Annotated in this window: 55 protein-coding genes and 2 tRNA genes (1 of these 57 cut by a window edge); 34 read left to right on the forward strand and 23 right to left on the reverse strand. The window is 71.5% G+C overall.

Annotated elements, in window-relative coordinates; translation table 11 throughout:
* Positions 1-261 precede the first annotated feature (261 nt).
* Positions 262-344: transfer RNA gene (locus AB0C87_RS04825), tRNA-Leu, on the reverse strand.
* A gap of 128 nt (positions 345-472) precedes the next feature.
* Here AB0C87_RS04825 and AB0C87_RS04830 point away from each other — a divergent pair.
* From AB0C87_RS04830 to pknB, 7 genes are read left to right on the forward strand one after another with little or no spacing between them, the layout of a single operon-like run.
* Positions 473-1,228, forward strand: a complete 756-nt coding sequence (locus tag AB0C87_RS04830) for a DUF3662 and FHA domain-containing protein (RefSeq protein ID WP_067627928.1) — start codon at positions 473-475, stop codon at positions 1,226-1,228.
* Positions 1,229-1,239: 11 nt separating this feature from the next.
* Positions 1,240-1,737, forward strand: coding sequence for an FHA domain-containing protein (locus AB0C87_RS04835; protein WP_345187123.1), 498 nt, complete (start codon positions 1,240-1,242; stop codon positions 1,735-1,737).
* Positions 1,734-3,320 (forward strand): Stp1/IreP family PP2C-type Ser/Thr phosphatase, encoded by a 1,587-nt coding sequence (locus AB0C87_RS04840; protein WP_360576592.1) that lies wholly within the window; start codon positions 1,734-1,736, stop codon positions 3,318-3,320. Before AB0C87_RS04835 ends, AB0C87_RS04840 begins: the two co-directional genes overlap by 4 nt.
* A complete protein-coding gene (locus AB0C87_RS04845) occupies positions 3,321-4,907 on the forward strand; it encodes an FtsW/RodA/SpoVE family cell cycle protein (protein ID WP_345187118.1) in 1,587 nt (528 codons plus the stop codon). It begins immediately after the preceding gene.
* 16 nt (positions 4,908-4,923) lie between these two features.
* Positions 4,924-6,399 carry a penicillin-binding transpeptidase domain-containing protein gene (locus tag AB0C87_RS04850; RefSeq protein WP_345187115.1) on the forward strand — a complete coding sequence of 492 codons (1,476 nt, stop codon included), beginning with the start codon at positions 4,924-4,926 and terminating at the stop codon, positions 6,397-6,399.
* The gene (locus AB0C87_RS04855) at positions 6,396-7,841 is read left to right on the forward strand and encodes a protein kinase (RefSeq protein WP_360576593.1); all 1,446 of its coding nucleotides are present in this window, start codon (positions 6,396-6,398) and stop codon (positions 7,839-7,841) included. The genes AB0C87_RS04850 and AB0C87_RS04855 overlap by 4 nt, the downstream gene beginning before the upstream one ends.
* A 22-nt stretch (positions 7,842-7,863) precedes the next feature.
* Positions 7,864-9,675: a Stk1 family PASTA domain-containing Ser/Thr kinase gene (gene pknB, locus AB0C87_RS04860; protein ID WP_345187109.1), complete on the forward strand. Its 1,812-nt coding sequence runs from the start codon at positions 7,864-7,866 to the stop codon at positions 9,673-9,675.
* A 215-nt stretch (positions 9,676-9,890) separates the two neighbouring features.
* Here the strand turns inward: pknB and AB0C87_RS04865 are convergent, their stop codons facing one another.
* From AB0C87_RS04865 to AB0C87_RS04880, 4 genes are read right to left on the reverse strand one after another with little or no spacing between them, the layout of a single operon-like run.
* A complete protein-coding gene (locus AB0C87_RS04865; RefSeq protein ID WP_353835014.1) occupies positions 9,891-10,493 on the reverse strand; it encodes a gamma-glutamyl-gamma-aminobutyrate hydrolase family protein in 603 nt (200 codons plus the stop codon).
* A gap of 6 nt (positions 10,494-10,499) precedes the next feature.
* Complete coding sequence (locus AB0C87_RS04870) at positions 10,500-10,688, reverse strand: hypothetical protein (protein ID WP_345187105.1); 189 nt, start codon at positions 10,686-10,688, stop codon at positions 10,500-10,502.
* Positions 10,689-10,696: 8 nt separating this feature from the next.
* Complete coding sequence (locus tag AB0C87_RS04875) at positions 10,697-11,338, reverse strand: class E sortase (protein WP_360576594.1); 642 nt, start codon at positions 11,336-11,338, stop codon at positions 10,697-10,699.
* Positions 11,339-11,361: 23 nt separating this feature from the next.
* The gene (locus AB0C87_RS04880) at positions 11,362-12,117 is read right to left on the reverse strand and encodes a DUF881 domain-containing protein (protein WP_360355134.1); all 756 of its coding nucleotides are present in this window, start codon (positions 12,115-12,117) and stop codon (positions 11,362-11,364) included.
* An 81-nt stretch (positions 12,118-12,198) separates the two neighbouring features.
* On the opposite strand from AB0C87_RS04880, the gene AB0C87_RS04885 reads away from it, so the two are divergent.
* A complete protein-coding gene (locus AB0C87_RS04885) occupies positions 12,199-12,456 on the forward strand; it encodes a cell division protein CrgA (protein WP_345187099.1) in 258 nt (85 codons plus the stop codon).
* Positions 12,457-12,631: 175 nt separating this feature from the next.
* Here AB0C87_RS04885 and AB0C87_RS04890 read toward each other — a convergent pair whose 3' ends face one another.
* Positions 12,632-13,528, reverse strand: coding sequence for a rhomboid family intramembrane serine protease (locus AB0C87_RS04890; protein WP_345187097.1), 897 nt, complete (start codon positions 13,526-13,528; stop codon positions 12,632-12,634).
* A gap of 71 nt (positions 13,529-13,599) precedes the next feature.
* Entirely contained in the window at positions 13,600-14,124 is a 525-nt protein-coding gene (locus tag AB0C87_RS04895; RefSeq protein ID WP_345187095.1) for a peptidylprolyl isomerase, read from the reverse strand.
* A 187-nt stretch (positions 14,125-14,311) separates the two neighbouring features.
* On the opposite strand from AB0C87_RS04895, the gene AB0C87_RS04900 reads away from it, so the two are divergent.
* Positions 14,312-14,788: a hypothetical protein gene (locus AB0C87_RS04900; RefSeq protein ID WP_345187093.1), complete on the forward strand. Its 477-nt coding sequence runs from the start codon at positions 14,312-14,314 to the stop codon at positions 14,786-14,788.
* A 109-nt stretch (positions 14,789-14,897) separates the two neighbouring features.
* Positions 14,898-15,707, forward strand: a complete 810-nt coding sequence (locus AB0C87_RS04905) for an acyltransferase (protein ID WP_360576595.1) — start codon at positions 14,898-14,900, stop codon at positions 15,705-15,707.
* A 75-nt stretch (positions 15,708-15,782) separates the two neighbouring features.
* Here the strand turns inward: AB0C87_RS04905 and AB0C87_RS04910 are convergent, their stop codons facing one another.
* Together AB0C87_RS04910 and AB0C87_RS04915 are read right to left on the reverse strand one after the other, a co-directional pair.
* Positions 15,783-17,252, reverse strand: a complete 1,470-nt coding sequence (locus AB0C87_RS04910; protein ID WP_360576596.1) for a DEAD/DEAH box helicase — start codon at positions 17,250-17,252, stop codon at positions 15,783-15,785.
* 202 nt (positions 17,253-17,454) lie between these two features.
* Positions 17,455-17,916 (reverse strand): rhodanese-like domain-containing protein, encoded by a 462-nt coding sequence (locus tag AB0C87_RS04915; protein ID WP_345182873.1) that lies wholly within the window; start codon positions 17,914-17,916, stop codon positions 17,455-17,457.
* Positions 17,917-18,024: 108 nt separating this feature from the next.
* On the opposite strand from AB0C87_RS04915, the gene AB0C87_RS04920 reads away from it, so the two are divergent.
* The 17 genes from AB0C87_RS04920 to AB0C87_RS05000 all read left to right on the forward strand — a co-directional run bounded on the left by AB0C87_RS04920 (position 18,025) and on the right by AB0C87_RS05000 (position 38,346).
* Positions 18,025-19,008, forward strand: a complete 984-nt coding sequence (locus AB0C87_RS04920; RefSeq protein WP_353832165.1) for a helix-turn-helix domain-containing protein — start codon at positions 18,025-18,027, stop codon at positions 19,006-19,008.
* A gap of 524 nt (positions 19,009-19,532) precedes the next feature.
* Positions 19,533-20,924: an iron-containing redox enzyme family protein gene (locus tag AB0C87_RS04925; RefSeq protein ID WP_345182871.1), complete on the forward strand. Its 1,392-nt coding sequence runs from the start codon at positions 19,533-19,535 to the stop codon at positions 20,922-20,924.
* A gap of 117 nt (positions 20,925-21,041) precedes the next feature.
* A complete protein-coding gene (locus tag AB0C87_RS04930; protein WP_089310854.1) occupies positions 21,042-21,404 on the forward strand; it encodes a Rieske 2Fe-2S domain-containing protein in 363 nt (120 codons plus the stop codon).
* Positions 21,401-22,480 (forward strand): 50S ribosomal protein L11 methyltransferase, encoded by a 1,080-nt coding sequence (locus AB0C87_RS04935; RefSeq protein ID WP_345182870.1) that lies wholly within the window; start codon positions 21,401-21,403, stop codon positions 22,478-22,480. Before AB0C87_RS04930 ends, AB0C87_RS04935 begins: the two co-directional genes overlap by 4 nt.
* A complete protein-coding gene (locus AB0C87_RS04940; protein ID WP_345182869.1) occupies positions 22,477-23,961 on the forward strand; it encodes an iron-containing redox enzyme family protein in 1,485 nt (494 codons plus the stop codon). The genes AB0C87_RS04935 and AB0C87_RS04940 overlap by 4 nt, the downstream gene beginning before the upstream one ends.
* Positions 23,958-25,076 (forward strand): hypothetical protein, encoded by a 1,119-nt coding sequence (locus AB0C87_RS04945; RefSeq protein WP_360576597.1) that lies wholly within the window; start codon positions 23,958-23,960, stop codon positions 25,074-25,076. The genes AB0C87_RS04940 and AB0C87_RS04945 overlap by 4 nt, the downstream gene beginning before the upstream one ends.
* Before the next feature lie 21 nt (positions 25,077-25,097).
* Positions 25,098-26,366: an ATP-grasp domain-containing protein gene (locus AB0C87_RS04950; protein WP_353832167.1), complete on the forward strand. Its 1,269-nt coding sequence runs from the start codon at positions 25,098-25,100 to the stop codon at positions 26,364-26,366.
* Positions 26,363-27,616, forward strand: coding sequence for an MFS transporter (locus AB0C87_RS04955; protein WP_345182865.1), 1,254 nt, complete (start codon positions 26,363-26,365; stop codon positions 27,614-27,616). Before AB0C87_RS04950 ends, AB0C87_RS04955 begins: the two co-directional genes overlap by 4 nt.
* A gap of 95 nt (positions 27,617-27,711) precedes the next feature.
* Complete coding sequence (locus tag AB0C87_RS04960; protein ID WP_345182864.1) at positions 27,712-28,977, forward strand: ATP-grasp domain-containing protein; 1,266 nt, start codon at positions 27,712-27,714, stop codon at positions 28,975-28,977.
* Positions 28,977-30,260 carry a hypothetical protein gene (locus tag AB0C87_RS04965; protein WP_345182863.1) on the forward strand — a complete coding sequence of 428 codons (1,284 nt, stop codon included), beginning with the start codon at positions 28,977-28,979 and terminating at the stop codon, positions 30,258-30,260. Before AB0C87_RS04960 ends, AB0C87_RS04965 begins: the two co-directional genes overlap by 1 nt.
* 144 nt (positions 30,261-30,404) lie before the next feature.
* Positions 30,405-31,277, forward strand: coding sequence for a trypsin-like peptidase domain-containing protein (locus AB0C87_RS04970; protein WP_353832168.1), 873 nt, complete (start codon positions 30,405-30,407; stop codon positions 31,275-31,277).
* A gap of 202 nt (positions 31,278-31,479) precedes the next feature.
* Positions 31,480-32,898 carry a cytochrome ubiquinol oxidase subunit I gene (locus tag AB0C87_RS04975; protein WP_360352736.1) on the forward strand — a complete coding sequence of 473 codons (1,419 nt, stop codon included), beginning with the start codon at positions 31,480-31,482 and terminating at the stop codon, positions 32,896-32,898.
* A gap of 9 nt (positions 32,899-32,907) precedes the next feature.
* Positions 32,908-33,930, forward strand: coding sequence for a cytochrome d ubiquinol oxidase subunit II (gene cydB, locus AB0C87_RS04980; RefSeq protein WP_345182860.1), 1,023 nt, complete (start codon positions 32,908-32,910; stop codon positions 33,928-33,930).
* Positions 33,927-35,582: a thiol reductant ABC exporter subunit CydD gene (gene cydD, locus AB0C87_RS04985; protein ID WP_360576598.1), complete on the forward strand. Its 1,656-nt coding sequence runs from the start codon at positions 33,927-33,929 to the stop codon at positions 35,580-35,582. Before cydB ends, cydD begins: the two co-directional genes overlap by 4 nt.
* Positions 35,583-35,691: 109 nt before the next feature.
* A complete protein-coding gene (gene cydC / locus AB0C87_RS04990) occupies positions 35,692-37,434 on the forward strand; it encodes a thiol reductant ABC exporter subunit CydC (RefSeq protein ID WP_360576599.1) in 1,743 nt (580 codons plus the stop codon).
* Between the two features lie 101 nt (positions 37,435-37,535).
* Entirely contained in the window at positions 37,536-37,664 is a 129-nt protein-coding gene (locus AB0C87_RS04995) for a hypothetical protein (protein WP_345182856.1), read from the forward strand.
* Between the two features lie 106 nt (positions 37,665-37,770).
* Positions 37,771-38,346 (forward strand): dihydrofolate reductase family protein, encoded by a 576-nt coding sequence (locus AB0C87_RS05000; RefSeq protein WP_353832171.1) that lies wholly within the window; start codon positions 37,771-37,773, stop codon positions 38,344-38,346.
* An 86-nt stretch (positions 38,347-38,432) separates the two neighbouring features.
* Here the strand turns inward: AB0C87_RS05000 and AB0C87_RS05005 are convergent, their stop codons facing one another.
* Positions 38,433-39,785, reverse strand: a complete 1,353-nt coding sequence (locus AB0C87_RS05005; protein ID WP_360576600.1) for an amidase — start codon at positions 39,783-39,785, stop codon at positions 38,433-38,435.
* A 159-nt stretch (positions 39,786-39,944) separates the two neighbouring features.
* Between AB0C87_RS05005 and AB0C87_RS05010 the strand changes: the two genes are divergently transcribed.
* A complete protein-coding gene (locus AB0C87_RS05010) occupies positions 39,945-40,973 on the forward strand; it encodes a LacI family DNA-binding transcriptional regulator (protein WP_360576601.1) in 1,029 nt (342 codons plus the stop codon).
* Positions 40,974-41,101: 128 nt separating this feature from the next.
* On the opposite strand, the gene AB0C87_RS05015 is transcribed toward AB0C87_RS05010, so the two are convergent.
* Complete coding sequence (locus tag AB0C87_RS05015; RefSeq protein ID WP_353832173.1) at positions 41,102-41,701, reverse strand: TetR/AcrR family transcriptional regulator C-terminal ligand-binding domain-containing protein; 600 nt, start codon at positions 41,699-41,701, stop codon at positions 41,102-41,104.
* 115 nt (positions 41,702-41,816) lie between these two features.
* Between AB0C87_RS05015 and AB0C87_RS05020 the strand changes: the two genes are divergently transcribed.
* Complete coding sequence (locus AB0C87_RS05020; protein WP_360576602.1) at positions 41,817-42,845, forward strand: hypothetical protein; 1,029 nt, start codon at positions 41,817-41,819, stop codon at positions 42,843-42,845.
* Positions 42,846-42,869: 24 nt separating this feature from the next.
* Here AB0C87_RS05020 and AB0C87_RS05025 read toward each other — a convergent pair whose 3' ends face one another.
* From AB0C87_RS05025 to AB0C87_RS05040, 4 genes are all read right to left on the reverse strand, one after another.
* Positions 42,870-43,145, reverse strand: coding sequence for a hypothetical protein (locus tag AB0C87_RS05025; protein ID WP_360576603.1), 276 nt, complete (start codon positions 43,143-43,145; stop codon positions 42,870-42,872).
* 635 nt (positions 43,146-43,780) lie between these two features.
* Positions 43,781-44,440, reverse strand: coding sequence for a YdcF family protein (locus AB0C87_RS05030; RefSeq protein ID WP_360576604.1), 660 nt, complete (start codon positions 44,438-44,440; stop codon positions 43,781-43,783).
* Positions 44,441-44,492: 52 nt separating this feature from the next.
* On the reverse strand, positions 44,493-44,951 hold the full coding sequence (locus AB0C87_RS05035) for a hypothetical protein (protein WP_360576605.1): 459 nt from the start codon (positions 44,949-44,951) through the stop codon (positions 44,493-44,495).
* 256 nt (positions 44,952-45,207) lie between these two features.
* A complete protein-coding gene (locus AB0C87_RS05040) occupies positions 45,208-45,477 on the reverse strand; it encodes a hypothetical protein (RefSeq protein ID WP_353832179.1) in 270 nt (89 codons plus the stop codon).
* A gap of 348 nt (positions 45,478-45,825) precedes the next feature.
* Here AB0C87_RS05040 and AB0C87_RS05045 point away from each other — a divergent pair, with 348 nt between their 5' ends.
* Complete coding sequence (locus AB0C87_RS05045; RefSeq protein WP_360576606.1) at positions 45,826-46,290, forward strand: hypothetical protein; 465 nt, start codon at positions 45,826-45,828, stop codon at positions 46,288-46,290.
* 159 nt (positions 46,291-46,449) lie between these two features.
* Here the strand turns inward: AB0C87_RS05045 and AB0C87_RS05050 are convergent, their stop codons facing one another.
* The 3 genes from AB0C87_RS05050 to AB0C87_RS05060 form a co-directional block, all read right to left on the reverse strand.
* Positions 46,450-46,968, reverse strand: coding sequence for a hypothetical protein (locus AB0C87_RS05050; RefSeq protein WP_360576607.1), 519 nt, complete (start codon positions 46,966-46,968; stop codon positions 46,450-46,452).
* Between the two features lie 310 nt (positions 46,969-47,278).
* Positions 47,279-47,611, reverse strand: coding sequence for a glyoxalase superfamily protein (locus tag AB0C87_RS05055; protein WP_360576608.1), 333 nt, complete (start codon positions 47,609-47,611; stop codon positions 47,279-47,281).
* Positions 47,612-47,953: 342 nt separating this feature from the next.
* Positions 47,954-48,029: transfer RNA gene (locus AB0C87_RS05060), tRNA-Ala, on the reverse strand.
* 272 nt (positions 48,030-48,301) lie between these two features.
* On the opposite strand from AB0C87_RS05060, the gene AB0C87_RS05065 reads away from it, so the two are divergent.
* Entirely contained in the window at positions 48,302-49,228 is a 927-nt protein-coding gene (locus AB0C87_RS05065) for an LLM class flavin-dependent oxidoreductase (protein ID WP_345182841.1), read from the forward strand.
* Positions 49,229-49,471: 243 nt separating this feature from the next.
* Here AB0C87_RS05065 and AB0C87_RS05070 read toward each other — a convergent pair whose 3' ends face one another.
* Positions 49,472-50,176 (reverse strand): HAD-IA family hydrolase, encoded by a 705-nt coding sequence (locus tag AB0C87_RS05070; RefSeq protein ID WP_345182839.1) that lies wholly within the window; start codon positions 50,174-50,176, stop codon positions 49,472-49,474.
* Positions 50,177-50,198: 22 nt separating this feature from the next.
* Positions 50,199-50,318 carry a DLW-39 family protein gene (locus AB0C87_RS05075; RefSeq protein ID WP_345182838.1) on the reverse strand — a complete coding sequence of 40 codons (120 nt, stop codon included), beginning with the start codon at positions 50,316-50,318 and terminating at the stop codon, positions 50,199-50,201.
* A gap of 219 nt (positions 50,319-50,537) precedes the next feature.
* Here AB0C87_RS05075 and AB0C87_RS05080 point away from each other — a divergent pair, with 219 nt between their 5' ends.
* The 3 genes from AB0C87_RS05080 (at position 50,538) to AB0C87_RS05090 (ending at position 53,472) form a co-directional block, all read left to right on the forward strand.
* Complete coding sequence (locus AB0C87_RS05080; RefSeq protein WP_360576609.1) at positions 50,538-50,747, forward strand: hypothetical protein; 210 nt, start codon at positions 50,538-50,540, stop codon at positions 50,745-50,747.
* A 17-nt stretch (positions 50,748-50,764) separates the two neighbouring features.
* On the forward strand, positions 50,765-51,556 hold the full coding sequence (locus AB0C87_RS05085; protein ID WP_345182836.1) for an SDR family NAD(P)-dependent oxidoreductase: 792 nt from the start codon (positions 50,765-50,767) through the stop codon (positions 51,554-51,556).
* 143 nt (positions 51,557-51,699) lie between these two features.
* Entirely contained in the window at positions 51,700-53,472 is a 1,773-nt protein-coding gene (locus AB0C87_RS05090; protein WP_360576610.1) for a M64 family metallopeptidase, read from the forward strand.
* Between the two features lie 81 nt (positions 53,473-53,553).
* Here the strand turns inward: AB0C87_RS05090 and AB0C87_RS05095 are convergent, their stop codons facing one another.
* The 3 genes from AB0C87_RS05095 to AB0C87_RS05105 all read right to left on the reverse strand — a co-directional run.
* On the reverse strand, positions 53,554-54,498 hold the full coding sequence (locus AB0C87_RS05095; RefSeq protein WP_360576611.1) for a DMT family transporter: 945 nt from the start codon (positions 54,496-54,498) through the stop codon (positions 53,554-53,556).
* Between the two features lie 111 nt (positions 54,499-54,609).
* Positions 54,610-55,551, reverse strand: a complete 942-nt coding sequence (locus AB0C87_RS05100) for an AraC family transcriptional regulator (protein WP_345182832.1) — start codon at positions 55,549-55,551, stop codon at positions 54,610-54,612.
* Positions 55,508-55,692 carry the 3' portion of a hypothetical protein gene (locus tag AB0C87_RS05105; RefSeq protein WP_185029805.1) on the reverse strand. 49 nt of this gene lie beyond the right edge of the window, so 185 of the gene's 234 nt are visible here — the last part of the coding sequence; its start codon lies off the right edge, out of view — the gene reads right to left on this strand; the stop codon is at positions 55,508-55,510. Before AB0C87_RS05105 ends, AB0C87_RS05100 begins: the two co-directional genes overlap by 44 nt.

Raw genomic sequence — 55,692 nt, forward strand, 5'->3', positions numbered from 1 at the left:
GACGTCCGGCCCGGCGACCGGGTTGCCCCCCGCAACCCGATCGTGATCATCATCGGGCTGCGCCCGGCGAGGGCCTGCGCCACGACCGCCTTCCGCCACCACCACGAACCACGCCTAAAGGGACAGCCGCTCTCGTGAGCGGCGGCTCCTTGCCTCTGCTGTCACAGAAGAGTGGCCCCCGTAACGAAGAAGACCCCGGAGCTTGTCGCTCCGGGGTCTGTTCCGTCACTGTGGGGCTACGACTTGCGTCACTACCCTGTGTGGGCGAGGAGGGATTTGAACCCTCACATCCTTTCGGACACACGGACCTGAACCGTGCGCGTCTGCCGTTCCGCCACCCGCCCGTGGGTGCCGTCCCGTTTCCGGGTGCCTGAAAAGGCTAGCACGGGGTCGGGGGTGGTTAGGTATCCAGATACGTCGAGCGAACCTTCGCACCGATACGATCGTCTACCAGTGGGGAAGGGAGGTGCCCGTGGGCGTCATTCAGCGCTTCGAGCGACGGCTTGAGGGCATGGTCGAAGGGGCCTTCGCCCGTGCCTTCAAGTCCGAGCTGCAGCCGGTCGAGGTGGCCAGCGCTGTGCAGCGCGAGATGGACGATCGGGCGGCGATCGTGGCACAGGGCCGCACGCTCGTGCCGAACGACTTCGTCGTGGAGATCTCTCAGCAGGACGGGCAGCGGCTCCAGGTGTACGCCGACAGCCTGAGCCAGGAGCTGGCGAACCTCGCGCGCGAGTACGCGAAGGAGCAGGGGTACTCCTTCGTGGGTCCGGTGCGCGTGCGGTTCGAGAACGCGGGAGATCTCGCCACGGGCATGTTCCGCATCAGGTCGGGGGTGATCCGGGGCTCGACGGTCGAGGGCGGGGAGATCCGCCGGCCGGTGAGCGACGTGCCGCAGGGCGGCCGGGGCGGGGTGTTCGGGGGGCATCCGCGGCTTCTGGTGACCACGGCGGTGGAGGGATCGGACACGACTCAGCGCACCTACGAGATCAACACTCCCGTGACCCTGCTGGGTCGCGGCACCGACTGCGACCTGCGCCTCGTCGACCCCGGCGTGTCACGGCACCATGCCGAGATCCGCGTAGAAGGTCCCGAAATCGCTCTCGTGGATCTAGGGTCGACCAACGGCTCGTTCGTGAACGGGCAGCCGATCCGGCGGGTCACGCTGGTCGACGGCTCCCGGGTCACGATGGGCCGCACCACTCTTGTGTTCCGCCGCGATAGGGAGTAACCCCGACTCCGATGTCCCCATTCACCCTCACGCTGATCAAGCTGGCGTTCCTCGCGGTGCTGTGGCTGTTCGTCATCGCGGCCGTCGGCGTGATCAGGGCCGACCTGTTCGGCTCCAAGGCCGCGTCGAAGGCGGCCACGCGCGCGTCCCAGCCCCGTCAACCCCGGCCGGCCAGGCAGCCGAAGCCGCCGCGGCCGCAGCACAGCGCCCAGCACGGCGCCCCGTCCAAGCTCGTGGTGGTCCAGGGCGAGCGGGCCGGCACCGTCATCGACCTCACGGGGGTGCCCATCACCATCGGCCGGGCCAATGACGCCACGCTCGTCGTGACCGACGACTACGCTTCGAGCCGGCATGCCCGACTTTTCGCGCAGGACGGTCAGTGGATCGTGGAAGATCTCGGCTCGACCAATGGGACGTATCTCGGACGCACGAAGGTGAGCCGGCCGATGCCGGTTCCCCCGGGCGTTCCGGTCCGTATCGGCAAGACCGTGATCGAGCTGCGCAAATGACACTGGGAATCCGCTACGCCGCGCGCTCCGACGTCGGCATGCTGCGCGAGGGCAACGAGGACTCGGCGTACGCGGGCGCGCACCTGCTCGCGGTGGCCGACGGGATGGGCGGGCACGTCGGCGGCGAGATCGCGAGCGCCGCGGCCATCGAGGCGCTGCGGGCGCTCGACAAGGACCTCCCGGCGACCGAGCTGCTGGCCGCGCTGGAGCACACGGTCAAGACGGCGAACGACAACCTGCACCGCATCGTGGAGTCCGACCCCGCCCTGCAGGGCATGGGGACGACGCTGACGGCGATGCTGTGGGCGGGCAACCAGGTCGCGCTGGTGCACATCGGGGACTCGCGTGCCTACCTGCTGCGCGACGGCAGCCTGTTCCAGATCACGCACGACCACACGCTGGTGCAGTCCCTGGTCGACGAGGGGCGGATCAGCCCGGACGAGGCGGCCTCGCACCCGCAGCGCTCGCTGCTGCTGCGGGCGCTGGACGGCCGCGGCGAGGTCGATCCCGACCTGTCGCTGCGCGAGGCGAAGGTCGGCGACCGGTACCTGCTGTGCTCCGACGGCCTGTCGGGCGTCGTCACGGCGGAGACGATCTTCCAGGTGCTCACGGACGTGGACGACCCCGAGCAGGCCGTCCGGCAGCTGATCGACCTGGCGAACCGGGGCGGCGGCCCCGACAACATCACCTGCGTCGTCGCCGACGTGGTGGACCTGGAGCGCCAGCCCCCGACGGGCGGGCCCGGCCACGCGGTGGGCGCGGCGGCCAACGCGGCGCCGCCGGAGCCGCCGGGCGGGGGGACGGGGTCCAACACGACCGTCGCCGACACCCCGGCGGGGCGGGCGGCGCAGCTGCGCGAGACCCGCCCGCAGCCGCCGGTGGCGGTGGACGAGATGCCGCCGCCGCAGGCCCCGATGCCGATGGGCGACCCGATGGGCCCGCCGCCGGCGCCGGGCGCGATGCCGCAGGCCCGGCAGATGCGCGGGCGGCGCGGCGGCACGCGGCGCTGGACGTGGCTGGTCGTGGTGGCGGGCGTGGTCGTGGTGGGCGTCGTGGCGGGCGGGTTCGTGCTGCTGCAGAACGTCCGGAACGGCTACTACATCGGCGCGAACAAGGACGGCGAGGTCGTCCTCTACCGCGGGACGACGCAGAAGGTGCCGGGCCTCAGCCTGTCCCGCGAGGCCGCGAAGAAGGAGCAGCCGAAGCAGCCGATCCTGGTGGCCGACCTCCCCCAGGCGCTCCAGGCGCAGGTCAAGGACACCTACACCGTCGACGGCCCGAAGGCGCTGAAGCAGCTGGAGAGCGCCGTCTGCAAGTACTCGCTCATCGGCGAGGGCGGCAAGGTCGTCATGGTGAAGGGCCGCGAGCAGCAGGACTGCCGGCAGTCCTCGGTCAAGAAGAGCGACATCCGGATCGACGAGCTGCCCGCCTCGGACGTGACCGCGGTCGAGAAGGGCACCCTCGTGTTCATCGGGCAGAAGGCGGCGCAGGCCAAGCTCGACCAGCTCGGCGCGCACCGGGAAGAGTGCAAGCAGCGCACCCCGTCCATCAAGGACTGCCCCTCCAGCGGAGGGAGCTCGTAAATGCAATCGATCGGGGACCAGATCCGGGCCCACCTCCCGTACCAGCGGCGCAACGCCGCGTCGCTGGCCCTGCTCGCCTTCGCGATGATCCTGACGCTGTCGGCGTTCGCGGAGGTCGGCCTCGCCCGTGACGGGAACATCCCCGGCGGCCTGTTCGTGTACGGCGGCGGCCTGGCCGTCCTGGCGTTCATCGCCTACCTGATCCAGGCGAAGTTCACCCCCTACGCCGACCCGCTGCTGCTGCCGCTCGCCGTGGCGCTGAACGGCATCGGGCTGGCGATGATCTACCGCCTGGACCTCGACACCAGCCACGACCGCAAGGTCGCGGCGGCCGCGGGCAAGAAGCTGCTCCCGGACGCCGCCGACGCGCCCGGCCAGCTGATGTGGACGTTCATCGGGATCGCCCTGTTCGTCGGGGCCGTGCTGATCATGCGCGACACCGACAAGCCGGACGCTCCGCTGTCCTTCACGCCGAAGACCGCGCAGCGCTACACGTACCTGATCGGGCTCACCGCGGTCGTCCTGCTGCTGCTGCCGATCGTCCCCGGCATCGGAGCGGAGATCAACGGCGCCCGGGTGTGGATCCATCTGGGTCCGTTCTCAGTGCAGCCGGGCGAGTTCGCGAAGCTGCTGCTGGTGGTCTTTTTCGCCGGGTATCTGGTGAACAAGCGCCAGGCGATGTCGCTGATCGGCAAGAAGGTCGGCCCGATCAGCCTGCCCCGGGCCCGCGACCTCGGCCCGATCATGGTGATCTGGTTCTTCTGCCTCGGCGTCCTGTTCATGCAGAAGGACCTCGGCACCGCGCTGCTGTTCTTCGGCCTGTTCGTGTCGATGCTGTACATCGCGACCCAGCGGGTGTCGTGGGTGGTGATCGGTGTCGGGCTGCTGTCGGTCGGCGTGTTCGTCGCGACGCTGCTGCCGTTCATGGGCCATGTGAACCAGCGCATCGACATCTGGCAGAACCCCAAGCCGTACTTCGACGGCGGCTGCCTGCTGGAGAGCGGCAAGGTCGTCCCGGTCAACCCCGACACCACCATCTACAAGAAGTACAAGGCGCAGGGCACCATCTCGCCGGGCTTCTCGGCCTGCGCGGAGCTGGGCGGGGAGTACTCCGACAGCGCGCAGCTGATGAAGGGCCTGTTCGCGCTCGGCCAGGGCGGCGTCCTCGGCACCGGGCTCGGCCAGGGCGAGCCGTGGCGGACGCCGCTGTCCTTCAGCGACTTCATCTTCGACTCGCTCGGCGAGGAGCTCGGGCTGACCGGGCTGATGGTGCTGCTGCTGATATACGCGTTGATCGTGCAACGCGGGATGAAGACGGCCGTGGCGGCGCGGGACCCGTTCCTGAAGTTGTTCGCGGGCGGCGTGTCGTTCGTGCTGGCCCTCCAGGTCTTCGTGATCGTCGGGGGCGTCACGCGGCTCATCCCGCTCACCGGCCTGACGACGCCCTTCCTGTCCCAGGGCGGTTCGTCGCTGATGGCCAACTGGATTCTGATCGCGATCCTGGTGCGGATGAGCCACGACGCGCGCAAGCCGGCCCCGCAGGCGATCCAGGACGAGGGCATGACCCAGATCGTGAGCACGAGGTGACTTCCCCCCTATGAACATGGACAAGCCGGTTCGGCGGGTGGCGATCTTCGCGTTGCTGCTGTTCTTCGGACTGATGGCGCAGGTCAACTACGTCCAGGGCAGCCAGGCGGAGGACCTGCGGACCGACGCCCGCAACAGCCGCCAGTACGCCGACGTGTTCAACTCGCCGCGCGGCCAGATCTCGGCGGGTGGCGAGGTGCTGGTGACCTCGAAGGAGACCGGCAAGGACAACCCGAAGTACGGCCGCACCTACAAGGACGGGCCGGTCTTCGCGCCGATCACCGGGTACTTCAACGGCAACGCCACCCAGGTCGAGCGGGCCTACAACTCGCTGCTCGGCGGCAAGGACACGCGGATCACGCAGCAGCGCTGGTTCGACACGTTCATCGGCAAGAAGGCCGAGGGCGCCAACGTCGAGCTGACGATCGACCCGCAGGCGCAGCGCACCGCCTACGAGCAGCTGAAGGCGGGGACGGCTCAGGGCCGCCGGGGCGGCGCGGTGGTGATCGACGTGAAGACGGGCGCGGTGAAGGTGGCGGCGTCGTGGCCGTCGTTCGACCCGAACGAGGTCGCGCCGCAGACCGGTGAGAAGGGCGGGAAGCGCCTGGAGCAGCTCGACAAGGGCGAGGGCGTCGTCAAGCCGCTGGTCGACAACGCCCTCAGCCAGACGTTCCCACCCGGGTCCTCGTTCAAGGCGGTCGTGTCGGCGATCGGGATGCAGAAGCTCGGCCTCAACAGCTCGTCCACGGTGAACACCGGGCAGCTGATCCTGCCGGAGTCGGGCCGTCCGCTGCCGAACTCGCACGACAGCGGCAGCTGCGCCGGGTCGGCCCCGCTGCGCGGCGCGTTCGCCGAGTCCTGCAACACCTCGTTCGCGAAGATGGCGCTGGACATGGGCATCCAGGAGCTGCACGACGGCGCCGCCCCGTTCGGGTTCGGCAAACATGTCCAGCTGGAGCCCGACATGTACGCGGCGGAGAGCGACATCCCGGTGTCGATCAAGGACGCCAAGGGCAACACCATCGAGACCGGCAAGGACGGCACGGCCCGGTCCGGAATCGGCCAGGAGAACGTGCGGGCCACGCCGCTGCAGATGGCGCTGGTCGCCTGCTCGATCGCCAACGGCGGCAAGATCATGAACCCGTACGTGGTGCAGAAGGTCCGCGCGAAGGACCAGAGCGAGCTCTACAACGCCTCCCCGAAGGAGTTCGGCGAGGCGATGAGCGGCGACCAGGCGAGCCAGCTCGAGGACATGATGCGCGCGGTGGTCTCCGAGGGCACCGCGAAGAACCTGGCGGGCAGGCGGGTCGCCGGCAAGACCGGTACCGCCGAGCAGGGTCCGGGCAACCCGAACGCGAACTGGTTCGTCGGGTTCAGCCCGACCCAGAGCCCGCGCTACGCGTTCGCCGTGATGGTCGAGGCCCCGGGTTCCGGCGCGAGCAACGCCGGCCCCGTCGCGGCGGCGATCATGGCGAAGGTTCTGCAGAAGTGAGTGCGGGCCTCGTCCTGCACGACCGGTACCGGCTGCTGGAGCGGCTGGCGATCGGCGGGATGGGCGAGGTCTGGCGCGCGTCCGACGCGCTGTCGGGGCGGGCGGTGGCGGTGAAGCTGCTGCGCCTGGAGCTGGGCTCGGACATGCGGGCGCGCGGCCGTTTCGAGTCGGAGGCGCGGTTCGCGGCGGAGCTGCGGCATCCGGGCATCGCGCGGGCGTTCGACTACGGCGAGCAGGCCGGGCGGACGTTCCTGGTGATGGAGCTGGTTCCGGGCGAGCCGCTGGACGAGATCCTGGCGCGCGACGGCGGGCTGCCGCTGGAGGCGGTGCTCGATCTGATCGTCCAGGCGGCCCGGGCCTTGGCGGTCGCGCACGCGGCCGGGATCGTGCACCGCGACGTCAAGCCGGCGAACCTGATGGTGGCCCCGGACGGCACCCTGAAGATCACCGACTTCGGGATCGCCCGCCGGCTGGCGGCGGCGTCGCAGACCCAGACCGGGATGGTCATGGGGACCGCGCACTACATCTCCCCGGAGCAGGCGCAGGGCCTGGAGCTCTCCCCGGCGGCGGACCTGTACTCGCTGGGCGCGGTGGCCTACGAGTGCCTGACCGGCGCGCCGCCGTTCGACGGGGCGACGCCGGTGGAGGTGGCGCTCAAGCACGTCCGGGACGCTCCCGCCGAGCTGCCGGCGCGGGTTCCCGAGTCGGCCCGCGAGCTGGTCATGGAGATGCTCGCGAAGGAGCCGCGCGACCGTCCCGCGAACGCCGACACGGTCGCCGCGCGGGCGCTGGGGATCCGCGCGTCGCTCAGCACGGGCCGCACCGGCGCGTCCCACGAGACCGCCCGGCTGGACACGGCGCGCCGGGGCGCACGCAGGCCCTCGGGCGCGGGCCCCGGCCCCCTCCCCGCAAGATCGTCGGCTTTGTCGGGATTTGACGCTGACGAAGGGGCGGATAACCTCTCCAGCGGACCGGTGAGCGGGCAACGGCGCTCGGCACTGGCGTACGCGTCGGTCGCGGCCGTCGTGCTGGTCTGCGTGATCGTCGTCGGCTCCCTGTGGAAGGGGCTGGCCTTCGCCGGACCGGGCAAGGACGAGCGGGAGCCGCCCGCCACCCCGGCCACCCGGCCGGTCGGGGACGGCAGCGTCGACGTTCCGGCCTCCACCCCCGCGCCCACCGGCGCCCCGCCCCGGCGCAAGGCCCGGGGCACTCCGAGGCCGGCTGTCCCGCCGCGGCACCGGACGCATAGGATCCGTCCGTCAACGCAGGCGCCGCCCCAGGCGTCCCTCTCACACAAGCCATCAAGGAATCCGCCCCGGGCGACTCCCACCGCCCCTGAGCCCACACCCGCCCCGACGGGGAGCACCACGACTCCGTCAACTCCGAGCCCGGATCCCCCGCCGACCCAGGAGGGGAAGCTAGGTTCTGGAGACAAGGTGTAGACGTACGAGGGAAAGTGCACATATGAGTCAACCTCGGCTGCTCGGCGGCCGCTACGAGCTCGAAACGGTGATCGGGCGCGGCGGCATGGCCGAGGTCTACCGTGCCCGGGACCGCCGCCTCGATCGCGTGGTCGCGGTCAAGACGCTGCGCTCCGACCTGGCCCGCGACCCCACGTTCCAGGCCCGGTTCCGGCGCGAGGCCCAGTCGGCCGCGTCGCTGAACCACCCCTCGGTCATCGCCGTGTACGACACCGGCGAGGACATGATCGGTGACACCCCGATCCCGTACATCGTCATGGAGCACGTGGACGGGAGCACGCTGCGCGACCTGCTCAGGGAGAACCGCGCGCTGCTGCCCGACAAGGCCCTGGAGATCACCGACGGGATCCTGCGGGCGCTGGACTACAGCCACCGCGGCGGCATCGTGCACCGCGACATCAAGCCGGCCAACGTGATGCTCACCCGGCAGCACGAGGTCAAGGTCATGGACTTCGGCATCGCCCGGGCCATGGCCGACACGGCGTCCACGATGACGCAGACCGCCCAGGTGATCGGCACCGCGCAGTACCTGTCGCCCGAGCAGGCGCGCGGCGAGCGGGTGGACGCCCGCAGCGACATCTACTCGACCGGTTGCGTGCTGTACGAGCTGCTCACCGGCAAGCCGCCGTTCACCGGCGACTCCCCGGTCGCGATCGCCTACCAGCACGTGCGGGAGGAGCCGGTCCCGCCGTCGCAGGTGGACCCGCAGATCCCGCAGTGGGCGGACGCCATCGTGCTGAAGGCGATGGCGAAGGAGGCCGACCACCGCTACCAGAACGCGACGGAGTTCCGGCAGGAGATCCAGCGCGTCCTGCAGGGCCAGCCGGTGTCGTCGACGGCGGCGTCCACGATGCTGATGGGCGGCCAGCAGCCGCAGGGCACGCAGGTGATGGGCGCGTACGGCGGCGGCCCGGCGCGCACGCAGGTGCGGCCGCAGGACGACGGCTACGGCCTGCCGCCCGCCCACTACGACGACGACGGACGCGGCGGCGCCGGCAAGAAGGCCGCGCTGTGGGTGGGGCTCGCGGTCCTGTTCATCGGCGGGGCCGCGCTCATCGGCCTGCTGATGAGCAAGGGGAACGACAAGAGCGACCAGGTCGCGATCCCGAAGAGCATCATCAACGTCTCGCAGAACGACGCGACGGGCCAGCTGACCAAGCTCGGCTTCAAGGTCGGCGATCCGAGGACCGACTTCAGCGACGACGTCCGGAAGGGTTACGTGATCAGCTCCGATCCGCAGCCCGGCACGGACGCCGCCAAGGGCGCCACGGTGACGCTGGTGGTCTCCAAGGGCAAGAAGCCGCCCACGGAGATCGAGATCCCGGACGTCACCGGCAAGCCGTACGCCACGGCGAAGAAGATGCTGGAGGAGAGCGGGTTCGAGGTCGACAAGCGGGTCGACTCGAACGACACCGTGCCGCGCGGCAACGTGATCTCGACCGACCCGTCCGGCGGCACGAAGGCGGCGAAGGGCTCGAACGTCACGGTGACGGTGTCGACGGGCCCGTCGAGCCTGAAGGTGCCGAGCCTGTTCAACAACAGCCAGCGGGCCGCGTGCGGCAAGCTGGAGGGCATGGGCCTGAGGTGCAACGTGCAGAAGGGCGCGCCGCCGCCCGACAAGCAGGTCGCGCCCGGCTTCGTGTACGACCAGCAGCCGGGCGAGGGCGCCACCGTGGCGCCGGGCGAGACGGTGACGATCTTCGTGGCGCAGAAGCCGCAGACGCCGCCGCCCAGTACCCCGACCTCGCCGACGCCGGGCCTGCCCGGCTGGCCCCCCGGCAACGGCCAGGGCTGACCGGAAGCGATCGAGGGCCCCGTCTCCTTCTGGAGGCGGGGCCCTCGGGCGTCTCGCGGGCCGTGTCGCGGGGCCGGACGGGCCCGGGCACGAGAGAAGGGCCTCCGCCACTCGGGGGCAATGGCGGAAGCCCTTCGCTATGGTCTTCGTCGCGACGCCAGCGGACGTTACGGATTTCAATCGAAATTTTCTGAGTTGGGGCGAGATGGGTGTCTCTAGCCCCGTCCGGCGGGATGACGCCTCAGGTCATCGCAGGTTTCGAGCCAGTTCCGAAGCAGTCGATGGCCCGCCGTGGAGAGGATCGACTCGGGGTGGAACTGGACGCCCTCGACGGGCCGGCCGCGGTGGCGCAGGCCCATGACGACGCCGTCGCCGGTGCGGGCGGTCACCTCCAGGACGTCCGGCGGGACCGTCCCGGGCACGACGGCGAGCGAGTGGTAGCGGGTCGCGGCGAACGGGTCCGGCAGGCCGCGGAAGACGCCGGCGCCGTCGTGGTGGATCTCGCTCGTGAAGCCGTGGACGATCTCGGGGGCGCGGGCGACCGTCGCGCCGTGCACGTGGGCGATCACCTGATGGCCGAGGCACACGCCGAGCAGGGGCGTGCCGCGGCGCTCGGCGTCCCGCACGAGGTCGAGGCAGACTCCGGCGTCGGCGGGATGCCCGGGGCCGGGGCTGAGCAGGACGCCGTCGACGCCGGCGGCGTCCTCGACGGCGACGTCCGAACGGTCCCTGACCAGGCAGTCGGCGCCGAGCTCCAGCAGGTACTGGACGATGTTGTAGACGAAGCTGTCGTGGTTGTCGACGACGAGGACGCGCATCGCCGGTCAGCCCGGGGTGGCGGAGCCGGACGGCGCCGGGTCCTGCACGACGCCGTGGTCGAACTGGACCTTGGGTTCGATCCACGGGAACACGACGTACCAGAGGAGGACGGCGACCGCGACGAGCAGTCCGAGCGCGGTCGCGGTCTTGGTCTGCCAGGAGCCGGGCAGCCGGCGCCAGATCCATGCGTACACGGGGCCTCCTACGTCCCGGCGGCCCGGGCCGACGCCGCGCGCGGCAGGGCCTCGGCCAGCTCGCCGAAGACGACCATTCGTTGGGCGGCGGAGTACTTCGGGTGGCAGGTGGTGAGGGTGAGGAGCCGCTCGGTCGGCCGCCGCTTCGGGTGGAAGGGGACGGGCGCGGTCACCTCCACCGCCGACGGCTTCACGATCCGCCGGTCGGTGACCTTGTAGACGTACTGCTCGTCCCGGGTGTCGATGAGGATCCTGTCGCCGCGCTCGAGTTCGCCGAGCCGGTTGAACGGCGCGGAGTAGGTGGTCCGGTGCCCGGAGACCACGAAGTTCCCGACCTGGCCCGGCAGCGCGCTGCCCGGGTAGTGGCCGGGCCCCTTGCGCAGGTCGGCCCGGTCGACGCCCTCGATCACGACGAAGCGGTAGTGCTCGCCGAACCGGGGGATGCGGATCACGGCGAGGCCCCGGCCGAGCTTGACCCGCTCAGTGGTGACCTTGGTGGCCCGCCAGTTCTTCATCATCTCGTCGCCGAGCTCGTCCTGGGCGCCCTTGGTGTACTGGCCGGTGCCCCACAGCTCGTACGTCACGAACAGCATGACGACCAGCCCGGCGGTGATGCACAGCTCGCCCATGCCACGGATCACCGTCCGCACCGCGTCCTCCTCTTCCGGGGGGTTCAGCCGCCTTCGGGCGGTTCCGCCGGAACCGTAGCGTGCTTCATGGTCACGTTGCCGGTGTAGGCCGGCAGCGTGGCGCGTTCCATCGTCCGCACCGCGTAGCCGAGCCCGTAGGCGCGGACGTACTCGCGGTAGACCGCGATCTCGCGGGACGCGCCGAGCGCGGCGCGCAGCCGGGCCGGATCTCCGACGGCGGTGATCCGGAACGGCGGCGAGTACACCACGCCCTGGAGGATCAGCGTATTGCCGACGCACCGCACCGCGCTGGTCGAGATCACCCGCTGGTCCATGATCTGCATGGCGCGGGCGCCGCCCGCCCACAGCGCGTTGACGACGGCCTGGACGTCGCCCTGGTGCACCACCAGGTCGTCCGGGCGGACGCCGCGGGGCAGCTCGCCCGACTTCGGCTGCGGCGCGTCGTCCAGCGAGACGCGGACGGCGCGGCCGGCGGCGGGGGTGAAACCGGCCTCGGCGGCGAGCCGGTCGGCCTCCGCCTGAGCGTTTTTCACCCGGGCGTCGTGACGTCCGGCCTCCCGGGAGATACCGTCGACCTGGCGGCGCAGTCGCCGGTACTCGGCACGATCCTGCCGGCCCCGGCGCTGCTCCGCGGTGATGAGCTCGGTGATCCTGGTCCGGCCCTGTTCGCGCAGGCTCGTGCCGCGGGCCGTGCTCGCGCTCGCCGCGAACAAGGTTCCCGCAAGGAGCGTGAGAACTGGGATGATGCTTCCCCACGCCGGACGCCGTACGCTGCTCACCAGCGACTACGCTAACCGACAAAACACCCATGCGCGGTCCGACGCTCCGGCCGCCGGACGCCCGAGGAGATCGATCCCACCGTGGCCAAGTCCAAAGTGCGCAAGAAGGCCGTCTACACGCCCCCGCAGAAGTCCAAGGCGCCCGAGGTCAGCCCGCGCTGGCTCGTGCCGACGATGGTCGCTCTGTGGCTCGTCGGCCTGATCTGGATCGCTGTCTTCTACGTGACGGCCAGCACGGGTACGGACGTGCCGTACATGACCGACCTGCACAACTGGAACCTGGGAATCGGCTTCACCGCGATCATCCTGGGCGTGGTCCTGTCGACCCGCTGGCGCTGACCGCGAGTTATCCACAGGTTGAGGATCTCTCACCGCGCCTTTCCCCAGGTTTTCCACAGCGGGTGTCCACAGGCGCCGGAGCGCGGACGCCGCCGCGCGCGAGCCGGGCGGCCGGTGCGGCCGTGCGCGGCGGCCCCGCGCACGGCCATCCCGCGCACGGCCATCCCGCGCACGGCTACATCGCCGGGCTCAGTTCGGCCGTTCTGAGCACCACGAGCCCCGCGAGCAGCGCCAGCATGACCAGCGGCGCGCCGAGGTGCACCAGCCGGCGCCGCGCCTCCGGCGCGTAGGCGTAGGCCGCGGCCAGCGCCGCCCCCACCGCCAGGCCGCCGACGTGGCCCTGCCAGGAGATGCCCGGCACCGAGAACGTGATCACCAGGTTGATCACCAGCAGGACCACGATGGGGCCGACCGGCCCGCCGAGCCTGCGGCCGATCACGAAGTACGCCCCGAACAGTCCGAAGATGGCCCCGGACGCGCCGACCGCCGAGTCGTGCGGGGACCCGACCAGGTACAGCAGCACCGAGCCGCCGAGCCCCGACAGCACGTAGAGGGCGAGGAAGCGCCACCGTCCGAGCACCTGCTCCAGCGCGGGACCGACGGCCCACAGCGCCCACATGTTGAACAGGATGTGGGTGATGCCGAACGACCCGCCGCGCTGGTGCAGGAACATCGTGGTGAACAGCCGGTACCACTCGCCCTCGGCGACCCCGCCGACCTGCCCGCCGGGCAGCACCCCCTGGCCGAGCATCATGAACTCCCAGACCACGCGCCAGGACGCCAGCTCGGCGAGGTACGCCGCGATGCACGCGCCGATGAGCGTGTAGGTGACGATCGGCACGGCCGTCGCCCCGCCCCGCGCGCCGAGGACCGTCCGGGGGACCGCCTTGCGGGCCCCCCGGTTGCCCTCGGCGACGCACTCCACGCACTGGTGCCCCACCGCCGCGTCCCGCATGCACTCCGGGCAGATGAAGCGGTCGCATCGGGTGCAGCGCACATACGTCTCGCGGCTCGGATGCCGGTAGCAGGTCGGCACCGAGGTCTCGGGAACGGGACTCTGGTCTGTGCTCATCAGTGGCTCCGTGGGCCTTACGTGCGGCGGGCGCTCGGCTCACCCGTGGCGGGGTCTCACCGTGACAACGTCTAACGGCGTTCGATCGTCACCGACTCGATGACGACGTCCTCCTTCGGGCGGTCCCCCCGCCCGGTCTCGACCTTGCTGATGCGGTCGACGACGTCGGTGCCCTCGATGACCTTGCCGAAGATGGTGTGCCGGCCGGTCAGGTGCCGCGTGTGCGCGACGTTCGTCGTGATGAAGAACTGGGAGCCGTTGGTGCCGGGCCCCGCGTTCGCCATCGCCAGCAGGTACGGGCGGTCGAACTTCAGGTCGGGGTGGAACTCGTCCTTGAACTGGTAGCCGGGGCCGCCGGTGCCGGTGCCGAGCGGGTCGCCGCCCTGGAGCATGAAGTCGTCGATGACCCGGTGGAAGATGGTTCCGTTGTAGAGCGGCGCGTCCGACTTCTGGCCGGTGCGCGGGTCGGTCCAGGTGCGGGTGCCCTCCGCCAGCTCGACGAAGTTCGCCACGGTCTCGGGCGCGTGCTCCGGGTACAGCTGGATGACGATCTTGCCCAGCGACGTGGTGAGCGTCGCGAAGATCTCGTTGGCCACGCTGGCCGCCTCCTCTTGGTGGATTCTTTGACGTCGACGGGTTCGGTGACGTGCGGTGCGGGGTCCCGGCCAGGCCCGGATCCGTCACTTTCCGTTGAAGGCTCGTCACGGTCGCGGTGTTTACCTCCCGTTCGCTGGGAAGGCTGCCTGACAGGACCTCGCAAACAGGGAGGTTAGCGTGTCCCTAATGATCAATATCCGCCGGAAGCCGCAGGACGAGGTCGTCGACCGGCTCGGCCGCGTCCAGCAGGCGGCCCGCCAGGGCGTCGACGCGTGCCGTCAGGGCGCCGCGGGCGCGGCCGAGCGGATCGGGCCCATCGCGAACGAACGCGTGATGGTCGCCCGTGGCTGGAGCGCACCGAGGCTGCGTCATGCGGCCCGGTACGTGGAGACCGGGCTCGCCCCGCGGGTGAGCTCGTTCCTGAGCGACGTCGCGGGGCGGGTGGAACCGCCGAAGTCGGCGGCGAAGTCCGGGCGCGGCGCCGTCATGGCGATGGTGGGGGTGGTCGCCGCCGTCGGAGTGGCCGGCGCGGTGGCCACGCGGCGCGGCGCCGTCCGCGACATGGCCAAGGGGTCGGGTGAGCATTCCGGCAGCGCGACCTCGGCCGACTCCATGACGGTCAGCGGCGCCGACGCGGACGGCCAGGTGCATTCACCGCACTGAGGCCTGCGAACGCGCTGGAAGCACGGGTGAGGGCCCGGCCGCACCGCGGCCGGGCCCTTCGCCGTCCCGGTGCGGACGGGAGTTGCTACCACCCGGTACGGTGAACGCCATGTCGCCGAAACGCCCCCTGCGGCAGGTGCTGGCGGCCCGCGCGAAGCAGCGGGCGCGCCAGGGCGTGCACACGGCCGTGCACCGCGCCTGGGAATGGATCCAGCGGCACGGGGAGATCAGCCCGCACACGCCGGGCCGCCGCAGTTTCGCCTACCTGGGCGAGGGCGCCTGCATCGGCTTCCCGACCGGCGCGATCTACGGCGAGCCCTGGATCTCGATCGGCGACCACACGCTGGTGGGCACGCACGTCACCATCTCCGCCGGGTTCGTGCCCGGCCTCGACCTCGGGCCGGACGTCATCGTCCGGATCGGCGGGAGCTGCTCGCTCGGCCGCGGCACCCACATCGTGGGTCACCAGTCGATCGAGATCGGCGACGACGTCTTCACCGGCCCGAACGTCTACATCACCGACCAGAACCACACCTACGGCGACCTGCACACCCCGATCGGGCGGCAGTGGCCGGAGAACAACCCGGTGGTGATCGGGGACGGCTGCTGGATCGGCACCGGGGCGATCATCCTTCCCGGCACCCGCCTCGGCCGCAACGTCGCGGTGGCCGGCGGCGCCGTCGTCCGCGGCGAGTTCCCCGACCACTCGGTCATCGGCGGCGTCCCGGCCAAGATCCTGCGCAGCCACGACAAGGAGAGCGGCTGGCAGCCGCCCCTGCGCACCGACCCCCTGATGTCGCTGGACGAGCTCGCGGCCCTCTCAGTGGACGGCCTGGAGGGCCTGCAGATCCTCCAGGACAGGCTGCGCGCCGAGTCCGCCGCACGCGACGGCGACGTCCTCAGCGAGGAGGCCGGCTGACCGCCGCGCCCCGCCGCCCCCGCACCCGGAAAGCGAAGAGCCCCGCACGCGAGTGCGGGGCTCTTCGGTCGTCGATCAGCTGGTGCGGGCCGTCCGGCGGTCGCCCCCGAAGGAGGCGGAGCCGCCCCGGCGGTTGCCGTGGGAGCCGCCGCCGGTCCGGGGACCGCCGCCGCGGCGCTCGCCGGACGAGTAGGAGCGGTGCTCGCCGCCGCGACCGCCCTCGCCGCCCTGGCGGCGGTTGCCGCCCTCGCGGTCGAAGGTGCGCGGGCCGCGGCCGCGACCGCGCCCGCCCGGCCGTCCCCGGCCGCCCTCGCGGCGCGCGGGCCGCTCGGGGATGATCGGCTCCTCGATCGGGATGCCGGACGGCTGCCGGGCGCCGGTCAGCTTGACCAGCTCGGAGTCGCCGGTGGACACCCGGGTCCGGGGCGCGTTGATGCCGGCGCGGCGCGTCATCGCGGACGTGGAGCGCACCTGGTGCGGCAGGACGAGCGTGACGACCGTGCCGCGCTCGCCGGCGCGGGCGGTGCGCCCGGCGCGGTGCATGTAGTCCTTGTGGTCGGCGGGCGGGTCGACGTGCATCACCAGGGAGACGTCGTCGACGTGGATGCCGCGGGCGGCGACGTCGGTGGCGACCAGCACGCTGATGGTGCCCTCGCGGAACTCGGCGAGGGTGCGGGTGCGCAGGCCCTGGCTCTTGCCGCCGTGCAGCCCCGCCGCGCGGACCCCGGCCTGGGTGAGCTGCTTGGCGAGCCGGTCGACGCCGTGCTTGGTGCGGGCGAACAGGATCGTCCGGCCCTCGCGGTTGGCGATCTCGGCGGTGACGGCGCTCTTCTCCTTGGGCGCCACGAGCAGCAGGTGGTGGTCCATGGTGGCGACGGACTCGTCCACCGGGCCGATCGCGTGCGTGACCGGCTCGTTCAGGTACCGCCGGACCAGGACGTCGACGTCCTTGTCGAGGGTGGCGGAGAACAGCAGCCGCTGCCCGCCGGGCTTGGCGGCGTCCAGGATGTCGGTGACGTCGGGCAGGAAGCCCATGTCGGCCATGTGGTCGGCCTCGTCGAGCACGGCGATCTCGACGTCGGACAGGTCGCAGGCGCCCTGGCGCATCAGGTCCTTGAGCCGGCCGGGGGTGGCCACGAGCACCTCGACGCCGCGGCGCAGCGCGTCGATCTGCTTGAACATCGAGGTCTGGCCGATGACGGTCTTGAAGCGCAGGCCGAGCCCGCGGCCGAGCGGCTCCAGGTTGGTCTGGACCTGCTGGGCGAGCTCGCGGGTCGGGACGAGGATCAGCGCCAGGGGGCGCTTGGGGGCGGCCTTGCGGCCGGCGAGGCGGGCCAGGAGCGGCAGTCCGAACGCCAGGGTCTTGCCGGAGCCGGTCTTGCCGCGGCCGAGGACGTCGCGCCCATCCATCACGTCGGGGATCGCGGCGGCCTGGATGGGGAACGGCGCCTCGATGCCCTGGCGGACCAGGGCGCTCACCAGAACCGGCGGGAGGCCGAGCTCGGCGAAAGTGGGAACCCTCTCCTCGTCCGCGATGGCGGGCATGGTGGGGTTCTGTTCAGCGGCAGCTGTGGTCACGCATTACCTTCCGAGAGGGGGGCACGTCTCGGGAGGCACCGCGCTGGGTTTGGCCTGCAAGGACGAGCCTGGCGCCGTTCGTCGGCGCCGAAGAGTGATTCCTAGAGTCTAACGTCGTCAGGGGACGACCTTATGCCCCGTCTCCGAAGGAACATGCGCCACGGCACGCTCAGCAAGCACACGAAACACCGTTGACGGGGGCGGTGAGCGGGTCGGGTGAACGCCGCGTGACGGCGCCGCCACCGGTCTGCACGGGGTAGCCCTCCCGGGCCCAGTACTCGAACCCGCCGAGCATCTCCCTGACGGGACGGCCGAGCTTCGCGAACTCCAGCGCCGCCTTCTGGGCGCCGTTGCAGCCGGGCCCCCAGCAGTAGAGCACCACGTCCGCGTCCTCGGGGACGAGCGCGGCGGCGCGTTCGGCGATGTCGGCGGTGGGCAGGTGGACGGCGCCCCGGACGTGGCCCTGCGCCCAGCTCTCGGCGCTCCGGGTGTCGACGACCACGAGGCCGGGCGTCCCCTCGGCGAGTCGGGCGGCCACGTCGGACACGTCCGTCTCGAAGGCGAGGCGGGCGGAGAAGTGGCGGAGCGCCTCTGCGGCGGTGGCGGCGGGCGTCTGGTCGGCTGCGTTCATGCTCGGGCTCCCTCGAAGGTGAGAAGTCTCTCGTGGCCGTCTCGATCCTCGGGGGCCGGCGACGCGTCCGGAAGTGGCGTGAATGCCGCGTATCGCTAAGATCTCGCCATGCGCGTCGCCACCCCGTCCCGCCGGCACACCGTGTCGGTGCTGGTGTTCGACGGCATGGCGCCGTTCGAGCTGGGCACGGTCGTCGAGGTCTTCGGGTTGCCCCGCCCCGAACTGGACGTCCCCTGGTACGACCTGCGTGTCTGCTCGCTGGAACGCGGCCCGATGCGCGCGGTGGGCGGTTTCACGATGACGGCCGAGCACGGGCTGGACGTGTTCGCGTCGGCGGACACCGTCCTGGTCGTCGCCGTCCCCGACGTTCACCGCGACCCGCCGCCGGAGGTCGTCGCGGCGCTCCGGGAGGCGCACGCGCGGGGCGCCCGCGTGGCGTCCATCTGCTCGGGCGCGTTCGCGCTGGCCGCCGCCGGGCTCCTGGACGGACGGGCGGCCACCACGCACTGGCGGTACGCCGACCTGCTGCGCCGGCGCCACCCCGGCGTCCGGGTGACGCCCGACGTCCTCTACGTGGACGGCGACGACGTGCTCACCGGGGCGGGCAGCGCGGCGGGCCTCGACATGTGCCTGCACCTCGTCCGCAAGGACCACGGCGCCAGGGTCGCCAACGCGGTGGCGCGACGGCTGGTCGTGCCGCCGCACCGGGACGGCGGGCAGGCGCAGTTCGTGGAGGCGGCGGTGGTCGCGCCGGGGGAGGACGACCCGGTCGCGCGGGCCATGGCGTGGGCGCTCGACCACCTCGCCGAGCCGATCACGGTGGGCCGCATGGCCCAGCAGGCCTGCCTCGCGCCCCGGACGTTCCTGCGGCGCTTCCAGCGGCGGACCGGGACGAGCCCGCTGCGCTGGGTGGTCGGCCAGCGGGTCCTGGCCGCGCTGCCGCTGCTGGAGCAGGGCGGCGCTCCGATCGAGGAGGTCGGCGCGGCGGTCGGCTTCGAGAGCCCGGCGACCTTCCGGCACCACTTCACTCGGGCGATGCGCACCTCGCCGTCCGCCTACCGCCGCACCTTCCGCACCACCGCCGCCCCCTGACCCGGGACGGGGCGGCGGGACGCCGGCGGTCAGCGGCGGGAGGTGCGTCCGGTTACGGTCACGAACCGGGGTTTCCCCCGAGTTTCCTGACCAGCAGAAGTCACGGATGTCAGGGGTGGGTCACGCCGCGCCCGCGACCGGCGCGCGTCCGCGGTGACCGCCAGGGTCGACGAGGTCAGCGCGGCTGTCAGGGCCGCGGGACGGGCACGGGCGCCGGCCGGGCCGAAAGCCCGCAAGATCATTTTGGACGCGACCGAAACGTCCGGCCCCGCGGCGGCAAAGCCGAACTCCGGCACAAAGTTCCAGCTCAATCGTTGATCACCGCCCAAACCCTTTGTTAATCTGCCCCGCAGCCGAGAGGAAGCGGTCTCTTACTGCCGGTAATAGATCACTTTCACTCCGCAACATTTGTTCATCCCACCAACAAATGGAAGCCGTTCTCAGCGACCCTGGCCGACACAATCGGCCACGCACGCCCTCAGCTACACCCGACCCTTGAGTAGTCAGGTGAACGGTACAAGTAAATGACAGTTCAACCGCAGGCAGCCCCTGCCGCCACACGCGCCGGCGGCACCCTCGGAAAGCGGATCCTGGCGTTCGCCGGCCACCCGCTGTTCCGCGGTGACTCCCAGGTCGTCCACGGCCGCAACCCCTACCGCCGCATGCTCGTGCCGGACTCGCTGGCCGAGTCCGACTTCGACGGCCCGCCGGGGCCGGGCGAGTGGGCGGCCCACCGCTCCCTCGCCGCGCACCGGCTGCTCGGGACCTTCTACGAGGCCGAGACGGTGCTGCTCCCCGAGCAGGGGCTCGACGGCCTCTACGAGGATTTCGACCGCTTCTACGGCCCTGACCTCAAGGAACTCCGGGAAGGCTCCGTCTCGGAACTGGAACGTTTCGCGTTCGGCTGCCTGGACGAGGCCGTGGACGTCAGCGGAGCCGCCACGCCCGACGTGCTGGAGGCCTACTTCCAGCACGTCGTGGAGGAGGCCGCGGCCGGGCCGTCGCCCGCGCTCACCGCCATCGCGAACGCCCGCGACCGCAAGAGCGCCGCCGACCTGTACCTGGTGCAGCTCGCCCTGGACGGGCTCACCGAGGCCTCCGCGATGTCGCGCAACCTCGCCGGCGCCTACGGGCCCGAGCAGTCCGCCCTGTTCAAGATTTTCATCGACGAGTTCGGCTACGGGGTCTACGACGCCAAGCACACCACGATCTTCGCCAAAATGCTGCGCAGCCGCGCGATGGCGACCCATGTGCACGCGTACTGGAACTTCTACCTGGCCGGACCGCTGGCGACGAACAACTACTATTACTACCTGTCCCGCGACCATGCGAAATTCTTCCGCTACGCGGGCGCGGTCACTTATGCGGAAGCGGTGTTCGCCCCCGCATTCGTCGAAATGATCAAAGTGTTCCGCGGCATATTCGGCGACACCGTCGATCTGCATTACTGCGACGAGCACGCGCACATCGACGAGCACCACGGGCGCATCACCCGCGACCAGGTGCTGCTGGCCCTGGCCGGCCGGCACGGCCCGCGGGTCGTGCCCGAGCTGCTGCGCGGCATCGCCGAGGCGCGGCTGGTCGGCGGCTGGTTCGAGGACGACACCGCGGCGCAGATCCGCTGGGCGGACGACCTCCCCCGGCACCGGGAGCTCGCCGGTTCGGCGCGGACCGGTTCCGAACCGCCGCTGCGCGTCGCGCTGACGACCGCGAGCCCGTTCGGGACGCGCAGCCATGACGGCGACGTCGTCCTGGAGGTGGAGCGCGGTGAGGCCGACCTCGTCACGACCCCCACCGGGCCGCCCGAGCGGCTCGCGCGCGGCGAGGCCCTGCTGATCCCCGGCGGACGCCTCTACGGGATCCGGCCGGCGACGCCGGAGACCGCCTGCCTGCTCCACGCCATCTCTCCCGCCTGACACTCCCCGTCCCCGACGCTCCCACCGAGACTCCCGTCTCCCGCCCCGCCTGACCGCGCCATGCCCCGTGCCGTCCCCGCCCGTCACCGGCCGCGCCCGAACGACAAAGAGGAGCCGATGGCACGCGTCATCGTGATGGATCTGAGTCGGCACAACACCGTGATGGTCGGCCACGACCGCTACTTCGTCCTGCACGAGGGCGAGCGGTCGCTGCTCGTCCGCGACCACTGCCCGCACCGCGGCGGCCCGCTCAGCCTGGCCCGCCGCACCCCGGACGGGCGGCGGCTCAGCTGCCCCTGGCACGGCACGAAGGTCGGCGTCTCCGCCGTGAAGCGCTCCTGCCTGCCGATGGTGCGCAGCGGGGACGAGGCCGTCGTCGTCCTTCCGGACACCGGCGCACCCGTCTCGGTCATCCACAAGGAGATCCTCGCCAACCTGCCGCCCGACCCGACCCACGACGAAGGGGCCGAGAGCCGATGAACAGCGCACAGCCGCAGGGCGCGGTCACCGAGATCCGCGACGGAATGGAACTCGGCGAGTTCCTCAGGTGGGGGCGCGACCTGCACCACCAGGGCCGCTACGAGGACGCCGCCAGGGCCTTCGAGCTGATCCTCGGCCTGGACGCCGACAACCAGGAGGCCCTGATCGGCCGGAACCGGGCCGTCCGGTGCTCGGTCCCCCGCTGGCACTGGGAGATGCTGCACGACGAGGAGCGCGCCGAGCTGTACGACCGGGCGATCCGGCAGGCGGTCGCGGCCGCCCCGGACGCGCTCGTCCTCGACATCGGCGCCGGGTCGGGCCTGCTGGCGATGATGGCGGCGCGGGCCGGGGCGCGGGAGGTCGTGGCCTGCGAGGGCCAGCCGTCCGTCGCCGAGACGGCGGCGCGGGTGGTCCGGGTGGCCGGGTACGACGACGCGGTCGGCGTCGTGTCGAAGATGTCCACCCGCATGACCGTGCCCGGGGACCTGCCGAGGCGCGCCGGCCTGCTGGTCACCGAGATCGTCGACTGCGGGCTGCTCGGCGAGGGCATCCTCGGCACGATCGCGCACGCCCGCGAGCACCTCCTCGCCCCGGACGCGACGATCATGCCGTCGCGGGGACGGATCTTCGCGCAGCTCGTCGAGAGCGAACCGCTGCACCGCAAGAACCACGTCGGCAAGCTGTACGGGTTCGACCTCGCGCCCTTCAACCGGCTGTCCACGCTGGAGTACTTCGACTCCCGGCTGCACCGGCACGAGCACCGGGCGCTGTCGGAGCCGGTGACGGTGTTCGAGTTCGACTTCTACACGGCGGACGCGCGCCCGCAGCGCACCGAGCTGACGGTCCGGCCGACGGCCGCGGGCACGATGCACGCGATCGCGTTCTGGTTCGAGATGGAGCTGATGCCGGGGATCGTGGTCGACAACGCGCCCGGCCACGACTCGCACTGGAAGCAGGCGATCCAGTGCCTGCCCGTCCCCCTGCACGTCCAGCCGGACCTGCCGGTGTCGCTGGTCGCCGCCCACGACGGCGAGTGCGTCCGCTTCGAGGTGCAGTCCGAGGAGGTGGTCGCGTGACCGCCGTGACGGAGGCGATCGCCGCACCGGCCGCGGACGAGGCCACGGCGGGCATGGTGACGACGGGGACCGCGCCGACGGCCGCCGCGGCGGGCGCCCTCGCCGCCTACTGCTCGCAGCGGATCTTCCAGCCGGGTCCCGAGGTCCTCGTCGAGGGCAACCCGTACCGGCGGCCGATCGGCCCGCCGGGCGCCGCCGACCGGGACTTCTCCGTCCCGGCGACGGAGGCGGAGTTCCTCGGCGGCGGCCAGCTCATCGCCGGCCGCGTGCTGTGCAACGCCTACGAGAGCGACATGATCCTGCTGCCCCCCGCCGGGCTGGCCTCGGCGAAGGACGACTTCGAGCTCTTCTACGGCGACGAGGTGCGGGCGCTGCGCGACGCCGTCCGGCCCGGCCTGGAGCGGTACGCGTTCTCCTTCCTGGACGACGCCGTCACCGTCCCGCCGGTGCGGACGCTGGAGGAGCTCCAGGCGTACTTCCTCGCCGAGGTCGGCGGGGCCGGGGCGCCCGCCGACGCGTCCGGGAGCAACCCGGCGGTGGACGCGGCGGCCGAGCCGACCGGCACCATGCGGCTGATCACCGAGTGCCGGCGGCCGGAGGAGGCCGCGGCGCTGCACCTGATCCAGCTCGCCCTGGACGCGCTGACCGAGGCGTCGGCGATGGCGCGCAACCTCGGCGGCTCCTACGGCGTCGAGCAGTCCGAGCTCTTCAAGATCTTCAATGACGAGTTCGGGTACGGGGTCTACGGCGCCAAGCACAGCACGATCTTCAAGGAGATGCTGGCCAGCGTCGGGCTGCGCACCGACGTGCACGCGTACTGGAACTTCTACCTGACCAGCTCCCTGGTCGGGGTGAACTACTTCAACTGGCTCACCGAGGACCACCGCGGCATGTTCCGCTACATGGCCGCGGTGACGTACCTGGAGTGGCTGTTCGCGCAGGGGTTCGCCGACACCGGCGCCATGCTCCGCGCCGTCTACGGCGACCGCGTGGACGCCAAGTACTGCGACGAGCACGCGCACATCGACGTCCACCACGGGCGGATGACCTACGAGAACCTGCTGCTCGGCCTGGCCCGCGCGCACGGCGAGCTGGTCATCCCCGAGCTGGTGCGCGGCATCGAGGACACCAAGCTGCTGCTGCGCCTCGGCGACGCCGACTTCCGCGCGCAGATCGCCTGGGCCGACGCCCTCGACCGGCACACCGAGGCGGGCGCCGCGCTGGCGTCCTCCGCGAGGGACGACGCGCAGGCGAGCACGCTCCGCCCCGACAGCCCGTTCTGCACCGGCGTGTACGACTCCGACCGGCTCGTGGAGATCACGAGCGGCGAGGCGGACGTGTACGCGTGGGCGACCGACCGCCCGCACCGGCTCGGCACGGGCGACGTGCTGCTGGTGCCGCGCGGCCGCCTGCACGGCCTGAAGGCCGCCTCGCCCGAGGCCCGGGTGACCGTTCGAACCGTGGAGAGGACGTCGCGATGACCGACAGCGCACCCCCGGCCGGGCAGCCCGCCCCGGTCGGCTCGTACAACGAGTGGGACCCGCTGGAAGAGGTGATCGTCGGCGTGATCGACGGCGCCGCCGTCCCGCCGTGGCATCCGGCGATCGAGGCGACCGTTCCGCCCGAGGCGTGGGACTTCTACCGCCGCAACGGCGGCGGGGGCTTCCCGCGGGAGCAGGTCGAGGCGGCCCGCGAGGAGCTCGACGGCTTCGTGTCGATCCTGGAGGGCGAGGGCGTCACGGTCCGGCGCCCCGACCCGGTCGACCAGTCCCGCCCGTTCGGGACCGCCGACTGGACGTCCACCGGCGGCTCGTCGCACACCTTCCCCCGCGACATCGCGCTGGTCGCGGGCGACCAGATCGTCGAGGCGACGATGGGCTGGCGGTCGTACTACTTCGCCACCCACCCGTTCCGGACGATCTTCAAGGACTACTTCCGGCGCGGCGCCCGCTGGGTCGCGGCGCCGAAGCCACAGCTCACCGACGCGTCCTTCAACCCCGGCTACGCCGCCGCGAAACCGGAGACCATGTCCCCGGCCGACCCGTTCCCGGACGCGACGTCCGTCATCACCGAGTTCGAGCCGATCGTGGACGCCGGCGACTTCATGCGGTTCGGCCGCGACATCCTCGTGCAGCGCAGCCACGTCACCAACCGGTTCGGCATCGAGTGGGTGCGGCGGCTGCTCGGCGGCGAGTTCCGGGTGCACGAGGTCGCGTTCGCCGACGACCACCCGATGCACATGAACGCCACGTTCGTCCCGCTGCGTCCCGGCCGGGTGCTGATCAACCCCGAGCGGGTGCCGGAGCTGCCGGAGATGTTCGCCGGCTGGGACGTGCTGGTCTGCCCCGAGCCCGCCATCCCCGCCGACCAGACCATGTACTTCTGCAGCCGGTGGATCGCGATGAACACCCTGATGCTCGACCAGGAGCGCATCTTCGTCGAGGCGCAGGAGACGGAGCTGCTGCGGCTGCTGGAGAAGGAGGGGTTCACCCCCATCCCCGTCCCCTTCCGCACGGTCAACACCTTCGGCGGCGGCTTCCACTGCGCCACCCTCGACGTCCGCCGCCGCGGCGGGCCCGAGGACTACTTCTCCTGACAACCTGCGATCGAGGTCCGCATGTCCTATGACCCGCCCGCGGGCGGCGAGCGTCCGCTCCTTCTCCTGGTCGCGAGCAGCTACTGGGTCTACCGCAAGTACATCCTGGAGTCGGTGTCGCAGCGGTACCGGCTCTGGCTGCTGAACCCGGCCCCGGCGAGCTGGGAGGAGCCCTACATCGCCGGGCACACCGTCGTCGACTGCCTCGACCTGGAGAAGCTGACGGCCGCGGCGCGCGACGTGGCCCGCGACCACGAGGTCGCCGGGGTGTTCTGCTACGACGAGGTCTACATCGAGACGTCCGCGCACCTCAGCGCGGCCCTCGGCCTCCCCGTCCTCGACCCGGGCGCGGTGGCCCGGTGCCGGGACAAGTCCGCGACGCGGGAGGCGCTGCGGGCCGCCGGGTTCCCGCAGCCCGCCTCCCGCGCCGTGGCGTCGCTGGAGGAGGCGCGCGCGTTCGCCGCCGAGACCGGCTACCCGCTCATCGTCAAGCCGCGCAACCTCGGCGGCAGCCTCGGCCTCAGCAAGGTCGAGAGGCCCGAGGACCTGGACGCCGCGTTCGCGCTCACCGACGGGACGCGGCTGGGCGGCATCCGCCAGTTCGAGGACTACGTCATCGTGGAGGAGTTCCTCGACGGCCCGGAGATCTCCGTCGAGTGCGTCCTGTTCCAGGGGGAGTGCACGCCGCTGATCGTGGCGCGCAAGGTGCTCGGCGGCAGCGGCACGCTGGCGTTCGAGGAGATCGGGCACGACGTCGACGCCGGCGACCCGCTGCTGTTCGACACCGAATTCCACGCCATGCTCACCCGGGTCCACGCCGCGGTCGGGTTCACCGACGGGTACACGCACATCGAGTTCAAGCTGACCCCGGACGGCGCCAAGCACGTCATCGAGATCAACGTCCGGCTCGGCGGGGGGATGATCCCCTACCTCGGGCTGCTGACGTCCGGTGTCGACGGGCCGCTGGCGGCGGCCGACGTGGTGGCGGGCCGCCCGCCGGCCGTGGCGTTCCCGAAGCCGCGCAGGGCGGCGTCCATCCGGTTCGCCTATCCCCCGCACGACATGGAGATCACGTCGGCGACCGTGGACAAGGAGCTGATGCGCCCGCCGGTCGCCGAGGTGGAGCTCGCCGTGCAGCCGGGCTGGCAGGTGCGGCTGCCGCCGAACGGGCTGGCCCGCTGCGGCTACGTGATCGCGGTCGCGGAGACGCTGGAGCGGACCCGCGCCGCCATCCCGGACGCCGGGCGGTACTTCACGTTCGAGGGCACCCCGCTGGAGCAGGCGCCATGACGTCCCCGGAGCACCCGACGATCCTCGCGACGCTGCGCGGGATGAGCGGGACGGTCCGCATCCTGGTCCTCGGGAACCTGATCAGCAATCTGGCGGCGTTCCTCAACGCGTTCCTCGTGCTGTTCCTGACCAGCGAGGGCTTCACCGCGTGGGAGAGCGGCGTCGTGCTGACCGCGCTCATGATCGGCCGGATCTCCGGGTCGGCGCTCGGCGGCGCCGCCGCGGACCGCGTCGGGTACCGGTGGGTCATCGTCGGCTCGATGGCGGGCACGGCGGTGCTCACCGCGGCGCTCGTGCACGTGCCGAACATGTGGATCGGCGCTCTCGTCGCCGGGGGAGCGGGGCTGACCGCGACGGCGTACCGCCCGGCGGCGATGGCCTGGGTGGTCGAGCTGACGCCGAAGGACCGGCATGTGATGGTCTTCTCGGTGCTGCGGCTGACGTTCAACGTCGGTTCGACGGTCGGCCCGATGGGCGCCGCGCTGCTGCTGACCTACGCGTCCTACGGCGCGCTGTTCTACGTGGACGCGGCGACGTCGCTGGCGTTCGGCGTGGTCGCCTACCTGGCGCTGCGGTCGGACGCCGAGCCGGAGGTCGCCGGCGGCGGGTCCGGCAAGGACCGCACCGGCTACGGGCAGGTGCTGGCCGACCGGCGGTTCATGCTCGTCGTGCTCGGCCTCTTCCTCACCGCCATGACCTACATCCAGTCGTCGGCCGCCCTGCCGCTGTTCGTGACGGGCTCGGGCCATGACGAGCGGGTGTTCGCGATGCTCCTGACCGTCAACGGGGGCATCGTCATCGCCTTCGAGGTGCTGCTGTCCAAGTGGCTCCAGCGGCTGCCGATCGGGGTGCCGATGACGCTCGGCATGGCGATGCTGGGCGCCGGCCACCTCGTCTACACCGGCCCCACGCCCGTGGCGCTGCTCCTCCTCGCGACGGTGGTGTGGACGTTCGGGGAGATCATCGCGGCGCCGTCCATGATGGCCTACCCCGGCCTCGTCGCGCCGCCCGCGCTGCGCGCCCGCTACATCGCGGCGGCGACGATCCCGCAGCAGGTCGGCTACGCCGTCGGCCCCATGATCGGGGTCGCGGCGTGGCACGCCTGGGGCTCGGGCGTCTGGCTGCTGACCGGGGCGTTCGGGCTCGCGGGCGCCGCGGCCGTGGCCGCGGGCGCCGGGCTGGCGCGGCGGCGCCCGGCCGAGGAGGCCGAACCGGCCCTGGAGCCGGCCGCCGCCGAGGCCGGCGAGTGAGGCGGGACGGCACGGCACGGACGACCACGGCGGCGGCGCCCGCGAGGACGACCCCCGCGCAACGAGTGGAACGAACGAAACAGAAGGTGACCACCATGGACAAGCCAGTCGTCGCAATCGTGCGGCCCTTCACCTCCGCGGCGATGGTCGCTCCCGCGCTCCGGGAGGCGGGGTTCAGCCCGGTGGCCGTGATGGACTACACGGGACCCGCGCTCGCCCCGCTGCACTCCTCGCACGACCCCGGCAACTACGACGCGGTCATCAACCACCACGGCGACATGGCGGAGACGATCGCCCGGCTCGGCGCGCTGAAGCCGATCGCCGTCATCCCCGGCGTCGAGGCGGCGCTGCGGCTCGCGCAGGAGTGCTCGGACGCCCTCGCGCCGGAGTTCTCCAACGTCCCGGAGCTGGTCGACGCCCGCCGGCACAAGTACCTCATGCACCAGGCCCTGGCCGAGGCGGGGCTGCCCGTCCCCCGGCAGATCTCCACGAACGATCCCGACGAGGTCGCCGCCTGGATCGAGCGCGAGGGCCTCGCCGGCAAGGACCTCGTCGTCAAGCCGCCGACGAGCGCCGGCACCGTGGGAGTCAGCCGCGCTCCAGGCGGGCAGGGGTGGCGCGAGCAGTTCACGGCCATGCTCGGCACCCGCGACAAGCTCGACGTGCTGGCCGAGGAGGTCCTCGTCCAGGAGATGATGACCGGCACCGAGTACGCCATCGACACCGTCAGCCACGACGGCCGACACTCCATCACCGACATCATCCGGTACCGGCGGGTCCCGTTCGGCGAGGGCATCGCGGTGTACGACTTCGTCGAGTGGCTCCCCTACGACACCGGCGCCTACGGCGAGCTCATCGACTACGGGCTCGCCGCGCTGGACGCGGTGGGGCTGCGCAACTGGGCGGCGCACACCGAGATCATGATGACCCCGGACGGGCCGCGCCTGCTGGAGGTCAACGCGCGGCTGGCCGGAGCGGGCAACCCCGCGGTGACCGAGATCGCCACCGGGGAGAGCCAGGTCACGAGGATCGTGGACGTGTGCCGCGGCCTCGGCCCGCAGATGCCGCCCGGCTACACCCTGCGCCGCAACGTCATGGCCGTGTTCCTCATGTCGCACTCCACCGGGATCGTGCGCAACGCCGAGATCTACGACCGGGCGCGCGACCTGCCCAGCTACCACTCGCCGGTGCACCTGGTGAGCACCGGCGACCGTGTCGACGCCAGCACGGACCTGTTCGCCAGCATGACGATGGGCTACATCATCCTCGCCCACGAGGACGCCGAGCAGATCTACGCCGACCGCGAGGTCATCCGCAAGATCGAGAAGGACCTGGTCGTGGACGTGGAGGAGACCGCCTGATGGTCACCGCGAAGTACGTCGCGGCCGCCGCCGAGGGGCCCCTGCGCGACGTCATGTCGGAGGTCGAGTTCCCGCCCGTGTTCGACCGGGCGTGGGGCGGATACCTGGGGACGCGGCCGCTGCTGTCGTCCGAGGCGCGCACGCGCGAGGCCGCGGACGACCTGTCCGGGCTGTTCCGGCTGATGACGTCCCTGCCGGACCGGCTGTTCGGCGGCGACCGCCGCGCGTTCTGCGCCGCGATCGGCGCGGACGCGCGCCGCACCGAACTCATGACCCGGTTCGACGCGGAGCCGTTCCTGTGGGGGCGGGCCGACCTGTACGACGACGGCTCGCGGTTCCGGCTGCTGGAGTTCAACATCGGCAGCGAACTCGGCGGCGTCGACATGAGCGAGGTCAACCGCACCCTGCTCGGCCACAAGGAGTTCGCCGCGTTCGCGGACGAGCACGGCCTGTCGAGCGTCGACACTCCGGCGGCCATAGCGCGGCATTTCGTCCAGGCCACGCAGAAGGAGGCACCCGTCGTCGCCACCCTCGAGGCCATCGACGGGATGGCGGCGTACGAGCCGCTGCACCGCTCCTTCCAGGAGTCGATGAAGCGGTGCGGCATCGAGCTGCTCATCGGCGAAGTGGACCAGGTGCGGGAGAGGGACGGACGGCTGTACCTGCACGACCGTCCGCTCGACCTCGTCCTGCGGTACTTCTCCGCCCACCAGGTGGCGCGGGACCCGCGCAACGACGAGCCCGTCGAGACCGTCATGCGCGCCTGCGAGGAGGGCAAGGTCGTCCTGTGGACTCCCCTGACGGCGTCCATGTTCTCCTACAAGAGCTGCCTGCCGCTCGTCTCCGATCCCGCCATGCGCGCGGACCTGTCCCCGGACGAGAACGCCCTGATCGACCGGATCCTGCCGTGGACGCGCACCCTCACCCCCGACCTCGCCGACCGGGTCCGCGCCGAGCGGGAGGAGCTGATCCTCAAGCCGGTCGCGGGCCTGTCGGGACGGGGCGTCCGCGCGGGCTGGGACCAGACCGACCGCGAGTGGGCCGAGACGGTCGCCGGCTGCCTGAAGGAGGACTACATCGTCCAGCGCCGCGTGGTCCCCGTGAGCGAACCGATGCTCAACCCGGAGACCGGCGCGGTCGAGGACTGGATCGCCGTGTGGGGCCTCTTCGTCTTCCCGGACGGCTACGGCGGCGCGTTCTGCCGGACCGTCCCGTCCGGCGGCGCGTCCGTGGTCAACCTCGGCACCAAGGGCGCGAGGATGACCTCCGCGTTCCACTACTGACCTCGGGGGCGGGCGCCGCGGGTCTGGCTGTGCAATGCCTGCCAGATTCGCGGCGCTCTCCCATTTCGTCCACTTTCGCCCTTTCTGGGCGGCGGGCCCGTGGTTAGCATCACGCTGCCACCCTCACCGGAGAGGACCCCCGCCATGCACAGACGCATTCTCGGCGCGCTCGCCGCGGCCGCCGCCGGCGCCGCCGCCCTGACCGCCGGCGCCTCCACCGCCTCCGCCGCCGTCCCGGCCGCCGCCTCCGCTCCCGCACCGTCCGCCCAGGTCAAGGCCGTCGACTTCACCGGGATCGTCGCGCTGAGCAACTGCTCCGGCTCGCTCGTGCGCACCCCGACCGCCGCCGACAGCGACCCGGCGCTCGTGCTCACCAACGGCCACTGCTACGAGGGCGGCATGCCCGGCGCCGGCCAGGTCATCACGAACCGGGCGTCCAGCCGCACGTTCAGCCTGCTCAACTCCAGCGGCTCGGGCACGCTCGGCACGCTGCGCGCCAACAGGGTGCTGTACGCCACCATGACCGACACCGACGTGACCCTGTACCGGCTCAGCCAGAGCTACGCGACCATCCAGCAGACCTACCGGACGCCGGCGCTCCAGCTCTCGCTCACCCACCCCACCGCGGGCGCCGACGTGCGCGTGGTCTCCGGCTACTGGCGCAGGATCTACTCCTGCAACATCGACGGCTTCGCCTACCGCGTCCGGGAAGGGGACTGGACGTGGAAGGACTCGATCCGCTACACCCCCGCGTGCAACGTCATCGGCGGCACGTCGGGCTCCCCGCTCGTCGACGCCTCGACCGGCAAGGTGGTCGGCGCGAACAACACCATCAACGAGGACGGCGGCCGCTGCACGCTGAACAACCCGTGCGAGGTCGACCAGTCCGGCACCATCACGGTTCACCCGAACATCGGCTACGCCCAGCAGACCTACACCCTGGCAGCCTGCATCGCCCCCGGCAGCGTGATCGACTTCAACCGCCCGGGCTGCCTCGTCCCGCGCGCGAGCAGTTGACCCCCGGCCGCGCCGGCGCGGCCCTCTAGACCGAACGCGGACCCTCCCCTGGACGGGGCGGCACACCCCTCGCGCCGCCCCGTCCGGCCGTGTCCGGGCGAGTGACCCAACTAACCACCGGTTGTAGTACTACAGCTCGTAGTATTTCTGACAGGATGAAGTACTACAGCTTGTAGTAGATGAGCCGGAGAGGCCTGCGCCCATGGACACCGTCGACATCGCCCGGTGGCAGTTCGGGATCACCACCGTCTACCACTTCCTCTTCGTCCCGCTCACGATCGGTCTCTCCGCGCTGGTCGCGGTGCTCCAGACCGCCTGGCTGCGGACGGGGAGGACGGCGTACCTGCGCGCCACCAAGTTCTGGGGCAAGCTCTTCCTGATCAACTTCGCGATGGGGATCGTCACCGGCATCGTGCAGGAGTTCCAGTTCGGCATGAACTGGAGTGACTACTCCCGGTTCGTCGGTGACGTCTTCGGGGCGCCGCTCGCCATCGAGGGCCTCCTCGCCTTCTTCGTCGAGTCGACCTTCCTCGGCCTGTGGATCTTCGGCTGGGACCGGCTGCCGAAACGGCTGCACCTCGGCTGCATCTGGCTCGTGCACATCGGGACCCTGCTGTCGGCGTACTTCATCCTCGCCGCGAACTCCTGGATGCAGCACCCCGTCGGCTACCGGATCGACCACGAGTCCGGACGGGCCGTCCTCACCGACTTCTGGGCCGTCTTGACCAACTCCACGCAGCTCGTCGCGTTCCCGCACACCATGACGGCGGCGTTCGCCACCGGCGGCATGTTCATGGCCGGCGTCAGCGCCTGGCACCTCGCCCGCCGCAAGAACGTCGAGGTCTTCCGGCCGTCGCTGAAGCTCGCGCTCGTCGTCACCGCCATCGCGTCCATCGGCGTCGCGATCACCGGCGACCTCCAGGGCAAGGTCATGACCGAGCAGCAGCCGATGAAGATGGCCGCCGCCGAGGCGCTCTACGAGACCGAGCGGCCCGCCTCCTTCTCGATCTTCACCGTCGGGACGCTGAACGGCGAGAAGGAGGTCTTCGGCCTCAAGGTGCCGCGCCTGCTGTCGTTCCTCGCCACCGGCACCCTCGACGGCGAGGTCAAGGGGATCAACGACGTCCAGGCCGCCGAGCAGGAGCGCTACGGGGCCGGCGACTACCGGCCGATGATCCCCGTCATCTACTGGAACTTCCGGGTCATGTCCGGCGCCGGGATCGCCATGGCGCTGGTCTCGGTGGCCGGGCTGTGGCTGCTGCGCCGCGGCAGGCTCCCCTCCAACCCCTGGGTGTACCGGATCGGCGTCCTGTCGCTGACCCTGCCCTTCATCGGCAACTCCGCCGGATGGATCTTCACCGAGATGGGGCGGCAGCCCTGGTCGGTGTTCGGCGTGCTGAAGACCTCGTCCAGCGTCTCGCCCGGGGTGTCGGCCTCGTCGATGCTGATCTCGGTCGCGTCGCTGACCGCGCTCTACGGCGTCCTCCTGGTCATCGAGACGGGGCTGATGCTCAGATACGCCAAGGCCGGGCCGCCGTCGGAGGACGAGGTGCTGCCGCCGCCGTCCGACGGCCCCGACTCCGACTCCGACTCCGAGCGCTCGCTCGCGTTCGCCTACTGAGGGCCGGTCATGGAACTCACCACCGCCTGGTTCGTCATCATCGCCTTCCTGTGGACGAGCTACTTCTTCCTGGAGGGCTTCGACTTCGGCGTCGGGATGCTGCTGCCCGTGCTCGGCCGCGACGACGTCGAGCGCCGCGTCGTCATCAACACCATCGGCCCCGTCTGGGACGGCAACGAGGTGTGGTTCATCGTCGCCGGCGCCGCCACCTTCGCCGCGTTCCCCGAGTGGTACGCCACCCTGTTCAGCGGCTTCTACCTGCCGCTCCTCGCGATCCTGCTCGCACTGATCATCCGCGGCGTCGCGTTCGAGTACCGCGGCAAGCGCGACGACGCCCGCTGGCGGGCCCGCTGGGACAGGTGCATCTTCTGGGGCAGCCTCGTGCCCGCGTTCGTGTGGGGCGTCGCGTTCGCGAACATGGTGCGCGGCGTGCCGCTCGACGCCGACCACGAGTTCGCCGGCTCCCTCGGCGACCTGCTCAACCCGTACGCGCTGCTCGGCGGGCTCACCACCGTGACGCTGTTCCTCCTGCACGGCGCGGTGTTCCTCGCGCTCAAGACGTCCGGGGGCATCCGGGCGCGGGCCCGCCGGATCGCCGGCCTCGCCGCGGTCGCCGCGATCGTCACCGGAGGCGGCTTCCTGCTGATCACCCAGCTCCAGTACGGCAAGCCCGTCACCTGGCTCACCGTCGCGGGCGCCGCCGCCGGGCTGCTCGCCGCCGCGGCGGCCAACCGGCGCGGCCGCGAGGGCTGGGCGTTCGTCGGGACCGGCGCCGCCATCGTGCTCGCCGTCGCCACCCTGTTCCTGTCGCTGTTCCCGGACGTCCTGCCGTCCACCCTCGGCACCGGCGGCCTGACCACCGCGAACGCCGCCTCGTCCGCCTACACGTTGAAGATCATGACGTGGGTGGCGGCCGTGTTCACCCCGATCGTGATGATCTACCAGGGCTGGACGTACTGGGTCTTCCGCAAGCGGATCGGCACGTCCCACATCCCCGTGAAGAAGCCTCACGCGAAGAAGCCGGTCGCATGAAGCCCCTCGACCCCCGGCTGCTGCGCCACGCCCGCACCACGCGCCCGTTCCTCGCGGCGTCCGTGCTGCTCGGCGCCGCCACCGCCGGACTGATCATCGCGCAGGCGACCCTCCTCGCCGGCATGCTCACCCGCGCCTTCCTGCACGGCGTCTCCCTCGGCGACCTGCGCACCCCGCTCCTGCTGCTCCTCGCCGTCGTCCTCGGCCGGACGCTCGTCGCGTGGCTCCAGGAGGTCGCCGCGCACCGCTCGTCCGCCGCGGTGAAGTCGCAGCTGCGCGGCCGGCTGCTCGCCCGCGCCCTGGCCCTCGGGCCGCGCTGGCTGTCCGGGGAGCGCAGCGGCGAGCTCGCCACCCTCGCCACCCGCGGGATCGACGCGCTGGACGACTACTTCTCCCGCTACCTGCCGCAGCTCGTCCTGGCGGTGATCGTCCCGGTGGCGGTCGGCGCGCGGATCCTGCTCGGCGACTGGCTCTCCGCCGTGACGATCGCCGCGACGCTGCCGCTCATCCCCGTCTTCGCGATCCTGGTCGGGCTCACCACCCAGCGCAGGATGGACCGGCAGTGGCGGTCGCTCTCCCTGCTGTCCGCCCACTTCCTGGACGTCGTCGCCGGGCTGCCCACGCTGAAGATCTTCGGCCGGGCCCGCGCGCAGGCGGACCGGATCCGCGAGATCACCGGCCGGCACCGGCGCGCGACCATGTCCACCCTGCGGATCGCGTTCCTGTCCGCCCTCGTCCTCGAAGTGCTGTCCACCCTGTCCGTCGCGCTGGTCGCCGTGTCGATCGGGCTCCGGCTCGTGGAGGGCGGTCTCGGCCTGGAGACCGCGCTGCTCGTCCTCATCCTGGCCCCGGAGGCCTACCTGCCCCTCCGCCAGGTCGGCGCGCAGTACCACGCGAGCGTCGAGGGCCTCACCGCCGCCGCGCGGATCTTCGAGGTCCTCGAGACGCCGCTGCCGCCCGCCGGGACGCGGCGGGACGTCCCCGACCCCGACCGCGCCACGCTCCGCCTGGACGGCGTGACGGTGACGTACCCCGGCCGCGACGTCCCCGCCCTCGACGACTTCTCGCTGACCGTCCACCCGGGCGAGACGGTCGCGCTGGTCGGCCCGAGCGGCGCGGGCAAGTCGACCGTGCTCGCCGTGCTGCTCGGCTTCGTCCGCCCGGACTCGGGCCGCGTCCTGGTCGACTGGGACGACCTCGCCGACCTGGCCCCGGACGCCTGGCGCGAGCGGATCGCCTGGGTCCCCCAGCACCCGCACCTGTTCGCCGGCACCGTCGCCGCGAACATCCGCCTCGGCCGCCCGGACGCGTCCGACGCCGAGGTCCGCGAGGCCGCCCGCGCCGCGAACGCCCTCGGGTTCGTCGACGCCCTCCCCTCGGGCTTCGACACCCCCCTGGGCGACCGCGGCGCGGGCCTGTCCGCGGGCCAGCGCCAGCGCATCGCCCTGGCCCGCGCCTTCCTCCGCGACGCCCCGCTCCTCCTCCTGGACGAGCCGACCTCCCACCTGGACGCCGAGAGCGAGGCCGCCGTGCTCGACGCCGTCCAGCGGCTGGCGGAGTCCCGCACGGTGATCCTCGTGGCCCACCGCCCGGCGCTGGCCGCGATGGCCGACCGCACCGTCCCCGTCGTCCCGGCGCTGGTGACGGCATGACCCGCCGCCCGCGCCCCGCGCGGATCGCCGGGACGGATGATTCACGTGAAACCTCCGCGTCCTCGTGGGGCGCGGCGGAGGCTTCGGCCGACGAGGCGGGGGTGAGGGCATGATCTTCCGGCTTCTCCGGTTCGCGCGTCCGGCGCGGGGACGGCTCGCGCTGGCGGTGCTGTTCGGGGTGCTGGCGCTCGGCAGCGGGGTCGGGCTGATGGCGACGTCGGCGTGGCTGATCTCGCGGGCGGCGCAGCATCCGCCGGTGCTCATGCTGATGGTCGCGATCGTGGCGGTCCGCGCGTTCGGCCTGGGGCGGGGCGTGTTCCGATACGTCGAGCGCCTCGTGGGCCACGACGCGACGTTCCGGATCCTCGCCGACCTGCGGGCCCGGGTGTACGAGCGGCTGGAGCGGCTCGCGCCCGCCGGGCTCCCCGCCTTCCGCGGCGGCGACCTCCTGAACCGGCTGGTCGCGGACGTCGACGCCGTCCAGGACCTCTTCCTGCGGGTCCTGCTGCCCTGCACCGTCGCCGCGGTCGTCGGCGGCGCCTCCGTCGGGCTCGCCTGGCTGCTGCTTCCCTCGGCTGGCGTCGTCCTCCTGCTGGCCCTGGTGCTCGCCGGGGTCGCCGCCCCCTGGCTGTCGGGCGCCGTCTCCCGCCGCGCCGAACGCCGCACGACCGACCTGCGCGGCGAGCTCACCTCGCACGTCGTCGACACCCTTCAGGGCGCGCCGGAACTCATCGCGTACGGCGCCGCCCCCGAGCAGCTCGCCAAGGCCGCGCAGCTCGATCGCGACTTCACGCGTGCCACGGCCCGTTCCGCGACCACCGCGGGACTCGGCGCCGCGATCTCCGCACTCGCCGGCGGTCTGGCCGTCTGGGGCAGTCTCGCCGTCGGCGTACCGGCCGTCCGCTCGGGAGCGCTCGACGGCGTCCTCCTCGCGGTCGTCGTCCTCCTCCCGCTGGCCGCGTTCGAGGTCGTCGCCGGGCTGCCCCTGGCCGCGCAGTACCTGGAGCGGGTCCGCCGTTCGGCCGCGCGCGTCTTCGCCGTCCTGGACAGCCCGCCCCCTGTCCAGGAGCCGGACGCTCCGGCTCCCCTGCCCGCAGCGCCCTACACGCTCTCGGTCGAGAACCTCCGAGCCCGGTGGACGCCCACCGCGCCCTACGCCCTCGACGGCGTCTCCCTGGAACTCGCGCCCGGCCGCCGCTGCGCGATCGTCGGCCCGAGCGGATCGGGCAAGACCACCCTGACGGCCGTGCTGCTCCGCTTCCTGGAATCCGCGGGCGGCCGGACGTCCCTCAACGGCGTCGACCTGCGCGCGCTCTCCGGCGACGACGTCCGCCGGGTCATCGGCCTCTGCGCCCAGGACGCCCACCTGTTCGACTCGACGATCGGCGAGAACGTCCGCCTGGCCCGCCCGTCCGCCACCGACGAGGAGATCCGCGACGCGCTGCGCCGCGCCCGGCTCCTCGACTGGGTCGACTCCCTCCCGGACGGCCTCGCCACCCGCGTCGGCGAGCACGGCGCCCGGGTCTCCGGCGGCCAGCGCCAGCGCATCGCCCTGGCCCGCGCCCTCCTCGCCGACTTCCCGATCCTGCTGCTCGACGAGCCCGCCGAGCACCTCGACCTCGCGACGGCCGACGAGCTGACCGCCGACCTCCTCACCGCCACCGAGGGCCGGACGACGCTCCTGGTCACCCACCGCCTCGCCGGCCTGGACGCCGTCGACGAGATCATCGTCCTGGACGGGGGCCGCGTCATCGACCGGGGCGCCCACACCGACCTCATGAACCGCCCCGGCCCCTACCGCGCCCTCTGGCAACGCGAGCAGGCCGCCGCGCCGGCTCCCCAGCTCACCTAGACCATCCGCCTACCTGTTTCTGGGGTCTTCTGGGAACACTTCCCGATCCGTCCGCATCACACGGGGTACAGGATCCGTTCGACGGAACGGGGGTTCCCCAGATGAAGATCTTGCGCATCACCCTCCGGATCGCCATGGTGCTCCTCGCCCTGGCCACCACGATCGGCGCCCTGAACGCCGCCCGAGCCGACACTCCCCTCTGGCCCCGGCCCGCCAGTTCCCAGCCGTGAGGCGCCTGCAGGCGGCTGGTGCCCGGTCACCGATGAGTTCGGCCGGCACGCCGAGTCCTACAGCACAACGAAACTCGGCAGCATCGGCAGAGGGAGAGCGTTACCCATGGCCCAAGTGATCTGCGACATGTCCGTCTCGCTCGACGGGTACGTCACCGGCCCGAACGACAGCCGCGAGAACCCGTTCGGCGACGGCGCCGGGATGCTGCACAAGTGGATGTCCGACCAGGCGACCGACGACGACCGGGCCATCCTGGAGAAGGTCGTCGCAGACTGGGGTGCGGTGGTGATGGGCCGCAAGTCCTTCGAGAAGAACGAGGGGGAGGGCGGCTGGGGCGAGGGCGGTCCGATGGGCGACCTCCCGTGCTTCGTGGTCACGCACCAGGCACCGACCAGGTCGTACCCGCCGGTGTTCACCTTCGTCACCGACGGGGTGGCCGGCGCGATCGAGCAGGCCAAGAAGGCGGCCGGCGACAAGGTCGTCGGACTGCACGGCGCGACCGTCATGCAGCAGGCGCTCCCGCTCGGCCTGGTCGACGAGATCCGCGTGCACGTGGTCCCGGTCCTGGTCGGCGGCGGTACGCCGTTGTTCGGCACGCTCGATTCCTCGATCACCCTCGAACGCACCCAGGTGACGGAGACCCCAGCCGCGACCCACCTCTCCTACCGCGTCATCCGCTGACCGAGCCTCGCGCCCCGGTCGGCCGCCTTGTCGATCAGTTCGACGCCGCGCCGGAAACCCTGGGGTCGAACGGCACGGCGGCTGCTTCATGGCTGCGACGGGGCGGTGGACGGCGTCTTCGTCAGGCGGGCCGCGGCGGCGAGGAGCATGCGCTCGGCGCCCGGCCGGGCGATCAGTTGCAGCCCGGCGGGCAGTCCGTCGACGAGGCCGGCGGGCAGGCTGACGGCGGGAAGTCCGAGCACGCTCCAGGGGCTGGTGTACGCCAGGAGCGCCGCGCGGACGTCGACCGGCGCTCCGTTCAGCGCCAGTGTCCGAGCGCCCAGCGGCGGAGCGACGACCGGAACGGTGGGCATCGCGAGGAACTCGAAGCGTCCGAAGAGGGCCGTCACCGCCCTGCGGACCCGTTCCCGCAGCTCGCGGGCCGTGGCCGTGTCCTCGGCGGTGACCCGCCCGGCGGCGTGGAGGCGCGCCAGCACCTCCGGGTCGTAGAGGTCCGGCGCGGCGGCCATCCGTGAGGCGTGGAGCCGGTGGACCTCGCCGCCCTGGATCGCGGTGTAGGCCCAGCGCATCCGCGCGATGTCGGGGACGGCGACGTCCCGCACGGGCAGTGGCTCCAGCGCGGCGCGGGCCGCGGCGGACACGCGCGGGTCGACCGGGTGGAGCGCGTCCGGCGCCACCCAGCCGACGCGGGCGCCGGAGACGTCTGGGACCAGATCCTCCCGTCCGGCCAGAACGTTCCACAGCAGCAGGCAGTCATCGGCGGTCCGCGCCATCGGGCCCACCGTGTCCAGGGAGGACGAGACCGGGAAGACGCCGTCGGACGGCACGGCGCCCAGGGTGGGCTTGAGCCCGACGATCCCGCAGCACGCGGCGGGGATGCGCACGGAGCCGCCGGTGTCGGTGCCCACCGCGAGCGGCACGATCCCGGCGGCCACGGCCGCGGCCGACCCGCTGCTGGACCCGCCGGCGAGCCGCCCGTCCCCATAGGGGTTGCGGGTCGGCCCGTTCAGCGAGCGGTCGCCGGTCGGCCCGAAGGCGAACTCGTGGGTCGCTGCCTTCCCGACGATGATCGCGCCGGCGTCGCGCAACCGGCGCACGCACTCGGCGTCGTGCTCGGGCACCCGGTCCGCGTGGTGGCGGGAGCCCCTCGTGGTGCGCAGCCCGGCGGTGTCGACGACGTCCTTGACCGCGACGGGGACGCCGTGCAGGGGACCGCGGTCGAGGCCCGCGGCCAGTTCCCGTCCGGCGCGCTCCGCCGCCGCGCGCGCCCCCGGCCCGTCCACGGTGACGAACGCGTTGAGCGCTCCGAGGCGTGACGCCTCGGCCAGTGACCGCTCTACCAGATCGCCCGGGGACGTCCTCCCGTCTCGGAGCGCCCTGCCCAATCCCGCGACCGTCCGCCGGGAGAACCAGCCCGCCTCCGGCGGCAGGCCGATCACGCCGACCGTCCCGCATCGACCCGTCGCGTCACGGCTCCGCCTCTTTCCCACTCGGTCGGGGGTTTCTGCTGACCCAAACGATTGGGTCAAACGTTTGGGTTGTATAAAAGACACCGGACGGTGGCCCTGTCAAGGGCACGGCGACAGGGGGCGGACGGGGTGGCCCGCAACGACCGGCAGCGGCCCGCGACGCTGCGGACCGTCGCGCAGGCGGCGGGCGTCGACGTCTCCACCGTCTCCCGGGTGCTCAACGGCTCCCCCGAGGACGCCCAGCGCGCCGCGTCCCGCGAGACCGCCGAGGAGATCCGGCGCTGGGCCGCCCGGCTGGACTACCGCCCCAACCCGCACGCCACCAGCCTGCGCACCCAGCGCAGCAACCTCGTCGGCGTCCTGGTCCCCCGGCTGTCCGACCTGGTGCTCGCCACGATCTACGAGGGCATCGAGGACGCCGCCGCCCGGCACGGCCTCACCACCTTCGTCATGAACAGCCACGACCGGCCCGAGCAGCAGCGGGCGCGCACCGAGCTGGCGCTGTCCCGGCACGTCGACGGCCTGGTCTTCGGCGACGCGCACACCGACGCCGCCTTCCTCGACGAGATCGCCGCGCGGCGCGTCCCGTTCGTCCTGGTCAGCCGGCACGCCGGCGGGCACCCGTCCGTCACCTGCGACGACCGCCTCGGCGGACGCCTGGTCGCCGACCACCTGCTCGCCCTCGGCCACCGGCGGGTCGGCGTCATCGCGGGCGAGCCCTTCGCCAGCACCGGCGCCGACCGCACCGCCGGGTTCGTCGACCGCTACCGGGAGGCGGGCCACCCCGTGCCCGGCTCCCACATCGTCCACTCCGGCTTCGACGCCGCCGGGGGCCGGGCCGCCGCCGAACGCCTCCTGCGCCACGACCCCCGGCCCACGGCCCTCTTCGCCGTCAACGACTTCGCGGCCATCGGCGCGCTCGGCGTCCTGCGCGACCAGGGCCTGCGTCCCGGCGAGGACGTCGCCGTCGCCGGCTACAACGACACCCCCCTCGCGGCGGAGCTGCCCATCCCGCTCACCAGCGTCCGCTCGCCCATGCACGAGACGGGCGAGCGGGCCCTCGACCTGCTCGTCGATCTGCTCGCCGGACGGACGCCCCCGTCCGAGCGGCTGCCTCCCGACCTCATCGTCCGGGCCTCCACCGCCAAGGAGTTCTGACCCAGGGGCTGCTGAAAGCCGCAAAAAGCCACTGGCCGGACAGAGGGAAGGCCCGTGCCACTCGCCCCGCCGCACAGTCGACCGCAGGGAGTTCTTCGCCGCGGCCGCTCTTCGACCCGTTCAGCTCGTCAACTGAAGGCGGCGCGCCCCCGGACCAACGGCAGGAAGACCTCTTCCACGATCTCGACGAGGACGCCGTCCGGCACGGCCGGGACGCCCCGCGCCATGTACTCGTTGCGCAGCAGCGCGACCGGCGTGGACGCGACCCGAGGATGCAGCGCCTCGGCCGCGGCCTCACCACGGGCCACCGCCCGTCCGAGCACCGTCAGCCACGCCGCCTCGTAGGCGCCGCCACCGCCGTCCCGCAACTCGGCGAGGACCTCCGGCGCGCTCCCGGCCGCCGCGATCAGCCCGCGCAGGATCTCCCCGTACGGCGACGACCAGGTGCTGTTCGCGCGGCGCAGCAGGTCGAGAGCGTCGTCCCGCAGCGAACCGGTGTCCGGGACCGTGACCTCGGCGTCCGCCAGCCGGCGGTACGCGGCGACGCCGAGCGCGACGCGATTCGGCCACCGCCGGTAGATCGCGTTCTTGTTCGTGCCGGCCCGCCGCGCCACCTCGTCCATGGTCAGGCCGCCGGCACCGGACTCCCGCAGCACCTCGGCCGCCGCCCGCAGGATCGCCTCCTCCAGCGCGGCCCCCCGCCGCCGCGACCCACCGCCCTCAGCCATGCAGCCCCTTCACCGCCATAGGGTACGAAGCGTACTTCAATTCCCTTCCTCCAGCGGAGAAACACCACAATTTAGGGTACGTTGCGTACCTTAATCTCGACGCGAAGGAACGACCATGCGCGCTCTCGGCATCAACTTCGACACGGGCTTCACCAGCGCGGGGACCACCACCCGCGAGCCCTTCGACCCGGCCACCGTCCGCCGCGAGATGGCCATCATCCGCGACGACCTGCACTGCGACGCCGTCCGGATCACCGGCGGAGACCGCGACCGCCTGGAGACGGCCGCGCGCCTCGCCGCCGACGCCGGGCTCGAAGTCTGGTACTGCCCGTTCACCAACGACCTCAGCCAGGACGAACTGCTCGACTTCCTGACCGACAGCGCCGCCCGCGCGGAGAGGCTGCGCCGCACCGGCGCCGAGGTGGTCTTCCTCACCGGCTCGGAGATCTCCATCTGCACCGCCGGCTTCCTCCCCGGCGACACCCTCCAGGAAAGAGCCGCCGTCCTCTCCGACCCGCAGCGGCTCCGCGCCGCGCTGGCCACCCTGCCCACCGCGATCAACGCCTTCCTCGGCAAGGCCGTCGCGGCCGTGCGGGCCGAGTTCGGCGGCCGCGTCGGCTACGCCTCGCTGCCCTTCGAGGGCGTCGACTGGACACCGTTCGACGTGGTCGCCACCGACGCCGGCTACCGCGACGCGCAGAACGCCGACCAGCTCCCGGCCGGGCTGCGGGCCCTGACCGCCCACGGCAGGCCCGCGGCAGTCACCGAGTTCGGCTGCGCCGCCTACCGCGGCGCCGCCGCCATCGCGAGCCGGGGCGACGAGGTCATCGAATGGAACGACCGGGCCCGCCCCGCCCGCTTCACCCGCCCCGTCGTCCGCGACGAGCAGGAGCAGGCCGACTACCTGCGCGAACTCCTCGGCATCTTCGAGAACTCGGGGATCGACGCGGCCTTCGTCTACACCTTCGCCCGCTACGACCTGCCTCACGCCGGCACCGACGCCCTCGACTTCGACAGGGCGTCCTTCGGCATCGTCAAGGTCCTCCCGGACAAGGGCACCACCTACCCGGACATGCCCTGGGAGCCCAAGGCGGCCTTCCACGCCCTGGCTGAATACGGTCGCAACCGCTCGCGACCGGCATAGGACCTCGCCGGGGGCCGCCCAGCATCATTCCCCGCGCCGCTTCGCCGCGATGGCGAGCACCTCGGCATGCGCCTTCTGGTGGATCCATTCCAGCTTGGTGACCATGCCCCGCCGCTGATTGACGGAAAGGAACCTACGCGTCGTGTACTGGTCGATCTGACGCATCGCACGCTTGCGCACACCGTCCAAGAGCCGCTGGACGTCCGCCAGCCGAGCCTCGGAAACCGCCTCGTCCGAACCGGCGAACGCCTCGAGCACCTCCCGGTACTCCCGTTTGGCCTCAGCCAGATTCATCCGCACCCGCCCACGGAAGAGCAACCCCAAGCGCCAGCAACCAAGCCACTGGCGACCAGCACGTGGCTCATCGCATTACATATTCACGCTCTCTTGCAAGAGGAATGTTACGAGTTCGGGCCGTCCACTTCATGCGAGAACGAGGAATCGAACCCGAACAGATTTCGGCTCGCCCAAGGACTTGCCCATATGCCCTGAATCCACACTGTCCTCTATTAGCCCGGTTCATCCCGGTGCTGCCTCGGTGTCTCGGGGCTAAAACCAGAGAACAAGGTGGTAGATATAGATGGACAACACGCGCACCGGCTCTCCGCTCATGGGAGTGCCTCTGTTAATTGTTACGGGGTGGTCGACGGTCGTTCCCATGCCCACGGGAACGCCTCCGATCATCCGGGCGTGCGACCAGCCCGGCCACAAGCAGGTCACGTGCATGTTCTGCCAGGTGTCGTACTGCTCGGTGTGTGACGGTCACAGCTGCTAGTTCCAGCCCTTCCTGGCCCACGTCCGGGCCAGGCCGGTTGAGCGGTTGACCGACAAGCCGGTCCCTCCGCCCCCCGCGGAGGGACCGGTCCCATCAACGGCCGGAAGCCGGCGACGCCCGGGACGGGCACGCCCCGGTGCCCACGTGGACGACGAGACGGTTATGGGACGAGCCTGGCGGTGAAGCCCGCCTCGACCAGACGACGGTAGGCCGCTTCGACTTCTGCCGGCATGTCTTGCGGGGTGGCGAATCCTCGGTCCGGGTAGACCATGACGCGCTGCGTGTCACCCACCAGCATGTCGACGACACGCTTCACGTCACCGATGCTCGCGATGTACTCGTCCAGCGGGAGCGGTCGCGACGCACAGACGATCTCAAGTTCCGGCCACAGCTTCTCGGCGGTGGAGTACGCGCGGCGCTGCTGGTAGGGCCGCGAGATCAGCGTCGCTGAGCGGACTGCGAGCCCGCGGCCGGCGAGCAGCCTGCGGGTGAACTCGATGTTCTGGCCGGTATTGGTGGCTTCGGGTTCGACCAGGATCGCCTCAGCGAGCACGCCGAGCGCGACGGCGTGATCGCGGTAGTGGACGGCCTCACCTCGCGGGAACCGCTCGATCGTCGTCGGGGCGTTGGCCCCGGTGAAGACGATCCGAGGGAACATCCCCTCCAGGTAGAGCTCCGCCGCGAAGGTGGCGACACCGAGATCATGACTACCGAGCCCGATGCCGACGTCGGTAGGCCGAATCGCGTGATGCAGGTCGTGGTAGTCCCACAGGATTTCCACATCGGCGCGGTAGACGTCTGGCAGCACCGTCCCGGACACCGGCCTCCCCCCTCACCCTGCGCGGTGACCGGGCAGCCGAGGTCGACGCCGATCAGCCGCAGTGAACCTTCTTGCCGGTCAGGGTTCCACTGTGCGCGCCATCGGTGTTGATGAAGGCCCTGACGTACAGGCATCGATGGCGGGCGTACACGTAGAGGGGACCGGAGTACCAGTGGTTCCGCTTGCTGTACCCGTCGTATTTGCAGTTGCCGTACTTGGTACGGGCGGCGTTGTAGACGCAGAGCTTGAGCTTGATGCTGTAGAGCGACGTCGAGCCCTTGCGGACGGCCAGCGCGCAGTTATAGCCGTTGGAGGAGTTGTAGTAGACCTTGAGGTAGCCGCGGACCTTGGAGTTCACGTAAATCGAATGGGTGCTGCGCAGTGCGTACTTCGACCCGCACGAGGGGCCTGCCGCGTTCGCCGGCGCGGTGGACGCCAACACGGTCGTCAGCGTCAAAGTGGGAAGCATGACAGCGGCCAGGCGCAGCGCGCGCCCTCCAATTTTGATCACGCGGTGAACCCTACGGCGACCACGGGAGTTCCGCTAGATCTGTGCGGTACCACTTCCCCGGTGCGACCTGCAAAGCTTCCAACGTGTTCATTCCGCGGCCGACCGGGCACGCACCGCGACAGCGGCCTGCCGCGCTGCACAAGGCAGGCGTCAACCCGGCGGCTTCCAACGACGCGGGAGGCGTGCCACCGCTTGGATGCGATGGCCAGTGCCAACCGAGCAGCCATGGCCTTCTCCGACTGCTCTCGATAACGGTTCAGAGTTCGGCGATGCGCCGTCGCCACCATGGCCGGTCTTCCGGCGTGGACGGATCATGGAGCGTGCGGGCCCGATACTGCTCCGCGAGCGGCGTCACGATCGCCAGGACCTGGCGTCGGGAGGGTGGAGGAAGCACCGCGACGATCTCGTGCAGCGTGTCCAGCGCCTCCCGCGGATCATGACACGGGCACGTCGGATGTACCTCCGCCGTCAGCCTCCGGCCCGGTTGCCGGAGGAACCATTTCAGCGCCGTGAGCGCCGTGGTCATCGACTCGACGTCCGGACACCGCCCGGCCCGTGAGGCTTGCGTGATCTCCCGCAGAACCTTGACGGGCACTCCGTCAGGGACGCTTGGAGAGAGCTCGGCACGCCTGCCGTACTGCGTCGCACGCAATCGGCCCGGCGGTCGCCGACTCATTTGCGCCGTTGTTCGATGGACACCCCGGCATGGTGGCATCAGAGCGAACACGCCCACCACATCTTCGGGCCGGCAGCCTTCACACGCACGGCCTGTGCCCGTGGCACGACACACCCGTGCGCGTTCCGCGCCCCGCTGGACGGTAGATCCCGAATCGAGTCACGCGCACTGCGCGTGCCGCAAACCGGGAGTCATCCAATGACGCGAATCATGTCCGTCCGCAATGCTGCCCTCGTCCGCAGCGCTGTCATCTGTGCTGTCCTTGTCGTCATGGCGGACGCCGTCATCGCCGGCGTCTGCACCGCCATCATGAACAGCGGCGACCAGGACCGCATCTTCAGCCCCGTGGCCGCCGTCGCCCTTGTCGGCTGCGCTGTCGCGGGCGCCGGTCTCGTGGTCCTCGCGAACGGCGTCAGCAACCTGATCGAGGGTGCCGACTTCTTCGCACCCTATGCGCTCGGCTTCTGGGACGTCGTCGTCCCGGCGGTCGTCAACCTTTTCGTCGGGGGCATTGTCGGGGGTGTCTGCGGTTTCGCGTTCCTCGACCGCGTCCTCCCCGGCGACACCTTCTACAACCTCTACGTCGGCGGTCTGTTCGGCTTCGGTTGTGCCTGCTCCATGGCCATCGGCTCCATCGTGGCCTGGTCACGGCTCGACCGCTAAGCCGCGTGGCCGCCAGGCCACCTGCGAGGACCCGGCGGCACACCGCCGGGTCCTCGTGCTCGTTTCCCACCCCGACCATCGCCTGGTGCAGATCCGGACGGCTCGCGACGGGACCCCACCCCCCTTCCAGCTCAGCCCGCAAGCAACCCGCATGAACTGTTAATCGGCGTTGCCAAGGACGCCGCGGGCCTGGACACGAAACTCACTGACTGCCCGGTAGAGCCGCCGCTCCCGCGCTGAGGCGGTAGCGGAATGTTCCGCTCTCTCGCTGGTGTCTCCTGCGTGGGCGTCCTTCACCATGCGCTGCATGACCTCGGACAGGCCGCGGGACTCCTCGGCGATCCGGTCGGTTGCTTCGACGAGGGAGGGAGGGCCTTCGAGGACGACGACTTCTGCGGCGCGGTGGACATCACGGGCCCGGGCGATGAAGTGCCGCACTGTCCCGTCCAGTTCGGGCAGGTCGAGGGCCTCCGCCTGCAGCGCGTTGAGGATCGCGTCCATGGCGATATCGCGGTCATGGAGAGCACTGAGGTAGGCGGCATAGGCGTCGCGTCGATGCTGACGGCGCCACTGGACGTGTTGTGTTCGTGCTTGCGTCCGGCCGTTCACGACAGCCGCACCCAGAGTGGTGAGGGAGCCGACGGCAGCACCAAGGAGGGCGGCAAGTCCTGCGTCCATGGCCACATTGTGGCGTCGCGAACTTGAGCTCCGTGCCCCTCACGCCCTGTGCAGAGGCGAACTCCCAAGGCGAGCCGACGAACGCCAAGAAGACGAAGCAATCGGGCCCCCAACGGCCACGAAAGCGAAAGAAGTCTGGGGAACCACGGGGTTCCCGGCAACTCCCCGAAATCTCCAACGGTGCTCCACCACAGTCACGCCCTGGTGCTCGTCGCCGAACGGGTCAGTGCCGCATCAGGCGTCGTTGCCCTGTTGATGCGTACTCGCACAGCCACCAGCTAGCCTCCCTGCCGCGTGCTGCCGACGAGTGCTATTCCGTCGGCGCGCCGACCCGAAGCCGGTTGCCATCGAGGTCGCGCAACTCGATCTCACGCGCCCACGGAGCATCCTCCGCCTGCACACCGAACTCGGAGGCGATTGCCTCGACGTCGTGAACGCGAAGGTAGACCAACGTGTCGGGGCGGGCATCTCCCGTGTGCTCCGACAGGAACAACCGCACCCTGCCCCGAGCGACCTCGACGAAGGCGGGAAGTCCCGGCTCGAAGCGGTGTTCCCACTGCTTGGCGAAGCCCAGACGCTCGTACCAGGCAACCGCTGCCGCGGCATCCTCCACGCGAAGAATGGGAATGACTTCCTCGTCCATGGCGCCATCGTCGCAGACCGCCCGGGGCGAACATTGCCTGATGCGGCGCTGGAGGGACTTGGCGTTAGACGTCAGAGTGGCGGCGCGACCTTGCGGTGAGCGGTCGGGGCGGGGCCGGCGGGCGTGGCACGGCGCGGCCGTCCGGTGACCGGCACCCACGCCGCACGCTCCAGGCGGCCTGGCGCCGGGCCGCGCAGCGGCCTGAGCGCCGCCGCCCCTTGATCACGGCTGCTCGCGCGTCGGACGACGATGATGGTGAGGCCGGGGCACTGGTCTCGGTGCCTAATGGCACGCTAATCGCACGAACGCCCCCGCCCGTGGTCTGGGCGGGGGCGTTTTGGCTGGTGGAGCCTAGGGGATTCGAACCCCTGACACCCGGCTTGCAAAGCCGGTGCTCTACCAACTGAGCTAAGGCCCCTGGTCCTGTGTTACTTGACCTGCGGTGACGCTCGATGGCGTGACCGGTGACGATCGTACACCGTAGGCGGAGCGCAGGCTTTCGAGGCTGGGCGGGCGCTGAGGCCTCGACGAGGTTACTCGTCCTCGGCGGGGCGCGGGTCAGTCGGTGGGGCGATGCCGTGGATGCGTCGGCCAGGAGGGACGTCTCACTCCCCGTCCGCCCCCGTGTCGAGTGGTTCATGCCTTCGAGGGAATTGTCGTCACTCCTGGTAGAGGCCACGATCCTTTCCCATGGACACGAGACTCGGGATCTTGCTCCCCACCGACCGGGCCCGGTGGGATGACGCCCGCCAGCTGGTCGATTTCGCCGTCCGGGCCGAACGCCTCGGCTATGACTCGGTCTGGGCCAACGACACTCTGCTCGGTCCGCGGATCGAACCGCTTGCCATGCTCGCCGCCCTCTCATCGGCGACCGAACGCGTCACGCTGGGGACGGCCGCTCTCCTGCCCGCCTTCCGACGGCCGGTGGTGGCGGCTCAGACGCTGGCCTCCATCGACCATCTGTCCGCGGGACGCCTGATCGTCGCCGTGGGTGCGGGTTTCCCCGGCAGGTCGGAGATTGAGTACGCCGTGTCCGGAGTGCCGTGGGAGCGCCGTTTCGGACGGTTGGACGACACGGTGGCCCTGTGGCGGGCGTTGTGGTCGGGCGAGCGTGCGTTCCAGGGCAAGGTGCTGCACTTCGACGAGCTGCCTGAATCCACACCCTCCTACCGACCGGGCGGGCCGCCGATCTGGCTGGCCGGCGCGAGCCCCTCGGCGTTGGAGCGTGCCGGACGGCTCTACGACGGGTGGTTGCCCTACCCGCCCGATCCCGCCGACTACCGGGCGGGCCTCGCGACGGTGCGGTCGGCGGGCCGTCCTGAGGACGCGGTCACGCCGGCGTTGTTCGTCACCGTGCTGATCAGCGATGACACGGGCGTGGAACGGCAGCTCGACGCTTACTGCCGATCAACCTACGGCCTGCCGTACGAAACGGTGCGGACGATCCAGGCGATCGTCGCAGGTCCGGCCGAACATGTGGCCGCCACGTTGGCTCGGTACCTGGAGGCGGGCGCGGAGCACCTCGTCTTCCGCATCGCCGCGCCGTCCCTCGACGCCCAGCTCGACCAGGTGGAACGCATCGCCACGACCGTGCGCCCATTGCTGAGCTCGCGCTAGCCCTTTCGGCTGTCGAATGAACCGAACAGGCGCTGCGGTCGGGCGGTCGGGGCCAGTCGCGAAGCGCATCCGCGGTGGCCAACGAACGGGCGTCGGCTTCCGTTAGTCGCTCGGGCGGGTGCGTCCGTCGTTGGCTGTCGCATCTCGCTGCGAGATGCGACTCCCGGCTCGCCGTGGATCCCGCTGGATGCTGGAGGCCCTCGTCTGGCACGACCTCGGCGGCTCGGTTCCGCGCGTACCCGGCTATCCGTGGTCGGCGTTGGCCGGGGTGCGGAGGATGAGGTCCGGGAGGGCTGCGACGGAGGGGAGGACGTGGGTGGCGCCGGCAGCCAGGAGGCGGTCGTGGTCGTGGGCGCCGGTGAGGACGCCGGCGACGACGGACGCCCCGGAGCGGCGGCCGCAGAGCATGTCACCCGCCGTGTCACCGCAGACGGCGATGTGGCGGACGTCGTCCACGCCGAGGCGCAGGGCCGCGGTCAGGACGAGGTCGGGCCACGGCCGGCCGCGCGGGACGTCCTCGGGGCAGAGGGTCAGGTCGGCGCGGTCCCACCAGCCGAGGGCGTCGAGGACGCGGGCCTGCGTGCCGCGGCCGAAGCCGGTGAGCAGGCACACGCGGACACCGGCGCCGCGCAGCCGTGCGAGGGCGTCGTCGGCGCCGGGTACGGGTGTGAGGCCGCGCCGGTCGATGAGGTCGTGGTAGGACCGCTCGAACGCCAGATGCGCGGCCCGGGCGCGGGGTTCGTCGAAGAGCGAGCGGAAGATGCCGATCTTCGATCCGCCGCGCGCGTCGCGGAAGCGGGCGAGGGCACGGCCGTAGGACGCCGTGCCGGAGACGATCCCCAGGGTGGCGATCGCCTCGGCGAAGGCGCACTCGACGGTGTCGCCGTCCGCGACGGTGGTCCCGGCGAGATCGAGGCAGGCGACGGTGATCGGCTCTGCTTCGTTCACGCCGGGGCCTGTCGCCGGCGTATCAGCTGTCGGACGACGTGGCCTCGGTCCACAGGTCCAGCTCGGCGCGGTCCTGCTGGAGCTTGCGCCAGACGGCGAAGCCACCGAGGGCGACGACGGCGAGGACGAGAAGCTTCTTCACGGTGGGACCCCTTCACCTTCGACTATCAAGTCAGAAACCGGGGACGGCTGATCAGAGTCTGCCTCCCCCAGGCTCTCCGCAGCCTAGCAACCACGGCCGGGCGATCAGCACCGAAGGGCCCCTCCCCGGACGAGACATTCGAAAAAGCCTCGCATTTCCTGCTCTCGTCGGAACGCCGGAACGGCCGCATAATCCGGGTGGAGACCTTCGGGAGTGCGGATGGCAGAAGACGACTTCCGGCACTGGGAGCGCGAACTGGAGCCGGACGTGCCCGACGAGCGTCCGTCCGGGGGCCGCGGTCTGGTGCTGGTCGCGGGGCTGACCGCCACGGCGTGCGCGGCCGTGATCGCGTGGGGCGACGTACCGCTCGGCACCGCCGGGCTGGTGCTCTCGTCGATCATCCTTCTGCTGTGGCGCATCGGAATGTGATCCGCCATCATCGCGGGATGGATCTGCGCGGAGCGAACGTCCTGCTGACCGGCGCGACCGGCGGGATCGGCCAGGCGCTGGCGAGGGCCCTCGCCGGTCGCGGCGCCCGGCTGGTGCTGACGGGCCGCCGGGCCGACGTCCTGGAACCGCTGGCCGAGCGGCTCGGCGGCCGCGCCATCGTCGCCGACCTCGCGGACCGGGCGGCGGCCGAGAGCCTCCTGGACGAGGCGGGCCGGGTGGACGTGCTGGTCGCGAACGCGGCGCTGCCGGCGTCCGGGCTGCTCTCGGGGTACTCGATCGGGGAGATCGACCGGGCGCTGGACGTGAACCTGCGTGCGCCGATCGTGATGGCGAAGCTCGCCGCCGCGCAGATGGCCGATCGTGGCCGCGGTCACCTGGTCTTCGTTTCGTCGCTGGCCGGCAAGACGGCGTCGGGGCACGCGTCCCTCTACAACGCGACGAAGTTCGGTATGCGGGGGTTCGCCCTGGCGTTGCGTGAGGATCTGCGCCCGCACGGCGTCGGTGTCTCGACGGTCTTCCCCGGCTTCATCCGGGACGCGGGCATGTTCGCCGAAGCGGGCGTGACCCTGCCCAAGGGGATCGGGACGCGGTCGCCCCGGGACGTGGCGCGCGCGACCGTCCGGGCCGTCGAGCGCGACATCGCGGAGATCGACGTGGCGCCGCTCGGGCTGAGGATCGGCGCGCGGATCGGCGGGGTCGCGCCCGTCCTGTCGGCGGCCGTGCAGCGGCGCGCGGGCGGGCACCGGATCTCGCAGGGCCTCGCGGACGGGCAGCGCGGCAAGCGGTAGCGACAAATCTGGATCTTCCAGCGATAATCCGGACGGGCCCGCTTGATCAGCGGGACGAGCCGGCGCAGCGGCCGGGCCCTATCCCGCCCGCCGCGCGCCCCCGCGCGAGGAGGGTCTGCGCCATGCGGACGGGCAGGAAAATCGTGATCGGGGCGGCGGCCGCGGCCGTCCTGTCGCTGGTGTCGGTGCCCGCGCGGGCGGCGGAACCCGCGGACGCGACCGTGGTGCCGGTGCAGGTCACCGGCGATCCCGCGAAGCGCTTCAATCTCGTGGTGCTGGGTGACGGCTACACGGCGGCGGACATGCCGAAGTTCCGCGCGCACCTCGCCAAGCACCTCAACGACCTGTGGACGATCGAGCCGTTCAAGTCGTATCGCAGCTACATCAACGTGTACGCGGTGGAAATCCCGTCCGGCGAGTCCGGCGTGAGCTGTGACCCGGCGCTGTCGTCACCGCGACGCACGACGCCCTTGAGCATGGCCTTCTGGAGCGGCTGTAGACAGGACGGCATTCAGCGCCTTCTCGTCATGAACTCTGCGGCCGCCAAGACGTATGCGGATCTCGTCCAAGGCACGACTGTAGGAAACCGTCAGATCCTCGCGCTCGCGAACAGCGACACCTATGGCGGTGCAGGGGGCGCCTATGCGACGGCGTCCGGTGGGAACGCCATGTCGGCTCTCATCGCACCGCACGAACTCGGCCACTCGCTAGGTGGGCTGGACGACGAGTACGACTACTACCAGCGAGGGGTCCCTGGTGGGACGTACACCGGCCCTGAGCCCGCCTCCATCCATCACACGCTTCTGACCGAGGAGGAGATGAAGGCACAGAAGCAGAAGTGGTGGCGGTGGCTCGGGGAACGGAGCGAGGCCGGGGGCACCATCGGGCGGTACGAAGGTGGCCTCTACTCAGGTAAGGGCGTGTGGAGGCCGAGCCAGCACTCGATGATGAAAACGCTCGGCTACTACTACGACCAGGTCGCGCGTGAACGGATGACCCAGCGGATCTCAGGCAAGGTCAACCTCGTCCAGGCGAACACGCCCACGAACGCATCGGTGGGCGACGACCGTGTGCTGTGGGTCGAAACGATGCATCCGACCGGCCATCCTCTGTCCGTTGCATGGACGGTCGACGGAAAGACCGTCGGGCACGGCGCGAACCTCGACCTGGCCAGGCAGCACCTGAGGAAGGGCACGCACACGGTCAAGGCCACTGTCACCGATCCCACCGGCTTCGTCCGGGACCCGGCGATCCGGTCGTCCGCCGCACTCACGCAGGTGCGCACATGGACGGTCGACACCGGCCTGAGCACTCCGCCTGAGAACGTGCCTGTCGACTTCAGTTCGTCCACGCCCACGGAGACGCCAGTAGGAAGCGATTCCGTCGTCTACGTGGAGACCACCCACCCGGTGCAGAGCACACCCAAGGTGAAGTGGGTACTGGACGGGCGCCCCGTACGGGGTGGCGACCGAGACATCGATCTCGGACGGTTCCGCTTGGCGAAGGGCACGCACACGCTGGTCGCTCGGGTCGGCTCCAACACCCGCACATGGACGATCGACGCGCAGGCGCCGGTCGTCGCGTACGAGCTGTCCAAGGCGGCGCAGAGCCAGGTTCGTCCTGGACGGACGCCCGAGTACGTCTTCGACGGTCCCTTCACCATGCGGCTCACCGGCGCGGACGACCGTCCAGGCGTGGTCGTCTCCGAGTTCCGCGTGGACGGCGACGGTTGGTTCAACTACTTCGGCTGGCCGACCGACTCGTCCGCTCCCTGGCGGTTCACCGAGAACGGCACGGTCATCGACAGCCTCACCTACGGCAAGCTCGGTAAGGGCCGCCACACCATCGAGTACCGCGCGATCGACCCCGCGGGGAACGTCGGCAAGGCGGGCAAGTTCATCGCCACCCTCCGCTGAGCCCCGGCACCTGGCACCGGCCCTGCCCCTCCTCGCACCGGTCCCGGACCGCGCTGTGACTCGGGGGGCAGGGCCGTGGGGTCAGCGTTCGGGCGCGGGTTCCGGCGTGGGCTTCGTGGCCGGTTCGGGTGCGGCGGTGCTGTCGTCAGGCGGGGGCACCGGTGCGGCCGCGGGGGAGCGGCGCGCGGTGGCGAGAACGGAGCCGCCGAGGATCAGCACGAACGACGCGATGATCGTCCCGCTGAGCGGCTCCCCCAGGAACACGACGCCGGCCGCGACCGCCACGGCCGGGTTCACGTACGTGAACACCATGCCCCGGGACGTGCCGACCTCCCGGATGAGCTCGAAGAAGACGATGAACGCCAGCGCCGTGCAGACCAGGCCGAGGGCGACGAGCGCGGCGAGGACCCGCCCGTCGGGCATGGCGCTCGGCCAGGTGGCGATCGCCGGGCCGGTGTAGATGAGCGCGGCGATGGCCAGCGAGAACGCGGCCATGTGCAGGCTCGGAAGGTCCTGGAGCCGCCGGGTGGCGATCATCGGGGCGATCGCGTACCCGACCGCGACCAGCATGACCTCGCCGATCGCCCACGCGCTGCCGCCGCCGAGGTGCGGTCCGGCGAGCACCCCGACGCCGGCCAGGCCGACCAGCAGGCCCGCCCACCGGAGGGGCCCGAGCCGCTCGGCGTCCCCGGTGAGCCGGGCGAGCACCACGCCGATGATCGGGACGGCGGCGATGAGCAGGCCCGTCATGGAGCTGGTCAGCCGGTTCTCGGCGTCCGACAGCAGCGCCCACGGCCCGAGAATCTCCACCGCGGTGAACAGCAGGAGCGGGCGCCAGTGGCGGCGGACCACGTCCAGCCGCCCGGCCCTGAGCGCCAGCGGCAGCAGGACGAGCACGCCCAGCGCGGTGCGCGCGAACACCACCATGGGGACCGAGACGCTCTCGACCGCCACCTTGATCAACAGATAGGGAATGCCCCACAGCACGCTCATCAGCGCGAACAGCATCCAGCCGCGGCGACTCAACCCGACCTCCGTTCTCGACCGCCCGCCCGGGCCGCCTCCGCCCCGGGACCTGCGCGGAGCGGGCGCGTTCGCGATCGGCCCTGGCACCCGGGTCCGACCCGGGGCGGACGTTCAGAATCGAGGTCGGCGAGATGTGCTGTCTTGAACGCTGTTGCGGTAAACGCCCGGGGTGACGCCCAGCACGCGGCGGAACCAGCGGGTGAGGTGCGCCTGGTCGGCGAACCCGACGAGCGTCGCCGCCTCGGCCGGACGGTGGCCCGCGTCCAGCAGCGCCCGGGCGCGGGCCACCCGGTGCTGGGCGAGCCACGCGTACGGCGGCATGCCCATCGCGTCCCGGAAGGCGCGCAGGAGCTGGTAGCGCGACAGCCCCAGGTCGGCGGCGACCTCGGCGAGCGTCGGCGGGGCGGTCAGCTCGTCGGACAGGCGGGTCGCGACCGTCCGCGCGATGCGTCCGGCTTCGGCCCTGCGGTGGGCCGGGACCGCCTTCGGGCCGGACGCCGCATGCCGCCGGACGAGCGTGGCCAGCACGCCGAGCAGCCGCGACTCGCCCTCAAGCGGGTCGGCGCCGAGCCTCAGGGCATGGTGGGCGAGGCGGAGCGCCTCGCCGAGACCCCGGTCGTCGATGATCGGGTGCGCGAAGTGCGGTGAGGCCGGCGCCGGGCCGGCCTCGGCGGTCGTCGCCGCGCCCAGCAGTTCGGCGGCGGGGTAGAGGCACAGGTACGCGAAACCCTCCGGCCGCGCCGGACCGCCGGTGTGCGCCTCGCCCGGCTCGACCACGACGACGCTGCCGGCCGCCGAGTAGATCCTCTCGCCCCGGTAGAGCATCGTCTCCGTGCCGTCGACGGTGACGCCGATGGCGTACTCGTCGTGGGTGTGCGGCGCGTAGTGCCGGCGGCCGATGCGGGCCGTCAGCAGATCGAGCGGCGCGCCCTGGATGCCGCCCACCCGCGTCCACAGCGTCCGGTCGCCTCCCCGGGCGTCGAGCAGGCTCGCGCCGCCCGGCCGCCGGTCAGGCCGAGAAGACGTGCCGGAGCCGCCAGCGGTCCTCGTCACGACCGAGCTCCACGACGGCCACGCCCTCCGCGCCGGTGACCCGGAACCGGTAGACCCTGCCCTCCTGGGCCGATCCGTAGGTCTTCAGCACCGCGTCGACCGCGTAGCGCGTCCCCCGCCACTCGTACGCGGTGAGCCGCC

The sequence above is a fragment of the Actinomadura sp. NPDC048021 genome, from assembly GCF_040653135.1.
Lineage (GTDB): Bacteria > Actinomycetota > Actinomycetes > Streptosporangiales > Streptosporangiaceae > Spirillospora > Spirillospora verrucosospora.

Excerpts from the sequence above, each read along its gene's own strand:
- AB0C87_RS04835 (WP_345187123.1), top strand. The coding sequence starts at position 1,240 with ATGTCCCCATTCACCCTCACGCTGATCAAGCTGGCGTTCCTCGCGGTG.
- AB0C87_RS04840 (WP_360576592.1), top strand. The coding sequence starts at position 1,734 with ATGACACTGGGAATCCGCTACGCCGCGCGCTCCGACGTCGGCATGCTG.
- AB0C87_RS04845 (WP_345187118.1), top strand. The coding sequence starts at position 3,321 with ATGCAATCGATCGGGGACCAGATCCGGGCCCACCTCCCGTACCAGCGG.
- AB0C87_RS04850 (WP_345187115.1), top strand. The coding sequence starts at position 4,924 with ATGGACAAGCCGGTTCGGCGGGTGGCGATCTTCGCGTTGCTGCTGTTC.
- pknB (WP_345187109.1), top strand. The coding sequence starts at position 7,864 with ATGAGTCAACCTCGGCTGCTCGGCGGCCGCTACGAGCTCGAAACGGTG.
- AB0C87_RS04865 (WP_353835014.1), bottom strand. The coding sequence starts at position 10,493 with ATGCGCGTCCTCGTCGTCGACAACCACGACAGCTTCGTCTACAACATC.
- AB0C87_RS04890 (WP_345187097.1), bottom strand. The coding sequence starts at position 13,528 with ATGAGCACAGACCAGAGTCCCGTTCCCGAGACCTCGGTGCCGACCTGC.
- AB0C87_RS04900 (WP_345187093.1), top strand. The coding sequence starts at position 14,312 with ATGATCAATATCCGCCGGAAGCCGCAGGACGAGGTCGTCGACCGGCTC.
- AB0C87_RS04905 (WP_360576595.1), top strand. The coding sequence starts at position 14,898 with ATGTCGCCGAAACGCCCCCTGCGGCAGGTGCTGGCGGCCCGCGCGAAG.
- AB0C87_RS04910 (WP_360576596.1), bottom strand. The coding sequence starts at position 17,252 with ATGCCCGCCATCGCGGACGAGGAGAGGGTTCCCACTTTCGCCGAGCTC.
- AB0C87_RS04915 (WP_345182873.1), bottom strand. The coding sequence starts at position 17,916 with ATGAACGCAGCCGACCAGACGCCCGCCGCCACCGCCGCAGAGGCGCTC.
- AB0C87_RS04920 (WP_353832165.1), top strand. The coding sequence starts at position 18,025 with ATGCGCGTCGCCACCCCGTCCCGCCGGCACACCGTGTCGGTGCTGGTG.
- AB0C87_RS04925 (WP_345182871.1), top strand. The coding sequence starts at position 19,533 with ATGACAGTTCAACCGCAGGCAGCCCCTGCCGCCACACGCGCCGGCGGC.
- AB0C87_RS04930 (WP_089310854.1), top strand. The coding sequence starts at position 21,042 with ATGGCACGCGTCATCGTGATGGATCTGAGTCGGCACAACACCGTGATG.
- AB0C87_RS04935 (WP_345182870.1), top strand. The coding sequence starts at position 21,401 with ATGAACAGCGCACAGCCGCAGGGCGCGGTCACCGAGATCCGCGACGGA.
- AB0C87_RS04945 (WP_360576597.1), top strand. The coding sequence starts at position 23,958 with ATGACCGACAGCGCACCCCCGGCCGGGCAGCCCGCCCCGGTCGGCTCG.
- AB0C87_RS04950 (WP_353832167.1), top strand. The coding sequence starts at position 25,098 with ATGTCCTATGACCCGCCCGCGGGCGGCGAGCGTCCGCTCCTTCTCCTG.
- AB0C87_RS04955 (WP_345182865.1), top strand. The coding sequence starts at position 26,363 with ATGACGTCCCCGGAGCACCCGACGATCCTCGCGACGCTGCGCGGGATG.
- AB0C87_RS04960 (WP_345182864.1), top strand. The coding sequence starts at position 27,712 with ATGGACAAGCCAGTCGTCGCAATCGTGCGGCCCTTCACCTCCGCGGCG.
- AB0C87_RS04965 (WP_345182863.1), top strand. The coding sequence starts at position 28,977 with ATGGTCACCGCGAAGTACGTCGCGGCCGCCGCCGAGGGGCCCCTGCGC.
- AB0C87_RS04970 (WP_353832168.1), top strand. The coding sequence starts at position 30,405 with ATGCACAGACGCATTCTCGGCGCGCTCGCCGCGGCCGCCGCCGGCGCC.
- AB0C87_RS04975 (WP_360352736.1), top strand. The coding sequence starts at position 31,480 with ATGGACACCGTCGACATCGCCCGGTGGCAGTTCGGGATCACCACCGTC.
- cydB (WP_345182860.1), top strand. The coding sequence starts at position 32,908 with ATGGAACTCACCACCGCCTGGTTCGTCATCATCGCCTTCCTGTGGACG.
- cydD (WP_360576598.1), top strand. The coding sequence starts at position 33,927 with ATGAAGCCCCTCGACCCCCGGCTGCTGCGCCACGCCCGCACCACGCGC.
- cydC (WP_360576599.1), top strand. The coding sequence starts at position 35,692 with ATGATCTTCCGGCTTCTCCGGTTCGCGCGTCCGGCGCGGGGACGGCTC.
- AB0C87_RS04995 (WP_345182856.1), top strand. The coding sequence starts at position 37,536 with ATGAAGATCTTGCGCATCACCCTCCGGATCGCCATGGTGCTCCTCGCC.
- AB0C87_RS05000 (WP_353832171.1), top strand. The coding sequence starts at position 37,771 with ATGGCCCAAGTGATCTGCGACATGTCCGTCTCGCTCGACGGGTACGTC.
- AB0C87_RS05015 (WP_353832173.1), bottom strand. The coding sequence starts at position 41,701 with ATGGCTGAGGGCGGTGGGTCGCGGCGGCGGGGGGCCGCGCTGGAGGAG.
- AB0C87_RS05020 (WP_360576602.1), top strand. The coding sequence starts at position 41,817 with ATGCGCGCTCTCGGCATCAACTTCGACACGGGCTTCACCAGCGCGGGG.
- AB0C87_RS05040 (WP_353832179.1), bottom strand. The coding sequence starts at position 45,477 with ATGACCACGGCGCTCACGGCGCTGAAATGGTTCCTCCGGCAACCGGGC.
- AB0C87_RS05045 (WP_360576606.1), top strand. The coding sequence starts at position 45,826 with ATGACGCGAATCATGTCCGTCCGCAATGCTGCCCTCGTCCGCAGCGCT.
- AB0C87_RS05050 (WP_360576607.1), bottom strand. The coding sequence starts at position 46,968 with ATGGACGCAGGACTTGCCGCCCTCCTTGGTGCTGCCGTCGGCTCCCTC.
- AB0C87_RS05055 (WP_360576608.1), bottom strand. The coding sequence starts at position 47,611 with ATGGACGAGGAAGTCATTCCCATTCTTCGCGTGGAGGATGCCGCGGCA.
- AB0C87_RS05065 (WP_345182841.1), top strand. The coding sequence starts at position 48,302 with ATGGACACGAGACTCGGGATCTTGCTCCCCACCGACCGGGCCCGGTGG.
- AB0C87_RS05080 (WP_360576609.1), top strand. The coding sequence starts at position 50,538 with ATGGCAGAAGACGACTTCCGGCACTGGGAGCGCGAACTGGAGCCGGAC.
- AB0C87_RS05085 (WP_345182836.1), top strand. The coding sequence starts at position 50,765 with ATGGATCTGCGCGGAGCGAACGTCCTGCTGACCGGCGCGACCGGCGGG.